Genomic DNA, 55,275 nt, shown 5'->3' with positions numbered 1-55,275 from the left:
CGTCGGCCGGGAAGACCTTCTCGATGTCGCGCTGGGCGATCACGTTGCCCATCGTCGCCCGCCGGTCGCCGGCGATCACCACGCCGCCGGCGAAGATCGCGGCGACGATCGTCGTGCCGTGCGGCGCCTCGACCACGGCCCCCTCGGGGAGCCCGCGGTGGCCGGGCAGCATCTCGGGCTTGTGCTCGGCGAGGAAGTCCAGGAACGAGGACGACCCCGGAGTCAGGAAGGCAGCCGGTAGACGCCCGGTGCCACGGATGTTGGCTTCCACACGATTCCTTCCAGGTAGCTTGAAGCGCGCGCTGCCCGCACCCTACCCGCCCGACGATCATCGTCCGAGGGTGGAGGGCCGGTGCCGGACGGCCGGGCGGCCGGGCCGCCCGGCCGCGTTTCGACGGTCGCGACCGTGAATTCCCGAATACCGGGAGCGGGGGCTATTGCCCGCCCTTCTGCACGAATCCGCGCACGAAATCCTCGGCGTTCGACTCGAGCACCTCGTCGATTTCGTCGAGAACCGCGTCGACGTCGTCGCTCAGCTTTTCCTGGCGCTCCTTGAGGTCGTCGGAATTCTGGGTTTCCGCCGCCTGCTCCTCGACCTCCTCGGAAGAGCGGTTCGCCCGCTGCTGGCCGCCGCCGGTGTCCTTGCTCGCCATTTCCCTCACCCCGCTCGATTCGTCTGGCACGGTTTGGTCGGTGGGTCGGTGCTGGTTGCACCGACCCTATACACAAGGTGCGACTGCCGCTCCCGGTTTGCCGGTGGCGCTTCCTGTCCAACACCCGCTGCCACCCCGGATGATTCCCATTCGGCGGACGTTCACCCGTGGTGATCGAAAAGTTACCCGCCGGCCAGGACGCGGAGGAGGTCCTCCGCCGTGCGGCAGCGGTCCAGCAGCTCCTTGACGTGGTTGCGGGTGCCGCGCAGCGGCTCCAGGGTGGGCACCCTCTGCAGCGAGTCGCGCCCCGGCAGGTCGAAGATCACCGAGTCCCAGGAGGCCGCCGCGACGTGCTCCGCGTACTGGTCGAGGCAGCGCCCGCGGAAGTAGGCCCTGGTGTCCTCCGGGGGCTGGGTGACGGCCCGCTCGACCTCCTCCTCGGTCACCAGCCGCTCGAAGCGGCCGCGGGCCACCAGGCGGTTGTAGAGGCCCTTCTCGGGGCGCACGTCGCTGTACTGGAGGTCCACGAGGTGGAGCCGGGAGTTGTCCCACTCCAGGGCGTCCCGGCTGCGGTAGCCCTCCAGGATCTCCCGCTTGGCGATCCAGTCCAGCTGCTTGGAGAGCGACATCGGGTCGTTCTCCAGGCGGGTCAGGACGTCCTCCCAGCGGGCCAGCACGTCCACGGTCTGCTCGTCGGCGTCCGTGCCGAAGCGGTCCTCGACGTACTTGCGGGCCAGCTCGAAGTACTCCAGCTGGAGCTGGACGGCGGTGAGCTTGCGCCCGTTGCGCAGGGTGATGAGGTGCTTGAGGTTCGGGTCGTGGGAGACCCGGTGCAGGGTGCGCACCGGCTGGTCGACGGCGAGGTCGGAGGCGATGAAGGAGTCCTCGATCATCGACAGGACCAGCGAGGTGGTGCCCAGCTTGAGGTAGGTGGAGATCTCGGAGAGGTTGGCGTCCCCGATGATCACGTGCAGCCGGCGGTACTTCTCGGCGTCGGCGTGCGGTTCGTCGCGGGTGTTGATGATCGGCCGCTTGAGGGTGGTCTCCAGCCCGACCTCGACCTCGAAGTAGTCGGCCCGCTGGCTGATCTGGAAGCCGTGCGCCGAGCCGTCCTGGCCCAGGCCCACCCGGCCGGCGCCGGTCACGACCTGGCGGGAGACGAAGAACGGCGTGAGGTGGCGGACGATGTCGGCGAAGGGCGTCGCCCGCTTCATCAGGTAGTTCTCGTGGGTGCCGTAGGAGGCGCCCTTGTTGTCGGTGTTGTTCTTGTACAGGAGGATGTTCTGCCCGTTGGGCAGCTCCAGCGCGCGCCGGGCGGCGGCGGCCATGATCCGCTCGCCGGCCTTGTCCCAGAGCACGGCGTCGCGCGGGTTGGTCACCTCGGGCGAGCTGTACTCCGGGTGCGCGTGGTCCACGTAGAACCGGGCCCCGTTGGTGAGGATCACGTTGGCGAGGCCGATGTCCTCGTCGGTCAGCTGGCTGGCGTCCGCCACCTCGCGCGCGAGGTCGAACCCCCGCGCGTCGCGCAGCGGGTTCTCCTCCTCGAAGTCCCAGCGGGCCCGCCGGGCCCGGTGCATCGCCGCCGCGTACGCGTTGACGATCTGGGACGAGGTGAGCATGGCGTTGGCGTTGGGATGCCCGGGCACGGAGATCCCGTACTCGGTCTCGATCCCCATCACGCGCCGTACGGTCATGCGGCCCTCCTTGCCCGGTGCCCCGCCCCCGACGGGCGGAACACGCTGACGTACCGCTGAACAACACCGGCGCCGGCGTTGTGCCCGCGGACGGTGGGTCGAGCCTAGAACCCGGCACTGACGGGCGGGCCCCGAGACGCGCCGTCCGGCTGCGGGGCCGCGAGGCGCCACAGCCGGACGGTGTGCAGGTGCCTTACAGGTACTGCCCCGTGTTGGCGACGGTGTCGATGGAGCGGCCGGACTCGGCGCCCTGCTTCCCGGTGACGAGGGTGCGGATGAAGACGATCCGCTCGCCCTTCTTGCCGGAGATGCGGGCCCAGTCGTCCGGGTTGGTCGTGTTGGGCAGGTCCTCGTTCTCCTTGAACTCGTCCACGCAGGCGGCGAGCAGGTGGGAGACGCGCAGACCGCGCTGACCGTGGTCGAGGAAGTCCTTGATGGCCATCTTCTTCGCGCGGTCGACGATGTTCTGGATCATCGCGCCGGAGTTGAAGTCCTTGAAGTACAGGACCTCCTTGTCGCCGTTGGCGTAGGTGACCTCCAGGAAGCGGTTCTCCTCCGTCTCGGAGTACATCCGCTCCACCACGGACTGGATCATCGCGGCCACCGTGGCCCCGAGGGAGCCGTCGTGCTCCTTGAGGTCGTCCGGGTGGAACGGCAGCGAGTCCTTGAGGTACTTGGAGAAGATGTCCTTCGCGGCCTCGGCGTCGGGGCGCTCGATCTTGATCTTGACGTCCAGGCGGCCGGGCCGCAGGATCGCCGGGTCGATCATGTCCTCGCGGTTCGAGGCGCCGATGACGATGACGTTCTCCAGGCCCTCCACGCCGTCGATCTCGGCGAGCAGCTGCGGGACGATCGTGTTCTCCACGTCCGAGCTGACACCCGAGCCACGGGTGCGGAAGAGCGACTCCATCTCGTCGAAGAAGACGATGACGGGCGTGCCCTCGCTCGCCTTCTCCCGGGCCCGCTGGAAGACCAGGCGGATCTGCCGCTCGGTCTCGCCCACGTACTTGTTGAGCAGCTCGGGGCCCTTGATGTTGAGGAAGTAGCTCTTCCCCTGCGGACGGCCGGTGACCTCGGCGACCTTCTTGGCCAGCGAGTTGGCGACCGCCTTGGCGATGAGCGTCTTGCCGCAGCCGGGCGGGCCGTAGAGCAGGACGCCCTTGGGCGGGCGCAGCTCGTACTCCTTGAAGAGGTCGGCGTGCAGGTACGGCAGCTCGACCGCGTCGCGGATCTGCTCGATCTGGTTGCCGAGGCCGCCGATCTGCCGGTAGTCGATGTCCGGGACCTCCTCGAGGACCAGCTCCTCGACCTCGGACTTCGGCACCACCTCGTACACGTAGCCGGAACGCGGTTCCAGCAGCAGTGCGTCCCCCGCCCGGATGGTGATCCCCCGCAGCGGTTCCGCGAGGCGCACCACCCGCTCGTCGTCGGTGTGGCCGATGACCAGGGCGCGCTCGCCGTCCTCGAGGATCTCCTTGAGGGTGACGATCTCGCCGATGCGCTCGAAGGCCATCGCGTCCACGATGTTGAGGGCCTCGTTGAGCATCACCTCCTGGCCACGCCGCAGTTCGTCGAGGGCGACGGTGGGGCTGACGTTGACGCGGAGCTTGCGCCCCCCGGTGAAGATGTCCGCGGTGCCGTCCTCGTTGGCTTCGAGGAAGGTGCCGAAACCCGCCGGGGGCTGTGCCAGCCGGTCCACTTCCTCCTTGAGGGCCACGATCTGGTCGCGGGCCTCACGCAGGGTGGAGGCGAGCCGTTCGTTCTGGGCGGTCACGCCGGCCAGGTTGGTCTGGAGCTCGACGATCCGCTCTTCGAGGATTCTCGAATTGCGCGGCGAGTCGGCGAGCTTGCGGCGCAGCACGGCGATTTCCTGCTCAAGGAACGAGACCTGAGCGGCCTCGTCGGAACCACGAGCGGGCCTGCCGGTGCTGCGGTTGTAGTCGTCATCGTGGGCTGCCACGGTCCTCACCTCCTCCGGGGAGCTGGACGCTTCCAGACCCTACCTGGGACCAGGGGTCCGTAAACCCCTAGATCAAGAAAGATGGAACGGGCGTGTCCGATCTTCGCCCCAGCGTGCTTCCCCTCTGCTAAGGGGATACCCACCGCGCACCGGCCAAAGCGGGCCAGATGTATCGTCGAGCGAAGTGATATCCGATCGCGACCGGTACTCAGGGTCCGATCGTTGTACGAATGGCGGGATTGCCCCGGAAACGGGGTCGACCCGGGACAGAAACGGCAGGGGACATGTCGGTGACCGAGCAGACGGCGGAGCAGGCCGAGCAGCTGGAGGTGTGGATCGACCAGGATCTGTGCACCGGCGACGGCATCTGCGCGCAGTACGCCCCCGAGGTCTTCGAGCTGGACATCGACGGGCTGGCCTATGTGAAGGGCCCTGACGAGGAGTTGCGCCAGCAGCCCGGGGAGAGCGCCCCGGTGCCGCTGACGATCCTTCAGGACGTGGTGGACTCGGCGAAGGAGTGTCCCGGCGACTGCATCCACGTGCGCCGGGTCTCGGACCGGGTCGAGGTGTACGGGCCGGACGCCGAGTAGCGGCGCCCGGCCGGCGTCCGTCTCGCGGCGTCAGGTACGGCTGACCGGGGCGGCGGTCTGGGAGCGTTCCCAGCCGCCGCCCCTGCGCGTCCAGGTCAGGTCGAGCGCGAGGTCGGGAGCGTAGCGCGGCACGTCGTCGCTCGAATACCCCTGCGCGTGGCCGGTGATGGCGCCATCCGAGCGCAGCGCGAGCCGGCCGACGGTGAGGTTCTCCCGCTCGGAGAGCAGGGTGGCGAGCACGGTGGGGGTGCGGTCGGCGCCGAAGCCCAGCAGGTAGACGGCGTCCGGCGGGGTGCCGTTCTCGGCGTCGCAGTGCGCGGCGACGACGGTGGCCGGTTTTCCGTCGGCGAGGACGGCGGGCACGCTGAGCGCGGGCTTCACCGGGAACGGGCCGCAGTCGAGCGGCAGTTGGGCCCTGCTCGGGTCGGGGGCGGCGGCAGCGGGCAGCGCCGAGGGAGTGGAACGCAGCGGCACCGGGGTGCCGGTCGCCGGGGAGGCGGCGAGGGCGGTGGCGACCACCGCGCCGCAGCCGGCGAGGGCAAGGGCCCAGTGCCAGGCGGAAGTTCGCACGTGCCCGGGACCCGTACGGCCCCGCGGTGTCTGCTGTCCGGCCTGCGCCTTGACCGCGGTCTCCACCAGGCGTCCCCTCCAGCGGTGTGGGTGAGGCAGCATCGTCCCACACCGGGGAGGCGCGCACGACGAAGGGGGTGGTACGGGCCGGAGCCCGCACCACCCCCTTCACGTCGCTGAAAGGTCAGCCGAGGTCCGGCTGCTCCGGGTCCGCCTCGCGAGCGGCCTTGCGCGCCGCGGCGCGCTCCTGGAGCGTCATCTCGGACGCCCCGTTGTCGTAGTCCTCGCCGTACGCGCCCTTGGCGGGGCGGCGGCGGCGCAGCGGCGGCTCGACGCCGTCCGCCAGGCGGCGGGCGGTGAGCAGGAAGCCGGTGTGGCCGATCATCCGGTGGTCCGGGCGGACGGCCAGGCCCTCCAGGTGCCAGGTGCGCACCATGGTCTCCCACGCCTGCGGCTCGGTGAAGCTGCCGTGCTCGCGCAGCGCCTCGACGGTGCGCGACATCTGCGTGGTGGTGGCCACGTAGCAGCAGATCAGGCCGCCGGGGACGAGCGCCTTGGCGGCGACGTCCAGGCACTCCCAGGGGGCGAGCATGTCGAGGATGACGCGGTCGACGTCGGTCTCGACCAGGTTGTCCTGGAGGTCGCCGACGGTGAGCTTCCACGCCGGGTGCGGGCCGCCGAAGTAGCGCTCCACATTGCCCTGGGCGATGTCGGCGAAGTCCTGCCGGCGCTCGTACGAGGCGAGCATGCCGGTGTCACCGACGGCCCGCAGCAGGTACGTGCTGAGCGCGCCCGAGCCGACTCCGGCCTCGACCACGCGGGCACCCGCGAAGATGTCGGCCATCGCCAGGATCTGACCCGCGTCCTTGGGGTAGATCACGGCGGCGCCGCGCGGCATGGACAGGACGTAGTCGGGGAGCAGGGGGCGCAGCGCGAGGTACGGGACGTTCCCCGTGGTGCGCACGACCGTGCCCTCGGGGGCGCCGATCAGCTCGTCGTGGGGGAACGCACCCTTGTGGGTGTGGAACTGGTTCCCTGCCTGGAGCGTGAACGTGTAGTGGCGACCCTTGGGGTCGGTCAGCTGGACCTGGTCCCCGACCTGGAAGGGCCCGCGTCGGCGGGCGGCACCGGTCGGTTCGGACATGCGGGCAATCCTACGGGAAGCGCACCGGCCCGCCCGACCAGGGGCGTCGCGGAACGATCACGGCCCCCGCGGCGGCCGCTCAGTACCGGGCCAGGGCGGAGCTGAGGCGCTGCTCGATGTCGGTGAGCGCGGCGACGCCGTACATCCGGCCGTCCGCCTCGACGACGAGGTACTCCCCCGCCGGGGTGGCCTGGAGGGCGCGCAGCAGGTCCTCGCCGCCGAGGTCGGCGTCCAGGCGCATGCCGGGCTCCAGGTCCCGGGAGAGCGGGCCGACCGAGACCCAGGGGCGGCGGTGCTCGGGCACGGCCCGTACGGCCGACTCGCGGACGATGGCGATCGGCTCGCCCCGGCCGTCCACCACCACGACGGCGCCGGCCTGGGCCTCGCGGGCGCGGCGCATGGCCTCGCCGAGCGGGGTGTCGGCGGTGACCTCGACGGCGCGGCGGGCGACGTCGCGCAGCCGCAGGCCCGGCAGGACCTCCTTGAGGCGGGCGTTGCGCAGGCTGCTCGTGGCGCCGTTCCAGATGATCGCGGCGAGGACGGCGGCCAGGACGGCGTCGACCAGGGTGTCCGTGCCGGAGCGCTCGGTGGTGCGGGCCGCGTTGAGCAGCGGCAGGCCGACCAGGACGGCGACGGCGAGCACCCGGCCCGCCCAGGCGGCGGCGACGGTGCCGGCCATGGGCCGGCCGGTGATCGCCCAGACCACGGCGCGCAGCATCCGGCCGCCATCCAGCGGCAGGCCCGGCAGCAGGTTGAAGGCGGCGACGACGAAGTTGGCGACCGTCAGCCCGGTGAGCAGCACCCCGGGCACGGTGTCGAGCTCCACGGCCTGCACGCCCAGCAGGAACAGCCCGCCGAGGACGAGCGAGAGCAGCGGGCCGACGAAGGCCAGCCAGAACTCGCGCCAGGGCGACTCGGCCTCGTTCTCGATCTCCGAAACGCCGCCGAAGAACTGCAGCTGGATGCGCCGCACCCCGAGCCGGTAGCGCAGCGCGACCAGGGTGTGGGCGAGCTCGTGCACCAGGACGGAGGCGTAGAAGGCGACGGCGAAGAAGAACGCGAGGAGGTAGCGGGCGCCGCCGAGGTCGGGCAGGACGTCGCCGAGCTGGCCGCCGAAGACCCAGGTGATCAGCGCGGCGATGACGAACCAGGAGGGGGTGACGTAGATCGGAACGCCGAAGGGGCGGCCCATCAGGATGCCGCCGCGCCCGGGCGGGGCCGGGCGGCGCCCGCGGTCGTCCTGCGGCGGCTGGTCGGAGGTCTGTTGCCCCCTGCTGTCGCTCACCGTGATCCCTTCGGTCGTCTCCCCCGCGTCGTGCCCGGTGCGCCCACGCTACGTGATCGCGGGCCCGCCGCGGCGCGTGCCCCACGATCCCTTCATACCCATCGCGGGGGCCGCCGTGGCAGAGCCGTGGCAGCGGGATGACAGCGAAGGGCCGTAGGGTCGTGGGCATGCAGCAGACCGACACCACCGCGCCCGCCGGGGCCACGGCCCGCCCGGCGGCGGCGCCGACCGGCCTGTCCCCGTCCCGGGCGGGGGACTTCCTGACCTGTCCCCTGCTGTACCGGCTGCGGGTGATCGACCGGCTTCCGGAGCCGCCGAGCGCGGCGGCGACCAGGGGCACCCTGGTGCACGCGGTGCTGGAACGGCTGTTCGACTCCCCCGCGGCCGAGCGCACACCCGAGCGGGCGCTCGGGCTGCTGCGCCCGCAGTGGGAGCGGCTGCTCGGGGAACGGCCGGAACTGGCCGGCTTGTTCCCGGAGGACGGAGACGATCCGGACGGCGCGGCGCTGACCCGCTGGCTGGCGGACGCCGAGAAGCTGGTCGGCCAGTGGTTCCGCCTGGAGGACCCGACGCGGCTGCACCCGGTGGAGCGCGAGCTGTACGTGGAGACGGCGCTGGAGTCGGGCCTGCTGCTGCGCGGGTACATCGACCGGGTGGACGTCGCCCCGACCGGCGAGGTCCGGCTGGTGGACTACAAGACCGGCCGGGCGCCCTCGCGGGACTTCGAGGGCAAGGCCATGTTCCAGATGAAGTTCTACGCGCTGGTGGTGTGGCGCTGGAAGGGCGTGATCCCCCGCCGGCTGCAGCTGGTCTACCTCGGCGGCGGCGGGGACGTGGTGAGCTACGACCCGGACGAGGCCGACCTGCTGGCGGTGGAGCGCAAGCTGCTGGCGCTGTGGGAGCGGATCGGCCACGCGGTGGCCACCGGGGATTTCCCGGCCACCCGCAACCGGCTCTGCGACTGGTGCGATCATCAGGCCAGTTGCCCGGAGTTCGGGGGCACCCCGCCGCCGTACCCCCTTCCGCTGGCACGTGTTTCCGACGAGGAAAATCCCACGGGGGATCTGATGAGCAAGATGAGCAAGGAGTCCGAGTGACGATCCGAGTGCTGCTGGTCGACGACCAGCCGCTGCTGCGCACGGGTTTCCGGATGATCCTGGAGGCCGAGACCGACCTGGTGGTGGTCGGTGAGGCCGGCGACGGACAGCAGGCGCTGGACCAGGTGCGGGCGCTGCAGCCCGACGTGGTGCTGATGGACATCCGGATGCCGCGGATGGACGGCGTCGAGGCGACCCGCCGGATCGCCGGCCCCGGGCGCGACGGCCCGGCCAAGGTGCTGGTGCTGACCACCTTCGACCTGGACGAGTACGTGGTGGAGGCGCTGCGCGCGGGCGCGAGCGGCTTCCTCCTCAAGGACGTCCCGGCGGAGGAGCTGGTGCAGGCCATCCGGGTGGTCGCCGACGGCGCGGCCATGCTGGCGCCGAGCATCACCCGCCGACTGCTGGACATGTACGCCACCAAGCTGCCCTCGGGCGAGGAGGCGCCGCCGCAGGCCCTGGGCGCGCTGACCGAACGGGAGCTGGAGGTGCTGAAGCTGGTGGCCCGCGGGCTGTCGAACGCGGAGATCGCCGCGGAGCTGTTCGTCAGCGAGACGACGGTCAAGACGCATGTCGGCCACGTGCTGACCAAGCTCCAGCTGCGCGACCGGGTGCAGGCCGCGGTGTACGCCTACGAGAGCGGGCTGGTGCGCCCCGGCGCCCTGTAGGACACGTACGAGAAAGGCCCGCTCCGGCGTCCGGAGCGGGCCTTTCTCGTACGCCTACCTGGTGCGGCCGATGTCCCAGAAGCGGAACACGCCGGTGGTGTCGACGGTGGACTCGACGCCGGTGATGTACGAGCGCGCGGCGAAGAACGCCTTGTTCTGGTACAGCGGGATGAGCGGCGCGTTCTCCGCGACGATCTGCTGGATCTGCGAGTAGCCGGCGGCGGCCGCGCTGCGGTCGGCCTGCTTGAGGCCCTCCGGCACCAGCTTGCCGCTGATCCGCGGGTCGTCCCAGCCGTGGTGGTAGGCACCGCCCTGGACGATCAGCGGGGCGATGTAGTTGTCCGGGTCCGGGTAGTCGGCGAACCAACCGATGATGTACGCCTGGTACTTGCCCTCGGCCCAGCCCTTCTTGTAGGCGTCCCAGTCCGGCTCCTGCTGGACGGTCACCTGGAACAGGCCGCCGGCCTCGAGCTGCTTCTTGAGCGTGTCCGGCTCGGCGTTGCCGGCCCGCGAGCGCGACCAGGTGAGGCTGAGCTTCACCGGCAGCTGGACCTTGGCGTCGGTGAGGATCTTCTTCGCCTTGGCGGTGTCCTGGTCGCCGTAGCGGTCGAAGTAGGCGGTGGTGTGGCCGTTGACGCCGGCCGGGACGAGCGCGTACAGCGGCTGGACGGTCCGGGCGAAGACGTCGCGGGCGAGCGACTTGCGGTCGAGCAGCTGGGCGGCGGCCTGGCGGACGGCGAGGTTGCCGCCGACGGAGTCCTTGGTGTTGAAGACCAGCGAGCGGGTGTCGTTGCTGTCGCCCTCGACGACCTGCACGTCCGAGGCGCCGGACTGCTGGTCCGAGTGCATCTGGGCGGCGGTGTTCGGCTCCAGGCTGTTGTCGGTGAGGTCGACCTCACCCTTGTCCAGCGCCGCCTTGAGGTCGGCCGGCTGGTCGAAGTACCGCACGGTGAACTTGGTGTTGCGCAGCTTGGCCTCGCCGCTGTACTTGTCGTTGGCGACCAGCACGACCTTGCCGAGCTGCTGGCCGTCGCCCTTGCCGGCCTTGACCATCTCGACGGAGTCGAAGCGGTACGGGCCGGAGCCGACCAGCTTGTCGTTGGCGACGAGCTTGTCCGCCGGGTACGCCTGGTGGTCGACGATGGCGCCGGCCGGGCCGGCGAGCTTGGCCGGGAGGGTGGCGTCGGGGGCGCCGAGGTGGAAGAGCACCTCGTTGTCGCCCTTGGCCTCGACGGTCTTGATGGAGGAGAGCAGCGAGCCCGGGCCGTTGGGGTCGTTGATCTTCCGGGTGCGCTCGACGGAGAACACCACGTCCTGGGCGGTCAGCGCGTGGCCGTTGGAGAACTTGAGGCCGGGGCGCAGGGTGCAGTGGTACTGCATGGCGTCGGCGCCGGTGAACTCGCAGGACTGCGCGGCGTCCGGGGAGGGCGCGCTGGAGGCGGCGGGGAAGGCCAGCAGCGACTGGAAGGTGTTGCGCAGCAGCATCCAGGACGCGGAGTCGTACGCGGCGGCCGGGTCCAGGACGCCGGTGAGCTGGGTCGTCCCCATGGTGATCGCCTTGCCGTCGCTGCCCTTGACGGCGTCGGTCACCGACCCGCAGCCGGTCAGCGTCACGGCGACCAGGCCGGCACAACCGAGTACGGCCAGGCGTTCAGCGGGAGTTCTCACGGGCGCGTCCTTGGGGTGGGGTACGAACCCGAGTAGCGTGCCATATCGAACACATTCGACCGGTACCCGCGAAGATGACGTTTGGGACACGGGAGTTGGGGGCAGTCGGCGATACCCGACGAGTTGTCAGGCATTGCCCGATTTCTCCCCGGGGCGAACCTCGGAGGCGGTACGAACAAATCCCCTTACCAGCCGATAGGGCCGCCTGCGATGAGACGACAATCACACAGTTGAGCGTTCACACCCGGGTGGCGACCACCGAGCGCAGCAGGTCCAGGTCCACCTGCTCCAGCGAGGAGACCACCAGGCGCCCCGGGGCCGGCTCGATCGGCGCCACCGAGGGGACCGCGATCACCGGGCAGCCCGCCGCCTCGCCCGCCCGCACCCCGGTCGGGGTGTCCTCGACCACCACGCAGCGGCCCGGCTCGGCGCCCAGGCGGCGGGCCGCCTCCAGGTACGGGTCCGGGAACGGCTTGGTGCGCGCCACCTCGTCGCCGCCGATGGTGAAGGCGAAGTGCTCGGCGCCCAGCGAGCGCAGCACGATGTCGATCACGTGCCGGTGCGAGGCCGACACCAGGGCGGCCGGGATCCCGTGCGCGTCCAGGGTGTTGAGCAGCCGCTCGGCGCCCGGCATCAGGGGCACCCCGCCGGCCAGCAGCTCCACGAAGCGCTCGTTGACCATCACCCCGAGGTCGGCCGGGGCGATGTCCACGCCGGTGCGGCCGACCAGGTAGTCCATCACCCGGGTCATCGGGCCGCCGACCACGTGGGCGCGGTCCGCCTCGTCCAGCCGGTGGCCCAGCTCGGCGAAGAGCGTGACCTCGGCCTGCCACCAGAAGTCCTCGGTGTCCACCAGCGTGCCGTCCATGTCCAGCAGCACCGCCTGGAGCCCCCGGGCGTCCCCGTGGTCGAGCACGCGCGTGGCGGTGGTGGTGGAGGTCATGGCGGCTTCCTTCCGTCCGGACCCGGGCGTACCCGGGGATGGCACGGGCCGGCCCGCTGGTCAGCGGACCGGCCCGTTCAGGATCATCCAGAATACGCCCGCACCCTCCGGAAAGAGCGAACGCGGCGGGGCGATGGGATTACCGGGCGTTGAAGTACTTCGCCTCCGGGTGGTGGATCACGATCGCGTCCGTGGACTGCTCCGGGTGCAGCTGGAACTCCTCGGAGAGCACCACGCCGATCCGCTCGGGCCGCAGCAGCTCGGCGATCTTGGCGCGGTCCTCCAGCTCGGGGCAGGCCCCGTAGCCGAGCGAGAAACGGGCGCCGCGGTACTTGAGGGCGAACATGTCCTTGACGTCCTGCGGGTCCTCGCCGGAGAAGCCCAGCTCGTAGCGGACCCGGGCGTGCCAGAACTCGGCCAGCGCCTCGGCCAGTTGGACGGAGAGGCCGTGCAGCTCCAGGTAGTCGCGGTAGGAGTTCTCCGCGAACAGCTCGTTGGCCGCCTCCGAGATCCGGTTGCCCATGGTGACGACCTGAAGGCCCACCACGTCCCGCTGGCCGGACTCCTCCGGGCGGAAGAAGTCCGCCAGGCAGAGCCGGCGCCCGCGCCGCTGGCGGGGGAAGGTGAAGCGGGTGCGCTCGGTGCCGTCCTCGTGGAAGACGATCAGGTCGTCGCCCTTGGAGTTGGCCGGGTAGTAGCCGTAGACCACGGCGGCCTCCAGCCAGCCCTCGGTCTGCAGCCGGTCCAGCCAGGCCCGCAGCCGCGGCCGGCCCTCGGTCTCCACCAGCTCCTCGTACGAGGGGCCGTCTCCGGCACGGGCGGCCTTGAGGCCCCACTGGCCCTTGAACAGCGCGTCCTCGTCCAGCCAGGAGGCGTAGTCGGCGAACGGGATGCCCTTGACGATGCGGTCGCCCCAGAACGGCGGGGCCGGCACCCGGTTGTCCACCACGACGTCGGAGCGGATCTGGCCGAGGTTGACCTCGGGCTCCGGCTCCTCCACCTGGGCGCGGGCGTGGCGGCGCTGCTTGAGCTCCGGCAGGACGGCGCCGGGCACGCCGCGCTTGACGGCGATCAGCGCGTCCATCAGCCGCAGGCCCTCGAAGGCGTCGCGGGCGTAACGGACCTCGCCCTCGTAGATCTCGTGCAGGTCCTGCTCGACGAAGGCGCGGGTCAGGGCGGCGCCGCCGAGGATCACCGGGTAGCTGGCGGCCAGCTTGCGCTGGTTCAGCTCCTCCAGGTTCTCCTTCATGATCACGGTGGACTTGACCAGCAGGCCGGACATGCCGATGACGTCCGCGTTGTGCTCCTGGGCGGCGTCGAGGATCGCCGAGACGGGCTGCTTGATGCCCAGGTTGACGACGTTGTAGCCGTTGTTGGACAGGATGATGTCCACCAGGTTCTTGCCGATGTCGTGGACGTCGCCCTTGACGGTGGCCAGCACGATGGTGCCCTTGCCCTCGCTGTCGGACTTCTCCATGTACGGCTCCAGGTGGGCCACCGCCGTCTTCATCACCTCGGCGGACTGGAGCACGAACGGCAGCTGCATCTGGCCGGAGCCGAACAGCTCGCCGACCACCTTCATGCCCGACAGCAGGGTGTCGTTGATGATCTCCAGCGCCGGGCGCACCGTCAGCGCCTCGTCCAGGTCGGCCTCCAGGCCGTTGCGCTCCCCGTCGATGATGCGGCGCTGCAGCCGCTCGTCCAGCGGGAGCGCGGCCAGCTCCTCGGCCTTGGACGCCTTGACGGAGGCGCTGGAGACGCCTTCGAACAGCTCCAGCAGGCGCTGCAAGGGGTCGTAGCCCTCGCGGCGGCGGTCGTAGACCAGGTCGAGGGCGGCCTCGCGCTGGTCCTCGGGGATCCGGGAGATCGGGAGGATCTTGGAGGCGTGCACGATCGCCGAGTCCAGTCCGGCCTCCACGCACTCGTGCAGGAAGACGGAGTTGAGCACCACGCGGGCGGCCGGGTTGAGGCCGAAGGAGATGTTCGACAGGCCCAGGGTGGTCTGCACCCCCGGGCGGCGGCGCTTGAGCTCGCGGATGGCCTCGATGGTCTCGATGCCGTCCCGGCGGGACTCCTCCTGGCCGGTGGCCAGGGTGAAGGTGAGGCAGTCGACCAGGATCGAGCCCTCGTCGATGCCGTAGTCGGCGGTCAGCTCGGCGATCAGTCGCTCGGCGATCTCCACCTTGTGGGCGGCGGTGCGGGCCTGGCCCTCCTCGTCGATGGTGAGGGCGATCAGGCCGGCGCCGTGCTCGCGGGCCAGCGAGGCGATCCTCCCGAAGCGCGAGTCGGGGGCGTTGCCGTCCTCGTAGTTGACGGAGTTGAGCACCGCGCGGCCGCCGATGGCCTCCAGGCCGGCGCGCAGCACGTCGGGCTCGGTGGAGTCCAGCACGATCGGCAGGGTGGAGGCGGTGGCCAGGCGGCCGGCGATCTCCTTCATGTCGGCGACGCCGTCGCGGCCGACGTAGTCCACGCACAGGTCCAGCAGGTGGGAGCCGTCGCGGATCTGGTCGCGGGCGATCTCCACGCACGCCTGCCAGTCCCCCGCCAGCATGGACTCGCGGAACTTCTTCGAGCCGTTGGCGTTGGTGCGCTCGCCGATCGCCAGGTAGGAGGTGTCCTGGCGGAACGGCACGGCCTGGTAGAGCGAGGCGGCGGACGGCTCGGGCTGCGGGTCGCGCGGGGCGACCGGGCGGCCCTGGACGCGCTCGACGACCTGGCGCAGGTGCTCGGGGGTGGTGCCGCAGCAGCCGCCGACCAGCGAGAGCCCGTACTCGCGGGTGAACACGTCGTGGGCGTCGGCCAGCTCGGCCGGGGTCAGCGGGTAGTGGGCGCCGTCCTTGCCGAGCACCGGCAGGCCCGCGTTCGGCATGCAGGACAGGCCGATCCTCGCGTTCTTGGCCAGGTAGCGCAGGTGCTCGCTCATCTCGGCCGGGCCGGTGGCGCAGTTCATGCCGATGTAGTCGATGCCCAGCGGCTCCAGGGCGGTCAGCGCCGCGCCGATCTCGGAGCCGAGCAGCATGGTGCCGGTGGTCTCCACGGTCACCTGGGCCAGGATCGGCAGGTCCAGGCCGGCCTCGGCCAGGGCGCGCTTGCAGCCGAGGATCGCGGCCTTGGTCTGGAGCAGGTCCTGGCTGGTCTCGACGAGCAGCGCGTCGGAGCCGCCGGCGATCAGCCCGGCCGCGTTCAGCCGGAAGCCCTCGCGCAGGGTCTCGTACGGGGCGTGGCCCAGGGTGGGCAGCTTGGTGCCGGGGCCGATCGAGCCGAGCACCCAGCGGACGCGGCCGTCCTCGGCGGTGCGGGCGTCGGCCGACTCGCGGGCGATCCGGGCGCCGGCCTCGGAGAGCTCGAAGATGCGCTCGGAGATCTCGTACTCGCCCAGCGCGGAGAAGTTGGCGCCGAAGGTGTTGGTCTCCACGCAGTCCACGCCCACCGCGAAGTAGGCGTCGTGGACGGAGCGGACGATGTCCGGCCGGGTGACGTTGAGGACCTCGTTGCAGCCTTCGAGGTTCTGGAAGTCCTCCAGCGTCGGGTCCTGCGCCTGGAGCATGGTGCCCATCGCCCCGTCGGCCACCACCACGCGGGCGGCGAGTGCTTCACGCAGCGCGTTCGCGCGGCTCTGCGGAGTGATGGACGGATCGGCTGCAGTGGCCATGGGGCGTCTCCCTGGTGCGACGGCTGTCGGCTTTGCGCGCCCGCTTGCTCGGACGCGCACGACGCCAGGGTATCCGGCTCCCGGCTCGGCCTGTCGACCCATTCCGTATCCTGAACGTTCGATCGCGAAGGGGGAGCGACCGCATGGCCTCTGTCAAGACCGTCCTCACACGTGTCGGACGGGCCGTGTCGGCCCCGTTCGGAGCGCTGCGCGAGCGCTGGCGGCGCTGGTCCCGGTGGCGCCGGGCGCTGCTGGTCCTGGCCCTGGTGGCGGCCGTTCCGCTGGCCGCGCTCGGCTCCCTCCTGACCGTGTTCCGGCTCCACTACACGGGTGAACCGGCCCCCGAGGCCCGCACCCGCGGACGGGACGCGGTGTGGCTGGGCCATGCGTGGGTGGACGGACGCAAGACGGACACGGACGTCCAGGCACTGGTCCGCCAACTGGCGGGCACCGGCGTACGGGACCTGTACGTGCACACCGGCCCGCTGGAGCACGACGGCTCCCTCCCGGCCTCCGTCCACCCCCGGGCCCGCTGGTTCACCGAGGCCGCGCACCGGGCCCTGCCCGGCGTGCGCCTCCAGGGCTGGCTGGGCGACGAGGTCAAACCGGAGAAGGACGCCCTGGACCTCGACGACGCCCCCACCCGCGAGCGGATCACCGCCTCCGCCCGCCAGGTGCTCGACCAGGGCTTCGACGGGGTGCACTTCGACATGGAGCCCATCCGCCCCGGTACGGCCGGCTGGCTCTCCCTGCTGGACGCCGTCCGCCCGGTGACGGCGGCGCGCGGCGCGGTGCTCTCCGTCGCGGCCCCGCAGATCGACCCCGTCCCGGGCCTGCACACCGCCGCGATCGCGCTCACCGACCACGGCAAGTGGTGGGACGCGGGGTACTTCACCGAGACCGCCCGCCGCGTGGACCAGATCGCGGTGATGAGCTACGACACCTCCATGCCCACCCAGCCCCTGTACGGCGGGTACGTGGCCCAGCAGACCGAGATGGCGCTGGCCGCCACCCCGCCCGGGGTCGACCTGCTGATGGGCCTGCCCTTCTTCTGGGCCGACCAGCCCGGCCACGACGGCGACGCCGAGACGGTCACCGCCGCCGTGCGCGGCGTCCGCCTGGGCCTGGGCCGCGAGGACCTCTCCCGCCGGCGGTTCGGCGTCGCCCTGTACGTGGACTTCGCCTCGACGCCCGAGCACTGGGCCGCCTACCGGCGCGGCTGGGTGGACGTCTCCTGACCTGACGATCCGTCAGCCAGCACGCCGCCGATATCCGCTGGATCACGACCGGCGGCTCCCTCAGACTGTCCCGGTGCCCGGCCGCTACGCGCATCAAAGCCCGTAGGCTGGGCAGGTAGGGACCGTGGAGCGAGGAGTTCCACGGGCGACGAGAGGTTCGACCGTCGGCGACCGGCCGATCGGCGCCCCGGCCGGGGCGCCCGCGGCAGGCAGCCGACCGGAGGGAGACGCTGGGTGATCGAGCTGGAAGATGTTCCCGAGTTGATCGACCCGGTGATGGTCTGCGCCTTCGAGGGCTGGAACGACGCCGGCGACGCCGCCTCCACGGCGCTGGCGCATCTGGACGAGACCTGGGGCGGCAAGGTGATCGCCGCGCTGGACGCGGAGGACTACTACGACTTCCAGGTCAACCGGCCGACGATCTGGCTGGACGGCGGCATCCGCAGGATCACCTGGCCCACCACCAGGCTCTCGGTGATCCGGGTGACCGAGCCGACCACGCGCGACCTGGTACTGGTGCGCGGCATCGAGCCGAGCATGCGGTGGCGCTCGTTCTGCAACGAACTGCTGGGCTTCGCCCACGAGCTGGGCATCGAGCTGGTGGTGATCCTGGGCGCGCTGCTCGGCGACACCCCGCACAGCCGCCCGGTGCCGGTCAGCGGGGTCACCTCCGACCCCGAGCTGGCCCGCCGGCTGGACCTGGAGGAGAGCCGCTACGAGGGCCCGACCGGCATCGTCGGCGTGCTCCAGGAGGCCTGCACCCACGCCGGGGTGCCGGCCGTGACGCTCTGGGCGGCCGTGCCGCACTACGTCTCGCAGCCGCCGAACCCGAAGGCGACGCTGGCGCTGGTCAACAAGCTGGAGGACCTGCTGGACCTGCGCATCCCGCCGGGCGAGCTGGCCGAGGACGCCCGGGCCTGGCAGCTCGGGGTGGACCAGCTGGCCGCCGAGGACAGCGAGGTGGCCGAGTACGTCCAGCAGCTGGAGGAGGCGCAGGACACGGCGGAGCTCCCGGAGGCGTCCGGGGACGCCATCGCCCGGGAGTTCGAGCGCTACCTGCGGCGGCGGGAGAACGTCGGGCCGACCGGCGAGAAGCCGGTGTCCGGGCACGCCACCGCGGAGCGGCCGGCCGAGCCGGAGGCCCCGGGTGCGTCCCGGGAGAGCCAGGACGAGGACGAGTAGCACGCGCAGCCGTACGACGCGGGAACGCCGAAGGGGCGCCGGGACAGAAGTCCCGGCGCCCCTTCGTTGCGCAACCTCAGAGCGCGACACCCAGCAGGGCGTCCACGGTGCGGCTGACGAGGCCGGGGGCGCCGGTGTCGGTGCCGCCCTCGCCGTCCTGAAGGGCCGCCCAGCGGTCGACGGCGGCCAGCGCGGCGGGCGCGTCCAGGTCGTTCGCCAGCGCCGTACGGATCTCGGCGAGCAGCTGCTCGGCGGCCGGGCCGTCCGGGCGGGAGACCGCGGCGCGCCAGCGGGCGAGGCGCTCGACGGCCTCGTCCAGGACGTCCTTGGTCCACTCCCAGTCCTCGCGGTAGTGGTGCGAGAGCAGGGCCAGGCGGATCGCCGCCGGGTCGACGCCCTCGCGGCGCAGGGTGGAGACGAAGACCAGGTTGCCGCGGGACTTGGACATCTTCTTGCCGTCCAGGCCGACCATGCCGGCGTGCACGTACGCCTTGGCGTACGGGTGGCCGGCGGTGGCGACCTGGGCGTGCGAGGCGCCCATCTCGTGGTGCGGGAAGGACAGGTCGCTGCCGCCGCCCTGGAGGTCGAAGCCCATGCCCAGGTACTGCAGCGCGATGGCCACGCACTCGATGTGCCAGCCGGGACGGCCGTGGCCGAGCTCGGTGTCCCAGGCGGGCTCGCCGGGGCGGGCGGCCATCCAGAGCAGCGCGTCCAGCGGGTCGCGCTTGCCCGGGCGGTCCGGGTCGCCGCCGCGCTCGGCGAAGACCGGACGCATGGCCTCGCGGGTGAGGCCGGAGACGCCGCCGAAGTGCGGGTCGGAGTCGACGGAGAAGTAGATGTCCCCGTCGACCTCGTAGGCGGCGCCGGAGGCCAGCAGCTTCTGGACGATCGGCACGATCCACGGGATCGACTCGACGGCGCCGACGTAGTGGGCCGGCGGGAGCAGCCGCAGGGCGGTCATGTCCTCGCGGAACAGGGCCGTCTCGCGCTCGGCGAGGGCCACCCAGTCCTGGCCGGTCTCGACCGCGCGCTGGAGCAGCGGGTCGTCGACGTCGGTGACGTTCTGGATGTACAGGACGTCGTGGCCGGCGTCCTTCCAGACGCGCTGCACCAGGTCGAACGCGTTGTAGGTGGCGGCGTGGCCCATGTGGGTCGCGTCGTAGGGGGTGATGCCGCAGACGTAGATCCGGGCGGTGCCGTCCTGCGGCACGACCTCGCGGACCTTGCCCGCTGCGGTGTCGAAGATGTGGAGGGGGAGCCCCTGACCAGGCAGGGCGGGAACCTCGGAGGCGGGCCAGGCATGCATGGGATCGACTTTAACCTTGAGAACATTTGAAAGCCTAACCAGTAACGAAGATCGACTGGATTCGCTTCCTTTCGTTGCCTGACCGCTTTCCGACTGGTAAAGCGCGTTCCCCGTACCTCTGCGGACATGGTTGAGCGCCCGGTCGGCCCTGCCGCCGACCGGGCGCCCGGCTGCCCCGAGCAGCGGACGGAGCCGCTACACCCGCTGCCAGAGGGCCGGTACGTTCGGCGGCTCCCAGCCGACCATGGCCGTGTGGCCCTGGAGGCAGACGTAGGAGGCGCCGTTGTAGGTGACGCGGTCGCCCGCGTTGTACGACCGGCCGGCGGTCCAGCTGCCGCTCGGCTGGGTGGGCGTGCTCGTGGGCGTCCCGGTGGGGGTGCCGGTGGGCGTCGCGGTCGGGCTGGGGGTGCCCGGGGTCTGCGGCACGTTGAGGACGAAGTCGAAGCTGGCGTCCTTGCCCGGGCCGTTCTGCCGGACCGTCATCAGCAGCCGCGCGTCGTAGATGGTGTCGGTGTTGTTGCGGGGCTCACCCGGGAAGTAGAGCTGGGTGGTGAGGATTCCGCGGCCGGGGGCCTGGACCTTGACGTGGATGTGCCTGGTCCGGCCCGGGTAGAGGCCGGGGACGATGGTGTCGAGCCGGTACGCGCCGTTGGCGTCGGTGAACTGGTGGCCGCGGAAGGTGTACCCGCTGTTGTCGTAGTCCCCGTTGTCGTCGGCCTGCCAGAAGTCCAGCAGCACGCCGGAGATGCCCCGGCAGGCGCTGCCGAACACGTAGCCGCTCACGGAGAGCCGGGTGCCGGGGCCGTCGTTCGCCATGGAGCTGCGCAGCGGCGAGTTCGGCTTGAAGTACGGACCCTCGGTCTGGTCGATCGTCGGGTCGTCGTGGTCGTGGCACTGCGGTGTGAGGCCGGGGGCCTCGCCGCTGCCCGCCGAGTCGCGGGCCAGCGCCACTCCGCCGCCGATCAGCATCGGGGCGGCACCGATCACGGCGGCGGCCTTGAGGACGGTCTTGCGGCTGATCATGCCGTCTTCGGACGGGGGCATGCCGCCTCCATTCCTGGATGGGTTGGGGGGTGGGGGCGGCCCTTGCCATGGTGGGGGCATGACAAGGGCCGGACCGGCCGCCCGTCCCATCTCGCCGGAAGGACCGCCGGTGGCCAGTAGAGAACCTACGGCCCCTCCGCCGTCGCCGCGATGGACATGATCCGGGGATCGTGGTGATTTCCGTCGACCCGCGCACGGAATTCACCCGGGGTCATCCCCGTCTCCCGGCGGAAGAAGCGGCAGAAGTACGCCGGGTCGGCGAAGCCGGACTCCCGCGCCACCTGGCGGATCGTCAGATCCGTGCAAGCCAGCAGCCGTTTGGCCTCCAGGGTCTGCTGCCGGCGGATCAGCCCGCCCGGGGTCCGGCCGGTGGCCTGCTTCACCAGGCTCTGCAGGTGGCCCGGGGAGACGCCGAGCTCCTGCGCCGTGGAGGCCACCGAGTGCCGCACCCCGCCCGGCCCGGCGATCAACCGCGTGAAGGCGGCGGCCAGTTCGGCCGGGCGGCTGACCACCGCCGGCTGCTCGTCCGGGGTGCAGGCGCGCAGCGCCCGGACGATCAGGATGTGCAGGCTCGCCCGCAGCACCCCCTGGTAGCCGGGCGCCCTCGCGCGGTACTCGTGCTCCATGTCGGCGAACAACGCGCCCACCGCCCCGGCGTGTTCACCGAGGTCGACCGCCGGGTGGGCGGCCAGCGCGCGCAGCGCGGCGAGGTCCTGCGGGTTGCCGAGCAGGAAGTCCTCGTTGAACAGCACGACCCGGCCCGCGAGTTCGTCCGACTCCGACCAGTAGTGCACCTGCCCGGGGGTGATGACGCACAACTGCGGTGGCGCCAGCGGCCGGTGGACGAGGTCCAGCACGTGGGCGCCGCGGCCGCCGGTGACGTGGACGATCTCGTAGAAGGAGTGGCGATGGGGGAAGCCCGCGCGCGAGAGCGGGCCTATCGCGTCGAAACTGCCGATGGCGAAGGGGAGCAGATGGGGCAGCGGGACCTGGAGCCGGTGCATCGGCAGGTCCGGCGCGGCACGGGGTGTGGGGGTGGTCCGTCGCACGTCCATCGGAGCAGTGTGCGACCGATCCGGGAACAGGTCCAGACCATCTGGGCCCAGTTGTGAAGACTCAGACGGGCGGCCAGGGGATCGCGGGCCAGTCGCGGGAGGGCAGCGGGTGCCGGCCCGACTCCCGCAGGGCCGCCACCCGGGCGCGGGTGGCGTCCAGTTCCTCGGCCGTCAGGTGCGGGGCGAGGCGCCCGGCCAGCTCCCCGTCCAGGTCCGCGGCCAGGCGGGCCAGCACCTCCAGCGCCTCCTCCGGCAGCGGATCGCCCGCCCAGCCCCACAGCAGGGTGCGCAGCTTGTCCTCGGTGTTGAAGGTGACGCCGTGGTCGATGCCGTACACCCGGCCGTCCGCGGCGGGGATCAGGTGCCCGCCCTTGCGGTCGGCGTTGTTGAGCACCGCGTCCAGCACGGCGAGCCGGCGCAGCCGCCCGTCGTCGTGGTGCACCAGCAGCGCGGTGCGCCCGCCCTCCACCTCGGCCCGCACGATCGGCAGCCAGCCCTCCTCGGGGCCGCGCGGGTCCTGGAGGTCGAGCAGCGGATCGGCCTCCGGGTCGGGCTCCACCCACAGCTGCACCATGCCCGGGCCGTGCGGGCCCCCGCGCAGCACGGTCGGCGGGATCAGCGCCCAGCCCGTCGCCGCGGACAGCTCGTACGAGGCGACCTCGCGCCCGGCCAGGGTGCCGTGCGGGAAGTCCCACAGCGGGCGCTCCCCGGCCACCGGCTTGTAGACGGCCTGAGCGCTGAGCGAGCCGTGCGCGACGGTGCAGTACAGCGCCGCGTTGGACGCCTCGGTCAGCCGGCCGTGGACGGTCAGCTCGCCCTGGCGCAGCAGGGCCAGGGCGGTGGGCACGTCGGCGGCCAGGGCGGCGGCCGCCGACGGGTCCGCCTGCGGCGGGGTGTCGGTGTTCAGCGCCGGTAGCCGTTCGCGCGCGGGCACAGGTGGCCCTCCGGGTCCAGCGGCAGGTTGCAGAACGGGCAGGGCTTGCGCCCGGCCGCGACCAGGTCCAGCGCGCGCTTGGCGAACACCCGGGCCATCGCGCCGGAGAGCCGCACCCGCAGCATGTCCGGGCCGCTGTCCTCGTCCCGGAAGACGGCCTCGGCCTCGTCCTCGGCCTCGTCCTCTTCCTCCTCCTCGACCAGCGCCTGCGCCTCGACCACCAGGCAGCTCTCGGCGCTGTCCCAGGCCAGGGCCATGGTGCCGACGCGGAACTCCTGCTCCAGCGGCAGGTCGAGCGGGGCGGTGTCGAGCAGGTCGTTCGGCGCGGTGGCCGGGATGGTCGTGTCGCCGCCGCTGCGCCTCAGGGCCTCGTCGAGGACCTCCTCGATCCGCTCGGCGAGCGCGGCCACCTGTGTCTTCTCCAGCAGCACGCTGGTGATCCTCCCCCGGGCGCTGGCCTGGAGGTAGAACGCCCGGGCGCCGGGCTGGCCGACGGTACCGGCCACGAACCGTTCGGGCTGGTCGTAGAAGAAGACCTGACGGGGCACGCTCTCGCTCCGGATCGTGTTCGGTCGTGGCGATCCTCAGGACCGCCGGGGTCGTTGCGACGTCTCGGGTCGGGCGCGCCCGCGCGGCGGCCCCGTGGGGGGCGCGCACCGCCGGGAGTGCCCGTCCCTCACCCTACGACCTCCGGGCCTTCGCCGGGGACCCGAACGGACCCCGGCACCGTCCCGGCCCGCACCTGGCATCGCCCAGCTCAGGCCGTGCCACCGCTCGGGCGGTGCCACCGCTCAGGCCGTGCCACCGACCACGGCGTCGCCGGCCGGGGTGGCCGGGGCGGCGTGCGGCCGGGGGGCCAGGGAGGAGAGGTCGCCGGTGTCGCCCATCCTCAGCACGAAGGGCCGCTGCGGGGTGTAGCGGATCGCGGTGACGGAGCAGGGCTCGACGCTGATCCGCTGGAAGTGGTCCAGGTGCAGGCCCAGCGCGTCCGCGACCACGGCCTTGATCACGTCCCCGTGCGAGCAGGCGAGCCAGACCGCGTCCTCGCCGTGCTCGGCGGCGATCTTCGTGTTCCACTCGCGCACCGCGTCCACCGTGCGGTGGCTCAGTTCGCGCAGCGACTCCCCGCCGGGGAAGGCCGCCGCCGAGGCGTGGTCCTGGACGGTGCGCCAGAGCGGCTCCTTGGCCAGCTCGGCCAGCGGACGGCCCGTCCACTCGCCGTAGTGGCACTCCCCCAGCCGCTCGTCCGCGGCGGGCCGGCCCAGCTCGGGCCGGGCCGCCACCAGCGGGTCCAGGGTCTGCCGGCAGCGCTCCAGCGGGCTGCTCACGGCCCGCACCAGCGGGATGCCGGCCAGCCGCCCGGCCAGCGCCGCGGCCTGGGCCCGCCCGGTGTCGTCCAGGTCCACCCCGGGCGTCCAACCGGCCAGGATCCCGGCGGTGTTGGCGGTCGAGCGGCCGTGGCGGACGAGCAGCAAGGTGGGCATGGGTCTCAGCCTACGGCCCGAGGTGATCGCTACGCGAGGCCCGCGCGCTCCAGCGCCTCGACGCCCGTACGCAGCGCCAGGACGCGCTCCTCCAGGGTGAAGCCGGACGGGGCGAGGGTCAGCGTGGTCACGCCCGCGTCCGCGTACGCCTGCATGCGGTCGGCGATGCGGGCGGTGTCGCCGATGAGGGAGGTGGCGTCGATCAGGTCGTGCGGGACGGCGGCCGCGGCGCCCGCGTAGTCCTTGGCCAGGTACTTCTCCTGGATCTCGTCGGCGGCCTGCTCGTAGCCCATCCGGCGGGTGAGCTGGTTGTAGAAGTTCTTCTCCTTGCTGCCCATGCCGCCGATGTACAGCGCCGCGTAGGAGCGCAGCCCGTCGACGGCGGCCTCGACGTCCTCGCCGACGGCGATGTTCACGGTCGGGCAGAGGTCGAAGCCCTCCAGCGACTTCCCCGCCTTGGCGCGGCCGGCGGTCAGGGCGTCGAGGGAGAGGGAGGCGTGCTCGGGCGAGAAGAAGATGCCGAGCCAGCCGTCGGCGATCTCGCCGGTCAGCTCCAGGTTCTTGGGGCCGATCGCGGCGATGTACAGCGGGATGTGCTCGCGCACCGGGTGCACCGTCAGCTTGATCGGCTTGCCGGGGCCGCCGGGCAGCGGCAGCGTCCAGTTGGCACCCTCGTGCACCAGGCGCTCGCGGGACATCGCCTTGCGGATGATCTCCACGTACTCGCGGGTGCGGGCCAGCGGCTTGTCGAAGCGCACGCCGTACCAGCCCTCGGAGACCTGCGGGCCGGAGACGCCCAGGCCCAGGCGGAAGCGGCCGCCGGAGAGGGTGTCCAGGGTCGCGGCCGTCATCGCGGTCATGGCCGGGGTGCGGGCGGGGATCTGGAAGATGGCCGAGCCGACGTCGATCCGCTCGGTCTTCGCGGCGACGAAGCTGAGCACCGTCGCGGCGTCCGAGCCGTACGCCTCCGCCGCCCAGCAGACCGAGTAGCCCAGGCGGTCCGCCTCCTGGGCCACGGCGATGTTGTCGGCGTCCATGCCGAGTCCCCAGTAGCCGAGGTTGATACCGAGTCGCATCTGCCGCACCTTCCGGTGGATAGGAGTTGCCGCGAGCGTAGCCCCGCCTGCGGCGGCGATGCTACCGACGAGTAGGGGTGGCGTGGGTCACAGGGGGCACCGGGATCGTCCCACGGGTCCTGCGGGTCGGCACCCCTGCCCGGGCACCGGCCGCTACGCTCAGCCGACGTGGGGAGCGCACTCCTTACCTGCGCGTTTACAGGGGCCACCTGCGCGTTCACAGGGCTACCGGGGTCCTCCCCCGGCGCCACCGGCCAGTGGAGGACCGTCCGTTGGAACAGCGTCACCTCGGCCGCACGGGCCTGCGGGTCTCCCGGCTCGGCCTCGGCACCATGACCTGGGGCCGCGACACCGACGAGCACCAGGCCGCCGAGCAGCTCAAGGAGTTCGTCGACGCCGGCGGCAACCTCGTCGACACCGCCGACGTGTACGCCGACGGCGGCGCCGAGTACCTGATCTCCCGCCTCACCGACAGCCTCGTCCCCCGCTCCGAACTCGTCATCGCCACCAAGGCCGGCAGCGTCCCCGAGTCCGCCCGCCGCTTCAACGGCTCGCGCGGCCACCTCCTCGCCGCCCTCGACGCCTCGCTGCGCCGCCTCGGCACCGACTACGTCGACCTGTGGCAGATCCACTCCTTCGACCCGGCCACCCCCGTCGAGGAGACCCTCAGCGCCCTCGACATCGCCGTCTCCTCCGGCCGCGCCCGCTACGTCGGCGTCTGCGACTTCAGCGGCTGGCAGCTCGCCCGGGCCGCCACCTGGCAGCGCGCCCACCACGGACGGGTGCCGCTGGCCGGGGCGCAGCTGGAGTACTCGCTGGTGCAGCGCGGCATCGAACGCGAGGCGCTGCCCGCCGCCCGGGACGCCGGGATCGGGCTGCTGGCCGGCTCGCCGCTCGGGCGCGGGGTGCTGACCGGCAAGTACCGCCACGGCGTGCCCCAGGACTCGCGCGGCGCCTCGCCCTACCTCTCCGGATTCGTGCAGCCCTACCTCGGGGAGCGCTCGCGGCGGATCGTCGACGCCGTCGCCACCGCCGCCGACGGGCTGGCGAGCAGCCCCCTGGCCGTCGCCCTCGCCTGGGTCCGCGACCGCCCCGGCGTGGCGAGCGCCCTGATCGGGGCCCGTACGGTGACCCAGCTGCAGGCGGCGCTGTCGGTGGAGGCGCTTACGCTTCCGGATGAGATCCGCGGCGCGCTGGACGACATCTCGTCCCCGGTGCACCGCTACCCGGACCAGGGCTGGAGCGAGCTCTAGGTCCTTTCTTGACGAGCACGTGGAGTGACCCTTTGGAGCGGACGACGATGACTGAGACGGGCGGCGGCACTCCGGGGGACGCCGAGAAGGCGGCCAAGGTCGCGCAGCTGGCGGCGCAGATCCGGGGGATGGCGCCGTTCAAGAAGGCGGGCACACCCCCGCCGGTCGTCCTTCCCGACCCTGACCCGACGACGGGCCCGACGGCCGGGCCGGAGGCCGAGGAGGCAGCCGAGACCGGCGCAGCCGCCGAGGAAACCGCCGAAGCCGTCGAGAGCAAGGTGCCGGCCCAGGCCCCCGCCCCGGCCGCGCCCCGGCCGGCCGCGCCCCGGCCGGCCGCACCCGCCCCGGCCCGGGCCGCCGCGCCCGCCCCGGTGGACGCCGGCACGCTCCGGGCCGTCGCCGAGGTGCTGGCCGCCGGCGGCGCCCCCGCCGACCTCGCGGCGCCCGCCGTGGCCGCCCTCGGCGGCGACGCCGCCGAGCTGCTGCGCGAGGACCCGTGGGCGGTGCTCGGCCTGCCCGGCGTCCGCCCGGAGCACGCCGACGGCTTCGCCCGGGGCCTGCTCGGCGCCGAGGCCCGGCCCGAGGACCCCCGCCGCGCCCACGCGCTGGTGCTGTGGCTGCTGAGCCAGGCGTCCCTGCGTGGGGACTCGGCCCTGGAGCTGGACCAGGTGACGGCCGAACTCGGCCGCCACCGCGTGCCCGACCCGGCCGCGGCGATCGGGGCCGCCATGGAGGACGGGCAGGTGCTGCCCTTCCAGGAGGTGCTGCCCGGCGCCGAGGGGCGCAGCGCGCAGAGCGACGAGGACGAGGAGGAGGCGCCGACCCGGACCCTGCTCGCGCTGGAGGGGCTGGCGATGGCGGAGGACAGCCTCGCCGAGAAGCTGCTCCAGCTGATGGCCACCTTCGTCCCGGGCGAGGACGCGGGAGACGGCACGGAAGACGGCACGGGAGACGACACGGGAGAGGGCGCTGCTGAGGACGCGGCCGAGGACGCCGCCGAGGAGTCGGCCACCGCCCCCGGCCCCGCCGCCTGGGAGGCCGCCGCCGAGGCCGCGCCCTCCTCCTCCGCCAAGGCCCTGGTGCGGGCCGTCGCCGACGCCCCCCTGGTGCTGCACACCGGCGGCGAGGCCGCCCGCGCCGAACCGGCCGCCCTGCTCGCCGCCGCCACACGCCTCGGCCTGCGCGCCTGCGCCGCCACCTGGACGGACCAGGGCCGCGACTCCTTCGCCGCCCTCGTCGGCCCGGACACCTCCGCCCTCGCCCCCGTCCTCACCCTCGCCGAGCTGCTCTCCGGCACCGCCGGCCCCGGCCGCGCCTCGGACGGCACCCTGGCGCTGGACCTCCTGGTCGTCCTGGACGCGCCGCTGCTGGACGTCGAACTGGCCGCCACCGTCCTGGAGTCGCTCGCCGACGGCACCCGGCTCGTCCTCAGCGGGGACCCTGGCCAGCTCTGGTCCCCCGGCCCCGGCCGGTTCTTCGCCGACCTGCTCGCCGCCAAGGTCTGCCCCGCCGTCGCCTCCCGCACCCCGGACTTCGGCCCGATCGGCGAACTGGTCTCCGGCGTCGGCATCGGCGAGCTGCAGCCCGTCGAGGCGCCGGACAAGGAGGTGGTCATCCTGACCGCCAAGGACGGCGGCGAGGCCGTCCACCGCGCGATCCAGCTGCTCACCGACTCCATCCCGCGCGCCCTCGGCATCCCCGCCGAGCAGGTGGTGCTGATCACCCCCGGCCACGGCGGGCCGGGCGGCACCCGTGCCCTCAACGCCGCCGCCAAGGCCCGCCTCAACCCGGGCCCGGGCCGCTTCGGCGGCTTCGACCCCGGCGACCGCGTGGTCGACTCCCCCGCACCCGGCCTCGTCCGCCCCGCCCGGGTGCTGGACGGCGACGCGACGGGCCTGCACCTGGAGTACGCGGACGGCTCCCGCCGCACCCTCCCGCCCGCCGAGGCCGGCCGGCTTCGGCACGGCTGGGCGCTGACGGTCCACCAGGCGCTCGGCCGCCGCTGGCCGGGCGTGGTGGTCGTGCTGCCCGAGGACGCCGGGCCGGCGCTCACCCGGCAGTGGGTGTACACGGCCTTCGGCCGGGGCGAGCGGCACCTGTCGGTCGTGCACGCGGCGGGCCCGGCGCTCGCCCAGGCCGTCGCCGAGCGCCCGGCGCAACCGCGCACCACCCGTCTGCGGGCGATCCTCGCCGAGAACGCGGCCGAGGCGGAGTAGCGAAGCCGTAGCGCAGCCGGCGAAGCCGTACGAACGGCGACGGGCGGGCCCACTGTCGTGTGGGCCCGCCCGTGCCGTTCCGCCTCTCGCCAGGCGGGGCTCAGTGGTTCAGTCGTCGGGGTCCTCGTCGTCGTAGACCTCACTGACGTCGAACCGGCAGATCAGCAGCCGCGGATCGGCGTGCTCGAAAGGCTCCGGCAGCCACTCCCCCGGATCGGTCGGCTCGGCCGCCGCGACCCAGAGCGTGGAGTCCGCCTCCTCGAGGCCGAACTCCTCGCTGCGGGCGGCGATCTCGTCCGGCTCGTACTCGCCGAACAGCACGCCGATCGCGGCGTTGACCCCGCCGACGCCGCCCGGGGTGAGCGAGTCGTCGAGCCGCTCCGCCTGGGCGCGCAGCCGCGTGGGGTCGGCCACGTGGTAGTCGCGGCGGATCAGCACGCTGATCGCCTCGGGCTGTTCGGGGCCGTGGTAGCCACCCGGCCCCTCGTCCCCGGGGATCTCGAAGGGAGTGACCTCGTCGTAGACCTCGTAGAGGATCTGGTCGTAGGCGATGGCCGCCGTCGCGAGCTGCTCGTAGGCGGCGGACACAGCGGGATCATCCGCTGCGCTGGGGCTTGACACCGCTTCCAGATGACGGTCGATGGCGGCCTTGACCGCCTCGGCGGCGGCGCGTACCTCGGCAATGGTGGGCTGCGCGGCATCAGACATGGTGCAGACGCTATCTCCCCTCGGCGTCGGCACGCACAGCGGTTGTCACCTACGCCCCGGATTTCACCGCAACTTCCCCCCTGATGTCCGATCCGCGCCGTTCTGTCCCCGCGCCCCACGGGCGCGAGGGGCGCGTGGGGGCCGTCCGGGTGCGGCTACGCGCGCCGGGATCGGGGTATCCCCTCCACGGAGGCAACAGAACTGATGCACTGTCAGACCAGGGGCCGGAACCGCGCCCTCCCCCTGGTGGGAGGACGACCGGAAATACCCGGGCCGACTGTCCGAGGCACGCCGTAAGGTTGCGTGCAGCCGATCCCCAGGAGGAGCGTCTTGATCCCAGCGAAGCCGGTCCGGCAGCCGGAGTACGAGTACCAGTCCCTGCGCATGCCGCGCGGCACCACCCGCAACGCGGCGCGCCAACTGCTCACCGAGCACGCCGAGTACGGGCACTGGGAGCTCGACCGGCTGCGGCTGTTCCCGGACGGCAGCCGGACGGTCCGGCTCAAGCGCAGGATCATCCGGCAGATCCGCAGCTGGTGACGGACGCGGCTCGGCCCCGAACGTCCGAACACCCGAGGCCGCCCGTTCGACGGGCGGCCTCGGGTGTTTCGCTTCCTCGGCGCTGCCGCGCCGGGGCTCAGCGGGCGCCGGCGCGGGAGCGGCGGTAGAGCACGCCGCCGCCGAGCAGCAGGGCGAGCCCGGCGGCGCCGAGCAGTTCCACGTCGCCGGCGCCGGTGGAGGCCAGTTGGCTGCCGGGCGCGGCGGCCTGGGCGGCGGAGGTGCGGGCGGAGGCCGGCACGGCCTGGGTGCCGGTGCCGGTGGCCGCACCGGTGGCCGGGGTGGCCGGAGTGGAGGGTGCGGCGGGCGTGGCGCCCTCGGACGGGCCGCCGTTGCGCCCGCTGCCCGGGGTGGTGTCGCCGGGCGGCGGGGTGTGGTGGTCGTCGGGGCAGTCGTCGCTCGGCTTCGGGGCGGGCGCGGGCGGCGCGACGTTGCCGCAGGAGTTGCCGAAGGCCGGGTTGGCGGCGCCGGCCGCGTCCACGGAGTTGCCGCAGACGTTGACCGGGATGTGCACCGGGGCCTGGACGCTGTTGCCGGAGAGCACGCCGGGCGAACCGGCCGCGGTGCCGGAGGCGGAGGAGCCGGCGGTGGTGCCCCGGTTGCCGCCGGTGCCGGATCCGGCGGTGCCCGTACCGCTCTGGCCGCCGTGGCCGCCCTGGCCCGGCTGCGGGGCCGCGTGGCGGGCGCCGCTCGCGTTGGCGCAGCGGTTGGCGAAGGCCGGGTTGAGTGCGCCGATCACGTCGACGGTGTTGCCGCAGGCGTTGACCGGCACCTCGACCGGCACCTGGACCGAGTTCCCGGAGGCGACGCCCGGCGAACCGGCCGCCGTCCCCTGGGCCTCGGCACCTGCGTAGGCGTAGCCGGCGGTCGAGGCCAGCACACTGCCGGTGGCCACGGCCGTGAGGATGCCCTTCTTGGCTACATTCCTCATGTTTTCCCCTGACGTTTCGAGACGACGTGGTGACCTTGCCGCGGGCTTTCTCCGCGCACGATGGCGCCGGTACCCGATCGGTTGACATGACCTGTCGGAAAGTCGGAATTTCCGTATATCCGGAAATCACCCAAGGCCTTCGACTGCACAGGAGTTAACGACAGGCCAACGGTGAGGTTGAGCCGAATGAAGCGTCTTCACCCGATCGAGGGACAGCCGCGAGGTTTCCACCCCCGGACGTTTTTACCCGGGCACGCGAAAGCCCCCGGGCGGCGCGTCCGCCGCCCGGGGGCCGGGTGAGTCCTCAACGGGCCGCGACGGCCCGGAGGTCGACTCAGAAGTTGGCGCAGTGGTTGCCGAACGCCGGGTTCAGCACGCCGATCACGCTGACGGTGTTGCCGCACAGGTTCACCGGGATGTGCACCGGGATCTGGACCTGGTTGCCGGACACGACGCCCGGGGAACCGGCCGCGACACCCTCGGCACCGGCGCCGCCGTGAGCGGACGCCACGCCGGCGGCGGCGACTACGAGACCACCGGTGGCGGCGGCGACGGCGGCGATCTTCTTGACCTTCATCATTCCTCCTGTATGGACAACGCAACCCGTTCGGCGGGCTGCACAGGGATGAACGACGCTGCGGCGAACGGGGTACGGAACATCTGTGCCGTTCACTCTCAACGGTGATCGTTCGCACGGATGACCGGCGCGGAATTCCAAGGAGAATCGTTTCTGTTGATCTCTTATCGCCCGTCCCACAATCATGCGCTCCGACAATGCGAACGGCCCGCTCCCGGAGTTCCGGAAGCGGGCCGACCCAGTCACCTGATCAGCAGGCCCAACAAGCCCGGCAGGCCAAGCAGGCCCGGCAGGCTCAGCAGGCGTCGATGAAGCGGTCCAGCACCCGGACGCCGAACTTGAGCCCGTCCACCGGCACCCGCTCGTCCACGCCGTGGAACATCCCCGCGAAGTCCAGCTCCGGCGGCAGCTGCAGCGGCGCGAAGCCGAAGCAGCGGATGCCGAGGTCCTGGAAGGACTTGGCGTCCGTCCCGCCCGACAGGCAGTACGGCACCGCGCGGGCGATCGGGTCCTCCGCGCGCAGCGCGGTCTGCATCGCCTCGACCAGCGCGCCGTCGAAGTCCGTCTCGATCGCCTTGTCCGTGTGCAGGCTCTCGCGCTTCACGCGCGGGCCCAGCACGCTGTCCAGCTCGGCGAGGAACTCCTCCTCGTAGCCGGGCAGGAAGCGCCCGTCCACGTGGGCGGTGGCCTGACCGGGGATCACGTTCACCTTGTAGCCGGCGCCGAGCATGGTCGGCTGGGCGGTGTTGCGGAACGTGGTGCCGATCATCTTGGCGATGCCGCCGAGGACCCGGACCACCTCGTCCATGTCCTCCGGGTCCAGCCGGTAGCCGAGCACGTCCGACAGCTCGTCCAGGAAGGCCCGCACGCTGGGGGTGATCCGCAGCGGGAACTTGTGGCGGCCCAGACGGGCGACGGCCTCGCACAGCTCGGTGATCGCGTTGTCGTCGTTGGCCATCGAGCCGTGCCCGGCGCGGCCCTCGACCGTCAGGCGCATCCAGTGCATGCCCTTCTCGGCCGTCTCCACCAGGTAGAACCGGGCCTGGTCGTTGACGGTGAAGGAGAAGCCGCCGACCTCGCCGATGCCCTCGGTCACGCCCTCGAACAGCTCCGGGTGCTTGTCCACCAGGAATCGGGCGCCGTAGGTGCCGCCGGCCTCCTCGTCCGCGAGGAAGGCGAGCACCAGGTCGCGCGGGGGCTTGCGGCCGGTGCGCAGCCGGTCGCGGACGACCGCGAGGGTCATCGCGTCCATGTCCTTCATGTCGACCGCGCCGCGGCCCCAGACGCAGCCGTCGGCGATCTCGCCGCCGAAGGGGTCGTACGTCCAGTCCGCCGCGTTGGCCGGCACCACGTCGGTGTGGCCGTGGATGAGCAGGCCCGGGCGGGAGCGGTCCTCGCCCTCGATCCGGACCACGGTCGAGGCCCGGCCCTTGGCCGACTCGAAGATCTGCGGCTCGATGCCGAACTCCGCGAGCTGCTCCGCCACGTACTCCGCGGCCTTGCGCTCGCCCGGGCCGGAGCCGTCGCCGTAGTTGCTGGTGTCGATCCGGATCAGGTCGCGACAGATCTCGGCGACCTCTGACTCCGCCGTAACCTTCGGCGCCGCCGACTCGCTCCGCTCGCTCACGGTCACTCCTCGTCTTGGGCCCGCACCGACGCACCAGTGCGCCACCCCCAGGACCTGCACCCGGGCCGTACGAGCACGTCCGCCCATCCTCCCCCAGCCCCCGCCCCGGTTCCACCCCCTTCGCCCTGGCCGAAACCCGCTGGTCACACCGCCGCCACAGCCCCGGGGCCGGTCACCGGCTGTTCGCGGAACCGTTTTGGGAGCTCAAGCCGATCTTTGCTACAGTTACATCTGTCAGCGCGGCCGACGAGAGATCGGAAGCCGTGAGGGCGACACCCCGTCCGGGTGGCGGAATGGCAGACGCGCTAGCTTGAGGTGCTAGTGCCCTTTATCGGGCGTGGGGGTTCAAGTCCCCCCTCGGACACCGCAGAAGCGGGCCAGGAGATTCTCTCCTGGCCCGCTTTTCCTTTTCGCCCGCCGTTTCCCGCCCGTCCGGCCACCCCCTTCGAGTCGCGGGCCTTCAGGCCGACGGCCCGGCGCAGCGGCCGCGGCCGACCCGCCACGAAGCCGTCCGGCCTCCGCGACTCGAGGGGGTGAATCCGCCGGCCGCTATTTGGCCAGCCAGGACAGGAACGAGCTCCACAGTCCTGTGCGCTCCACCTTGCGGGGCGATGACTGGGCCTCCTCGCGGGCGGGAGCCTCCTGCCGGGACTTCGACGCGGCCGAGCCACGCACGGTCTCGACCGGGGTGAAGCGCGTGGGCAGCGCCGTCAGCGACCGACTGAACGGGCCGGGGCGCCAGGTGAGGCTGTCCGAGGGGACGGCGAGCTCGACGTCCGGCAGTTGGTTGAGCAGGTTCTCGATCGCCGTCACGGTGATGTGCCGGGCGGGTTCCCTGGACGGGCAGGCGTGCGGGCCCGCGCTGAAGGACAGGTGCGCCCGGTTGCTGCCGGATTGCCGCGCCGCGGCGAGCGTCCGGTCGTTGTTGGCGGCCGCGATGCTGACCATCACCAGGTCGCCGGCCTTGAGCTTCGTCCCCGCGAACTCCATGTCGGTCGCGGCGTAGTGCGGGAGGAAGTTCGTCAGCGGCGGGTTGCCCCACAGCGTGTCGTCCAGGGCGTCCGAGATCAGGCCGCCCTTGTGGGCGTACTGGTCGTGGGTGAGCAGCCGGTGCAGGGTGTTGCCGAGCAGGTTGCGCAGCGGCTCGGCCCCCGGGCCGATCACCACCGCCAGCTGGTAGACCATCTCCTCGTCGGAGAGCCCGGCCTCGTGCTTCATCAGCCAGGAGGCGACGTCGTCACCCGGCTTGGCCCGCTTGAGGGCCACCAGGTCCGCCGTGGCCTGGAACAGGACCTCGACCGCCTTGCCGGCGTTGATGCCGTCGAACATGCCGGAGATGCCGAACAGGATCCGGTCGCCGATGTCCGCGGGGCAGCCGAAGAGTTCGGTGAAGACGAACAGCGGCAGCTGCTTGGCGTACTCGCCCACCAGGTCGGCGGAGCCGCGCGAGCCGAACTGGGCGATCAGGTAGTCGGAGATCTGCTGGGTGCGCTGGGTCAGGCGGCGGGAGTCCACCTTGGCGAGGCTGTCGGTGATCGCCTGGCGCAGTCGCAGGTGCTCGACACCGTCGCTGAACAGCGCGTTGGGCCGGTAGGCCAGCAGCGGCAGGACCGGGCTGTCCGCGGGGATGTGCCCTTCCTTGAGTGCCCGCCAGCGACGCGCGTCCTTGCGGAAGGAGGTCGGGTCCTGCAGCATCTGCAGCGCCGCACTGTGGTCCGTGACGAGGGTCGCCTCTACGCCGGGCGCGAGTTCGACGGGCGTGGTCGCGCCGAACTGCCGCATGTAGTCGTAGTAGGCGTGCGGGTCGGCCGCGAACTCCGGCCCGTACAGCGGTATTCGGGCGCCGGTTCCGTGGGCGGGGCACCCGGGCGGGGGCACAAGTGCGGTGGACTCAGCGTCCATGTTCTGCTCCTAGTTGGCACGGTCCAGCAGATGACGGACCAGTGTGATCAATGCGTCGGCCGAGGACTTCTCGTCCCGGGCGTCGCACGTGACGACGGGGGTGTCGTCCAGGAGGTCCAGGGCGTCGCGAAGCGCCGCCTCCTCGTAGACCGGGGTGCCGTCGAAGCGGTTCACCGCGATCGCGTAGTCGAGCCCGTACTGCTCGATCAGGTCGATCACGGCGAAGGAGTCCGCCAGGCGGTCCGGGTCGACGAGCACCAGGGCTCCGAGGGCGCCGCGCGCCATGTCCTCCCACATCTGCACGAAACGCAGCTGCCCCGGCGTTCCGAACAGGTAGAGGACGACGCGGTCGCTGAGGGTCAGCCGGCCGAAGTCCATGGCGACGGTGGTGGTGGTCTTGCCCTTGACGCCCTTGAGGTCGTCGACGGACTCGCCGGCCCGGGTCATCCGCTCCTCGGTGGAGAGCGGGGTGATCTCGGAGATCGAGCCGATGAACGTGGTCTTGCCCACCGCGAAGTGCCCGACCACGAGGATCTTCACCGCGGTCTGGGTCGCGCCGCCGCGGACGTACGCCCGCTCATCCAAACTTGGCTTGGAGACCATTCAGCACCTCCTCAAGGATTCGCGCGTCCACGAGGGAGGCACGCTCGACTGGCGGCCGGACGATGACGAACCCGCCCTCGGTCAGTCCCGAGAGGAGGATCCGCACCACCCCCAGGGGCAACCTGGTGTGCCCCGCGAGTTCGGCCACGGTGAGGTAGCCGGCCTCGCATAACTGGAGGAGGCCCTGCTCCTCGGGGGTCAGCCGGCGGCTCGGGCGCTGCTGCTGCGCGTCCGAGACCGTGACCAGGCTGATCAGGGAGAGCTGTTCGTCGTCCGGCAGACCCCGGCCCTTGGTGATGACGTACGAGCGCACCAAGGGCGGGGTGTCGGGGGTCTGTTCCCCGGGACTCGTCACTGGAACGCGCCGAGGTTCTCGCGCGGGGGCGCCATCAGCGCCTTGCCGAGCTGGCCGACCAGCTGCTGCATCCGGAAGGTGATGTCGGCCATGTCGACGTCCGGGGAGGCGGAGACCCCGAGGTAGGCGCCCTCGCCGGCGGAGATCAGGAAGACCCAGCCGCCGTCGAACTCCACCAGGGTCTGGCGCCACTGGTGCTGGGCGCCGTTGCAGAAGAAGGCCAGCGAGCGGCTCAGCGACTGCACGCCGCTCATGCCTGCGGCGACCCGGTCGGCGTCGTCCTTGTGGAAGTCCTTGGTCCGGGCCATCAGCAGGCCGTCCGCGGATATCAGGACGGCGTGCAGGGCGCCGGGGATCTCCAAGGCGCTGTCAAGCATCCATGACAGATCGTTGTTCACGGGACCTCATGTCCTTCACTGCTCACAGCAGGGGCACTGCTGTTCGTCGGTTCCCCGCCGCCCTGGCCGTTGGTGGCGCGGCCGGACTGGGTGCCCCGCTGGAAGGCGCCCATGATCGCGGCCGTCTCGGCACCGGTACGGGGACCGGCGTCGACGCGGGGGGTGGCACCGGTCGAGGTCGTCGCGCCCGCAGTCGGCACGACGGACATCGGGCGCTTGCGGCGCCGCTTGGGCAGGCCGTCCGGGCCCACGCCGACGCTCGCCGCCGGGGCGGGCTCGAAGCCGTTCCAGCCGGACTCGGCGGCGGCCGCGGGGGCGGCCGGCGACGCGGGCTTGTACTCCGGCATCGCGGTGAGGAGCTCGTGGGGCAGGAGGAGGACGGCGCGGACGCCGCCGTAGGGCGAGGAGGAGTCCACGGAGACCTCGAAGCCGAAACGCTCGCACAGGACGCCGACGACGGCGAATCCGAACTGCGGCGGATTCCCGAGTGCGGAGACGCCGGAAACCCTTTCGCTCGTCAGGAGCTTTTCCGCGCGGGTGCGTTCCTCGTCGTTCATGCCGATACCGGCGTCGTCGACGACGATGCAGATGCCCTTGGGAACCGTGCGGATGTTGATTTCCACGACGGTGTCGGGGCTGGAATAGCTGGTGGCGTTGTCGAGGAGTTCGGCGAGCGCGAGCGCCACCGGTTCGACGGCGCGGCTGGTGATGCCGAAGTCGACCTGGGAGAGGATCTCCACCCGCTTGAAGTGGCGCACGCGGCCCTGGGCGCTGCGGACCACGTCGTAGATGGAGGCGACCTCGCGCTGGCGGCCGAGCCAGCCGTCGCACAGGACGGCGATGGACTGCGCACGGCGTCCGAACTGGGAGTTCGTGTGGTCGATCTCCAGGAGGTCCTCGAGGATCAGCGAGTCGCCGTACTTGGTCTGCAGCCGGGAGAGGATCAACTGCTGCTCGGCGGCGAGGCCCTGGAGCGTGCGCATGGCGGACTTGAGGACGGTCTTCGTCTCCTCGTCGGCGCGCTCGTGGGCGGCTTCCACGGACTGGGAGAAGTCGTTCTCCAGTTTCGTGTAGTGGCTTCTGAGTCCCTCGTAATCCTGCCGGGCCGCCGCCGCTGTTCTGCGCTGTCGGAGGATCACGGCTATGGCGCCGGCAAGAACGATGAGGAGAGCCCAGAGGACTGGGTTCTGTAGGGAAAGCGTCATAGGACTCTCTTCAGGAGACTGGCAGCCAGCTGCTGAATTACCGTCGATTCGGGGGTGGTTCGGCGGACCGTCCGGACCGGGGTCACCACCGGACCGTCCCTGCGACCATGGGTCTCGCGCCTGCCTACCCCCCGGCAAGCGCCGTGATCATATCATCGGATGAAAAGCCTCTTGACGTCCCGCCAGACCCTGGTACGGCCTTGACGGCGATTCAGTTCGTCGCTCAACGATCTGCCTCGCCGTGGCCGACGGGACCCTATCCGACCAGAACATGACAGTCGAGGCAAACGCCCTGCTCCTGTCATCGAGGTGAACGTGCCGTGTACCCCCCGGGGTTCGACCGGGGGGCGTACGGGTTCGGTCGAGGGCGCGGACCGGGGCGCGCGTCAGTGCCGGTGAGGGGAAGGACGCGGAGTACCCGGCTGCTGCGGGACGGACGACCGCAGGGCGTGCCCGGTGCGGTCGTCGGTGTGCCAGGACTGGGACTGGAAGGCGAGGAAGATCGCGGCCCAGCGGTTCTCCGCGGGCAGGTGGATCAGCAGACCGCCGTCCTGGTAGACCCCGTCGTCCGTGGTGAAGCGGCCGCTGTTGCCCTGGTTCATGTGGACGTCGTGCACGCCGTTGCCCGGCAGGAAGCCGAACACCTTGTCCGGGACACCGGGTTCGGGCCCGAAGCGCTGGCCGAGGACGTACAGGGCGGCCGAGCCGTCGGCGATCGCCTGCTGGACGTAGCGGTCGAGCAGGTCGGCCAGGTCGTTGTCCGGGCCCGGGGCGTCGGGCGGCAGGACGTGCATCGCCCCCTGGTCGAACAGGTGCCCCCGGACGAAGTCCAGGCTCGCCGCGCCCGGGTGGGAGGGCAGCGCCGTCCAGCCGCTGCCGGCGGGCGGGAGCAGGGAGGTGACGGGGTGGCGGAAGTCCTCGGACGCGAAGTAGCGCAGGTCCGACGGGGCCTGCTGGGAGAGGACGTTGACGGCCGCCCGGTAGTCGGTGCCCTCCTGGTCGCGCAGGTGGATCTGGTAGTGCGGGGTGTCGGTGGCGCCCTCGCGGCGCCGGTCGACGGCGGTGCCGGCGAGCACCCCGTAGTCCTTGATCGGCATGGGTTGGGGTTCCTCGGTTGCTCGACGACCGGGCACCGGAGGGGCCGCCCGGTCAGGGGTGCCTCCGTTATGGCGTACCCGCCGCGCGAACTCGCGGAGAATCGACGGATGTTCACTTTCCGTCCCCCATAAGGGTTTTCGGCGCACACGACGTTGACGTGATCGCCATGCCCTCTTTCCCCGCCGGTGCCCGAAGAGCCTCCGAGGGGTCAGTTGCCGCCGAGGGCGCTCTCGATGCCCTGGACCATCCGCCACAGCGGGGCCTTGCGGCTGGCGACCAGCACCACGACCTCGTCCTCGGGCTCCTCGCCCGGGCGGGCGGCGCCCCGATCGGCCGGGCGGTCGCTCCAGGTGGCGGTGACGAAGGCCATCGCCGCGTCCACCTCGGCCACCCAGTCGCTCTCCCCGCCCGAGCGCAGCCAGGTGCGCAGGGCGTGGTTGTGCGCGGCGACCACGGCGGCGGCGATGACGTCGGCGCGCAGCGGGCCGTCGGGGCGGGCGGCGAAGCGGCCGCGCAGATAGGCGGCGAGGGTGTGCTCGTAGCGCCAGACCACCGACAGCTCGTACGCCCGCAGGCCGGGGACCTTGCGGGTGAGGCGGTAGCGCTGGACGGAGAAGGAGGGCTGCTCGGCGTACATCCGCAGCACCAGGCGGGCCGCGTCGCAGGCGTGCTTGACCGGGTCCTCCTCGCCGGTGCCGGAGTCGAGGAACTCGGTCATCTCGGCGAGGCTGCGCTCGTGGTCGGGGAAGACCACGTCCTCCTTCGCCGGGAAGTAGCGGAAGAAGGAACGGCGGCCGACGCCGGCGAGGGAGACGATGTCGTCGACGGTCGTCTGCTCGAAGCCGCGTTCCAGGAAGAGCTCGAAGGCCGCGGCCACCAGCGCCTCGCGCATGGCCGGCTTGGAGGGCCCGTCGTTCATGGCCTGGTCCTGCTCTTCCTTCTCGCTCATTCTGGGGAACCTAACACCGCCGTGCGGTGCGACCTCGATCGGCCGGGCCGGTGTGCCCGGGCCCGGCCGACCGAGGGGGCTGCCGTTACGGGAGGTTGCGGGCCATGACGATGCGCTGGACCTGGTTGGTGCCCTCGTAGATCTGCGTGATCTTCGCATCGCGCATCATCCGCTCCACCGGGTAGTCCCGCGTGTAGCCGTACCCGCCCAGCAGCTGCACCGCGTCCGTGGTGATCTCCATCGCCGCGTCCGACGCGTAGCACTTCGCCGCCGCACCGAAGAACGTCAGGTCACCGTCACCGCGCTGCGACTTCGCCGCGGCGGCGTAGGTCAGCTGACGGGCCGCCTCCAGCTTCATCGCCATGTCCGCCAGCATGAACTGCACACCCTGGAACTCCGCGATGGCCTTGCCGAACTGGCGGCGCTCCTTCACGTACCCCTTCGCGTAGTCCAGCGCGCCCTGGGCGATGCCGACGGCCTGGGCGGCGATCGTCACCCGGGTGTGGTCCAGCGTCTTCATCGCCGTGGCGAACCCCGTGCCCTCCGCACCGATCATCCGGTCCGCCGGAATACGCACGTCGTCGAAGTACACCTCACGCGTCGGCGAGCCCTTGATCCCCAGCTTCCTCTCCGGCGCACCGAACGACACCCCCTCGTCGCCCTTCTCCACCACGAACGCCGAGATGCCCTTCGAACGCAGCTCCGGGTCGGTCACCGCCATGACGGTGTAGAACTCCGACACCCCGGCGTTGGTGATCCAGCGCTTCACCCCGTTCAGCACCCAGAAGTCGCCGTCCCGCACCGCGCGGGTCTTCATCCCCGCCGCGTCCGAACCCGCCTCCGGCTCCGACAGGCAGTACGAGAACATCCCCTCACCCCGGGCCAGCGCCCCCAGGTACTTCGCCTTCAGCTCCTCCGAACCCGACAGCTGCACCGGCAGCGAGCCCAGCTTGTTCACCGCCGGGATCAGCGAGGACGACGCGCACACCCGCGCGACCTCCTCGATCACGATCACCGTCGCCAGCGCGTCCGCCCCCGCACCCCCGTACTCCTCCGGCACGTGCACCGCATGCAGGTCATTGCCCTGCAGAGCGTCCAGCGCCTCCTGCGGGAACCGCCCCTGCTCGTCCACCTCCGCCGCGAACGGAGCGATCTTCGCCTCGGCCAGCGAACGCACCGCCTCACGGAGCATCTCGTGCTCCTCGGAGACACGGAAGAGATCGAACTCCTGGCTCATGGTCGCCACTCCTGTTTCACGACGGTACTCAGTACCCTTCATTATGCACGCGCGCAGCAAAAAGGGAACTCAGTGCCTTCACATGGCGGCACTGAGTTCCCTATCCTCTGTTCTGCCGAACTTCTGCCGAACGCTCCGGTCCGAACGCAGGGAGATGACAGCGTGCTCCACCCCACCATCGACACCGACAGCCCGAACGCCACGCTGTACTTCCAGCGCTGCGCCTGGTGCGCCAACCCCACCTTCCAGCGGCTGCTGTGCCCCACCTGCGGCTCCACCGACCTGGAGCTGGAGCCGAGCGAGGGGACGGGCGTCGTACGGCGCTGCGAGGTCGAGCAGGCCCGCACCCCGCTGGTCCGTCAGAAGTCGCTGATCCGGATGGCGGAGGGCTTCGACGTCTGGTGCATCGTGGACGGGCTGCGCAGCACCGTGCCGGTCGGCACCCGGGTGCGGCTGCTCCCCTCCCCCGAGGGCGACCAGCCGGAGCTGCGGCTGCTGCCGATGGAGGAGCCGCCGCACCCGCTGGACGCCGAGCCGCGCCCGCTGCCGCCGTCCCGGGGCGGGTTCACCCAGCACCTGGCGGCCTTCGCCGAGTAGGGGCGCGGCGCGCCGGCCACGGACACGGATGTGGAAGGAGGGCGTGGCACCCGGGGTACCGGGTGCCACGCCCTCCTTCGGCGTGCTGCGGGATCAGCCCTTGCGGGAGTTGACCTCGGCGGTCAGCTGCGGCAGGACCTCGAAGAGGTCGCCGACGACGCCGTAGTCGGCGAGCTCGAAGATCGGGGCCTCGGGGTCCTTGTTGACGGCCACGATGGTCTTCGAGGTCTGCATGCCGGCGCGGTGCTGGATGGCACCGGAGATGCCGTTGGCCACGTAGAGCTGCGGGGAGACCTGCTTGCCGGTCTGGCCGACCTGGCTGGTGTGCGGGTACCAGCCGGCGTCGACGGCGGCGCGCGAGGCGCCGACGGCCGCGCCGAGCGCGTCCGCGAGCTCCTCGACGACGCCGAAGCCCGCGGCCTCACCGACGCCACGGCCGCCGGAGACCACGATCGCGGCCTCGGTCAGCTCGGGGCGGCCGGAGGAGACGCGCGGGGTGCGCGAGGTGACCTTGGCGGCGTTGCCGGTGAACTCCACCGACACGTTCTCCACCGCGCCGGCGGCCGGGGCGGCCTCGGGGGCGACGGAGTTCGGCTTGACCGTGATGACCGGCACGCCGTTGCTGACGCGCGAGTCGACGGTGTAGGAGGCGGCGAAGACGGACTGGGTGGCCACCGGGCCCTGGTCGCCGGCGCGCAGGTCCACGGCGTCGGTGATGATGCCCGAGCCGAGGCGCAGCGCCACGCGGGCGGCGACCTCCTTGCCCTCGCCGGAGGAGGTGACCAGGACGGCCGCCACCTCGCCGGCCTTGGCGATCTGGGCCAGGGCGTCGACCTTGGGGACGACCAGCTGGTCGGTGAACTCGGCGCCGTCGGCGACGTACACCTTGGCGGCGCCGAACTCGCCGGCCTTGGCGGCGATGTCGGCGGCCGCGGCGCCCGCGCCGAGGACGACGGCGGACGGCTCGCCGATGCGGCGGGCCAGGGTCAGCAGCTCCAGGGCCGGCTTGCGGACCACACCGTCGGCGTGGTCCACCAGCACGAGAATCTCAGCCATTGTCAGAAGTCTCCGTGTTTCGCGTTTCGCAGGATCGCGGGATCGCAGGGCCGCAGGGCCTCAGCAGGGTCGAGGGGGAAGTCGGACTAGATGAACTTCTGGTCGGCGAGGTAGGCCGCGAGCTGCTTGCCGCCCTCGCCCTCGTCCTTGACGACCGTGCCCGCGGTACGCGCCGGGCGGGCCGCCACCGACTCCACCGCCGTCCAGGACCCCGACAGACCGACCTCGTCCGCCTCGATGCCCAGATCGTCCAGGTCCAGCTCCTGCACCGGCTTCTTCTTCGCCGCCATGATCCCCTTGAAGGAGGGGTAGCGGGCCTCGCCCGACTGGTCCGTCACCGAGACCACCGCCGGCAGCGACGCCTCGACCAGCTCGGTCGCCGCGTCCCCGTCACGGCGGCCCTTCACCACACCGCCCTCGACCGACACCTCCGACAGCAGCGTCAGCTGCGGCACGCCCAGACGCTCCGCCAGCAGCGCCGGCAGCACACCCATCGTGCCGTCCGTCGACGCCATGCCACCGATCACCAGGTCGAACCCGGTCTTCTCGATCGCCTTCGCCAGCACCGCCGACGTGCCGATCACGTCGGTGCCGTGGATGTCCTCGTCGTTGACGTGCACGGCCTTGTCCGCACCCATCGACAGCGCCTTGCGCAGCGCGTCCTTCGCGTCGTCCGGGCCCACCGTCAGGACCGTCACCTCGGCGCCCTCGTTCGCCTCCGCGATCCGCAGCGCCTGCTCCACGCCGTACTCGTCCAGCTCCGACAGCAGGCCGTCCACGCCCTCCCGGTCGGTGGTGTGGTCGTCCGAGAAACGACGGTCACCCGTCGCGTCCGGCACGTACTTCACGCAGACGACGATCCTCAAGCTCATGAGCGGTCTCTCCTGTCCCGGGTGCGCGGGTGCACTGATCCTCGGCCTCGCGTCGAGACCAGGGTACTGAGTGCCAGCCCTGGGCTCTCGTCGACTGGTGTCAGAGGCCCCATCAAGAGGATACGGCACTCAGTACCCCCCGTAAAGGAACTCAGTACCCTTCCCGCCGTCAAGGCTGCATCGTGCACGGACGAAGCTTTCAGGCCATGGCTGAGGTCCCTCTGTCGCCCCACCGTGCGGCTCTGCTAGAAACGCCGGTGGCGACGCGCCGCGCCGCCGTCCGGTCGTCATCGAGAGGGGGAACAGCGATGAGTCGCAAGGACACCGCCTGGGCCTAGCCCGTGAGCGCGACTAGCCCGTGAGCGCGACGGCCGCCTCTCCCGTGTACACGCGGAACGTGAGGGACTCCTGCAGGTACAGCCGCACGGAGTCGGTGTCATGGGAGAGGTAACCGAGCGAGACGTCCTGGCCGAGGAAGAGCTCGAAGTCGCCGCCCCGGGTGGAGAGCAGGAAGGCGCCCTCGACGGCCGGGGCCCAGATGATGTCGCCGTCCAGCAGCCGGGCCAGGTGGTTGTGGACGGGGTAGCCGTGGTCGCTGGTCTCGTTGACAGCGGTGAAGGCCGCCGCGCCGAGCAGCAGCGAGTACGGGCCGCCGACCCCGGCCAGGCGCAGCGCCGTCAGGGCGCGGCTGACGGCCTCGGGGTACTCGCGCACGTCCCCCGGCAGCTGCACCGGCGGGTTGGCGGCGGCCGCCCGGATGCCCTCGACGGAGGCGGCGGCGTAGCCCTCGAAGACGGCGTGGTCCTCGGCGGAGGCGAGGGTGCGGGCGGCGTCCTTGACGGGCTGCCAGTCGGAGTCCCGGGAGCCGCGTTCGACGTCGTCGACGGCCGCGCGGGAGACGGTGAAGGGCACCCGCAGTTCGACCACCGGCCGGGAGTCGCGGGCCCGGGCCCGGACGCCGTCGACCGGTGCCTCGATGTCGCTGAGGTGGCCGGTGCCGACGGCGGCGAGGGTGGCGCCCTCGGGGCCGTGCAGGTCCACGACCCGGCGGCCGGCGATGTGCAGCCGGAAGGTCTGGCGGGCCTCCTCCTCGATCTCCTCCCAGGCGGCGGCGGAGACGGGGGCGAGGTCGCGGTGCAGGTTGTTCACGGGCGCGGTCCTGTCTGCTTGAGGCTGCCGATGCCGAGCGAGCCGTCCCCGGCGGCCTGCGCCGTCGGGGCTTCGGGGGCGGGCGGCGGGGCGTCGAGGAGGTCGGCGGTCGGGACGAAGAACAGGGAGCCGGTGACGGCGGTGGAGAAGTCGAGCAGCCGGTCCGTGGTGCCGGGCGGGCGGCCGACGAACATGTTGGCCAGCATCTCCTCGGTCACCGCGGGGTCGGCGGCGTAGCCGATGAAGTAGGTGCCGTACTCGCCGCCGTGCTCGAAGGAGCCGAAGGGCATGTTGAAGCGGACGATCTCCCGGGACTCCCCGTCCGGTCCGGTCAGCGAGGTCAGGGCGACGTGCGAGTCGGCGGGCTTGGCGTCGTCGTCGAACTCGATGTCGTCGAGCTTGGTGCGCCCGACCGCCCGCTCCTGCTCGTCGACGCCGATGCCGTTCCACTTGGCGAGGTCGTGCAGGTACTTCTGCACGATGACGTAGCTGCCGCCCGCGAAGCCCGGGTCCTCCTCCCCCACCACGACGGCGCGCACGGCGTCGGCGCCCTCGGGGTTCTCGGTGCCGTCGACGAAGCCGAGGAGGTCGCGGTCGTCGAAGTACTTGAAGCCCTGGACGGAGTCGACGACGGTGGCGGCGCCGGCCAGGCGGTCGGTGATGCGGGTGGCCAGCTCGAAGCAGAGGTCCATCCGCCCGGCGCGCAGGTGCAGCAGCAGGTCGCCCGGGGTGGCCGGGGCGCGGTGGCCGGTGCCGGCCACCTCCTGGAAGGGGTGCAGGCCCGCGGGCCTGGGGCCGGCGAAGAGGCGGTCCCAGGCGTCCGAGCCGATGCCGGTGACGCAGGTGAGACCGCCCTCGGGGGCGCGGGAACCGATGGCGCGGCGCAGCCCGGCGAGGTCGGGGAGCAGCTCGCGGACGGCCTGTTCGCCGCCTGGGTCGATCGTGAGGACGAGGAAGACGGCCGCGCCGGTGAGCGGGGAGAGGACGGACTGGGGAACCGGCACCGGTCTGGTCATGGGACCGATTACACCGCAGAGCGGAGGATTCGGCGCGGGCGGCGCAGGAGTGGCCGGCCCTGCCGGGGCCGTCCCCGGCACAGGGGCGGGCGGCCCTGTCACGGCATTCCCCGGCAGGGCCGTCCGGGTGAGCCCTCAGACGCGCCGGCCCGTCCGTCCCAGGCCCGTGGCGGTCACCACCGCTCCCAGCACCGCCGCGGCCACCGGCACCACCAGCGCCGCCCGGAAGCCCTCCAGGGTGCTCGCCCCCGAGCCGAGCGCGGTGGCGTACACCGTCGTCACCACCGACAGGCCCAGCGCCGCGCCGAACTGGAAGGCGGTGTTGAGCAGCCCGCCCGCCAGCCCCTGCTCCCCCGCCGCTATGCCCTCGGTGCCCGCGATCGTCAGCGGCCCGTACGCGAGCGCGAAGGCGAGCCCGGTGAGCAGCATCGTCGGGAACATCATCGGGTACGTCCAGTCGGCGCCCAGCGGCAGGAAGAGCGCGTACGAGACGGCGGCGACCAGGAAGCCCCCGAGGATCACCCGGACGTTGCCGAAACGCTCCACCAGCTTCGGGGTGAGGGTCGGCGCGAGCACCACGTCCCCGCCGACCACGAGCAGCGCCAGGCCCGTCTGCAGCGGGGACCAGCCGCGCAGGTCCTGGAGGTAGAGGGTGACGACGAACTGGAAGCCGAAGTACGAGCCGAGGAACAGCATCGCCCCCAGGTTGGCCCGCACCAGCGGCCCGGAACGCAGGATGCCCAGGCGCACCAGCGGCGAGGCCGAGCGCCGTTCGATCACCACGAAGGCCGCCAGCAGCGCCAGCCCTCCGGCCAGGACGGCGGCGGTCGGGCCGGGCTCCGCGCCCGGCTCGCCGGCGCGGACCACGCCGTACACCAGCAGCAGCACGGCCCCGGTCACGGTGACGGCCCCGGCCACGTCGAAGCGCCCGCCGCGCGCCCGCGAGGGGGCCGCCTCACGCGGGATCAGCGGGACGGCCGCCGCCAGCAGGGCGGCCGCGAGCAGCACCGGGGCGAAGAACACCCACCGCCAGCTGACCGCCGTCAGCAGGCCCCCGACCACCAGCCCCAGCGAGAAGCCCGCGGCGGACGTACTGACGTAGACCAGCAGCGCCCGGTTGCGCGCCGGACCCTCGGCGAAGGTGGTGGTGATGATCGACAGCCCGGCCGGGGTCATGAAGGCCGCCGACAGGCCCGTGACGAACCGGGCCAGGACCAGCACCCAGCCGTCGGTGGCCAGCCCGCCGAGGCCGGAGAAGAGCACGAAGACCGTCAGCCAGAACAGGAACATCCGGCGCCGGCCCAGCAGGTCGGCCGTTCGGCCGCCGAGCAGCATGAAGCCGCCGTAGCCGAGCGCGTAGGCGCTGATGACCCAGGACAGGGCGCCGGTGGACATGCCCAGGTCGGCGCGGATGGAGGGCAGGGCCACGTTGAGCATCGCGACGTCGATGCCCTCCAGGAAGATCGCGCCGGAGAGCACGGCCAGCACGGCGGCGGCGCGGCCGCCGAGGCGGCGGCCCGGGTCCGGTGTGGATTCCGGGCTGTTTCCGGGCAGGGTGTTTTCGGGCAGTGGGTCTTCGGGCAGGCTGTTTTCGGGCAGGGCTGATGACACGGACACCGGACGGCTCCTCGGGGCGACGGGGGGGTGGCGAGGGCCCCGGCGGTTCTCTTCCGTCCGGTCGGTTCCCTCTTGTAACCACCACCATCCTGAGGCAGCATCAGGAAGCGTGGAAGAAGGCACTTCGAAGGAACCGACGCACTGTGCGGGTACCGCGGACGGGTGCGACGACTACGACGTGTTCCAGTGGGACGTGCGCGAGGACTGCGACGTGCGGCGGATCCTCGACCGGATCGCCGACAAGTGGTCGCTGCTGGTGATCGCCCTGCTGGACCGGCAGTCGCTGCGCTTCACCGAGCTGCGCCGGGCGATCGACGGGGTCAGCCAGCGGATGCTCACCGTCACCCTGCGCCAGCTGGAGCGGGACGGCATGGTCGAGCGGACCGTCCACCCGGTGGTGCCGCCCCGGGTGGACTACGCGCTGACGCCGCTCGGGCGCACGCTGCACGCCACCATCCAGTCGCTGGTCACCTGGACGGAGACGCACCAACGCGAGATCGCGGCCGCCCGGGCGGCGTACGACGCCCGGGCGGCCGCGATGTGAGTCGGCCTACGGTTCTGCGGTTCAGGCCCTCAGCCTGTTCAGACCCTCAGCGCCGCCAGCTGCTCGGCGAACGGCACCACCTGCGGCACCGTCTGCTGGGGCACGGCCACCGCCGGGGCCGCCGGGGTGCGGCCGGCCAGCAGCGCCGTCAGGTCCCCCGCCGCCCGGTCGATCCGGCGCGGCAGGTCCTCGGAGAGCCCGTCGCCCTTCGCGCCCCAGTCGTCGGTGGCCGCGTAGACGGCCGTCGGCAGCACCACCGCGCGCAGGTAGGCGAACATCGGGCGGACGGCGTGCTCCAGCGCCAGCGAGTGCCGGGGCGTACCGCCGGTGGCCGCGATCAGCACCGGCTTGCCGGCCAGCGCGTCGTGGTCGATCACGTCGAAGAACGACTTGAACAGGCCGCTGTACGAGGCGGTGAAGATCGGCGTCACCGCGATCAGCGCGTCCGCCTCCGTGACCGCCTCGACGGCCCCGCGCAGGGCGGCGCCGGGGAAGCCGGTGACGAGGTTGTTGGCGATCTCCACGGCGAGGTCCCGCAGTTCGATCACCGTGACCTCCACCTCCCGCCCGTGCCGGGAGAGTTGGCGCACCGTCGACTCGGCGAGCCGGTCGGCGAGCAGGCGCGTCGAGGACGGCTTGCTCAGGCCGGCGCTCACCACCGTCAGCTTGTACGTGGTCACTTGGCGGCCTCCACCTTCTCCTCGCTGATGGCCTTCTCGTCGCGGGCCGCGACCAGTGCGGCGTGGGTGGGCCCGTCCGGCACCTGCGCCGGGCGGTTCTTCGCGAACTCCTCGCGCAGCACCGGCACGACCTCCTCGCCGAGCAGGTCCAGCTGCTCCAGGACCGTCTTCAGCGGCAGGCCCGCGTGGTCCATCAGGAACAGCTGGCGCTGGTAGTCGCCGAAGGTCTCGCGGAAGGCCAGCGTCTTCTCGATGACCTCCTGCGGGCTGCCCACGGTCAGCGGGGTCTGCTCGGTGAACTCCTCCAGCGAGGGCCCGTGCCCGTACACCGGCGCGTTGTCGAAGTACGGACGGAACTCGCGCACCGCGTCCTGGGAGTTCCTGCGCATGAACACCTGCCCGCCGAGCCCGACGACCGCCTGCTCGGGGGTGCCGTGGCCGTAGTGGGCGTAGCGCTCGCGGTAGAGCTCGATCAGCTTCTGGAAGTGCTCCTTGGGCCAGAAGATGTTGTTCGCGAAGAAGCCGTCGCCGTAGTAGGCGGCCTGCTCGGCGATCTCGGGGCTGCGGATCGAGCCGTGCCAGACGAACGGCGGGACGCCGTCCAGCGGGCGCGGGGTGGAGGTGAAGGACTGCAGCGGGGTACGGAAGCGGCCCTGCCAGTCCACCACGTCCTCGCGCCACAGCTGGTGCAGCAGCGCGTAGTTCTCGATCGCGAGCGGGATGCCCTGGCGGATGTCCTTGCCGAACCACGGGTAGACCGGGCCGGTGTTGCCGCGGCCCATCATGACGTCCACCCGGCCCTCGGCGAGGTGCTGGAGCATCGCGAAGTCCTCGGCGATCTTCACCGGGTCGTTGGTGGTGATCAGCGTGGTCGAGGTGGAGAGGATGATGCGGTCGGTCTGCGCGGCGACGTAGCCGAGCATGGTCGTCGGCGAGGACGGCACGAACGGCGGGTTGTGGTGCTCGCCGGTCGCGAAGACGTCCAGGCCGACCTCCTCGGCCTTGCGCGCGATGGCCACCATCGCCTTGATCCGCTCGTGCTCGCTCGGGGTGCGGCCGGTGGTCGGGTCCTGGGTGACGTCGCCGACGGTGAAGATTCCGAACTGCATGGTGCTCACCACACTCCTGGTCTGCCCGGGGCCCCTCGCCCTGGTTCGTTCAACTTTCAACCACCCTAGCATCCGGGCGGCGGCTTGTATTCCCCCCGCCGACAATGGGAGGAGGACCGACGAAGGGCGGAAGGACGGCGGAGCGATGGCGGCGTACATCGCGGTGAGCGCGCTGAGCCACGAGGGCCTGGTGCGCGAACACAACGAGGACAGCCTGACGGTCGGCCCGTGGACGCTCTGCTCCACCGTGACCGACAACCCGCAGACCCTCCTGTTCCCGCTCGGCCCGCCCTGTGTGGTCGCGGTGGCGGACGGGCTCGGCGGGCACCCCGGCGGCGAGGTCGCCAGCGCGCTGGTCGCCCGGCGGCTCGCGGCGGCGGGCGGCGCGCTCGACGGGGAGGAGGCCGTACGGGCCGAACTCCAGGAGTGCAACCGGGCCGTCTACGCGGCCGCCGCCGGGGAGCCGGAACTGGCCGCGATGGGCACCACCGTCGCCGGGCTGGTGCTGCTGCCCGAGCAGGTGCTCGTCTTCAACGTCGGCGACAGCCGGGTCTACCGCGTCACGGCGGACGGGCTGCGCCGGGTCAGCGTGGACGACAGCCCGCCACTGCCGCCCGGGCGGCGCACCACCTCGGTGGTCACCCAGACCCTCGGCGGCTCGCTCGGGCTCACCTTCGTCGAACCGCACGTACGCGCCGAACCGCTGGCCCCCGGCGACCGGTACCTGGTGTGCAGCGACGGCCTGACGGACCCGGTGCCGGAGGAGGAGCTCGCCGCCCTGCTCGCCCGGCCGCCCGAGGGCGCCGACCGGGCGGACGGAGGCGACCGGTCCGACGGCAAAGCGGCGTTCGAGCTGTGGCGGGCGGCGATCGAGGCGGGCGGGCCGGACAACATCACGCTGGCGCTGGTGCGGATCGGGGCGTGAGAACGGCGGCGGCCCTGGAAACGGCCGTGGGAGTGGCGCCGACGTCTCCGTCGGCGCCACTCCCACGGTGGGACTACGTCCGTAGTGGCACTACATCCGTAGTCGCCGGCCGTACCACCCGGAGGGGTTACTTGCGCAGCAGCAGGATGACCCCGGCCGTCGCCAGGCCCACCAGCACCGCGGCCACGCCGTATGCCAGTCGGTGCGCGCGCACCACGGGCAGGAAGCGGTCCACGGCGTAGCGGCCGGGGCCCGTCAGGGCGAGAGCGGCGGCACCGGCCGTCAGCAGGTACTCGTACTCGCCGCCCTTGGGGGCGAAGAAGCCGCCGCCCCAGGTGACGGCGATCGCGTTGACCATGGTGCCGACGATCGCGGCGCCGGCCAGCGGGGTCAGCAGGCCCACGGCGAGGGCGAGGCCGCCGAGGGTCTCGGTGAGGCCCGCGACCACGGCCATCGCATTGCCGGCCGGGTAGCCGCTCATGGTGAAGAACTGGCCGGTGCCGTCGATCCCGCCACCGCCGAACCAGCCGAACAGCTTCTGGCTGCCGTGGGCGGCCATGGTCAGGCCGAGGACGAGGCGCAGGAGCAGGAGTCCGGCGTCGTAGGCGTGCGGGGAGGTGGGGGCGGTCGTGCGCGGGCTGCTGCTCGGCATGCGCGTCTCCATCGATCGGGGTCATCGGTCGTCAACAGGGGGTTCGCGGGTTGTTCAAATTTGAACCTGCCGCTCCCTGACCGTACCCCGAAGTTCAAATTGGAACAACTGACGGGTTTCGAGGAGCCCCGGGGCTCCCGGGACTCCTGGGCGAGTAGCGGCCCGCGCCGGGGGCGGGGCAGGGTGGAGGCATGACCCGACACCGGCAGGACCCGGACGCGACGGCCCCCTACGCCGAGGCGCTGGCCGCCTTCGGCGAGCGCGTCCGGCTGGTCACCCCCGAACAGTGGGACTCCCCCACCCCGTGCGCCGACTGGTCCGTCCGCGACCTCGTCAACCACCTCACCGGCGAGCAGCTCTGGGTGCCCGAGCTGCTGATGGGCTCCACCATCGCCGAGGTCGGCGGGCGCTTCGACGGCGACGTCCTCGGCGAGGACCCGGTCGCCGCCTGGACGGACGCCGCCACCGCCGCCGAGCGCGCCTTCGCCGTCCCCGGCGCCACCGACCTGACCGTCCACCTCTCCTTCGGGGACGTCTCCGGGCGCTACTACCTGGACCAGCTCACCACCGACCTGGTCATCCACAGCTGGGACCTCGCCGAGGGCATCGGCCACCTCACCCGGCTCCCGGCACGCCTCGTCGACTTCGCCCTGGAGCAGATGGGCGGCTACGGCGACCTGTCCGGCAGCGGCCTCTTCGACCCGCCGGTGCCCGTCCCGGCCGACGCCCCCGCCCAGACCCGGCTCCTCGCCGTCGCCGGGCGACGCGACCGGGGCTGATCGGTCTCCCACCCCCCGCCTCCCGGGTGTACGGGCGCGCGGCGCCGGATACTGGACAGTACGGGGGCCACCGGTCGTCGGCGGCTCCCGGTGACCCAGTGGGGACCGCGCGAAAGGCGGGAGCGCCATGAGCCGCAGGCCGGACATCCTCGGCGAGTTCGCCGCCGACCACCGGGAGCTCCTCGAACTGCTGGACCGCATCGAGGCGGCGCCCCCGGGCTCCGCCGAGCGCGGTGACCTGCTGGCGCGGCTCACCGACCTGCTCTTCACCCACTGCGCAGCCGAGGAGGAGCACCTGTTCCCGGTGGTGCAGCACGACGTCCCCGGCGGCGGGGCGCTGGTGTTCAGCAGCATCCACGACCACCTGGCGATCGGGCAGTACCTCTCCGACCTCCAGGGCGTGCAGCCCGACGACCCCGCCTTCGCCACCCTGCTGCGCGGCCTCGCCGACACCCTGCGCCGGCACCTGGCCGGGGAGGAGAAGGCCCTCTTCCCCGCCGCCCGCAAGGCCCTCCCGGCAGCCGCCCGGGCGGAGCTCGGCGACCGGCTGCGGCAGGCCCGGGCGGAGCTGGGCTAGCGACCCCGGTTCCTCAACTCTTGGCGCTGATCACCGCGAAGCGCCCGCCCTCGCGGTCCCGCAGACGCGCGACCCGCCCGTACGGGGAGTCGAAGGCGGGGCCGAACGCCGCACCGCCCAGCTCCACGGCCCGGGCGAGGGCGCGGTCGGCGTCCGGGACGGCGAAGGACACCTCCCAGTGCGGCGGCAGTCCGCTCGGGGCCTGCGACTCCTCCTTGGCCAGCGCCGCGACGCTGTGGCCCTCGGCGCGCAGCACCACCCGGTCGTGCTCCCAGCGGACGTCGAAGCGCTCCGGATCCCGGCCGTCCCAGCGGAACACCTCCCCGTAGAAGAGGGCCGCCGCGAACGGGTCCGGGGTGCGCAGCTCGATCCAGACCGGAGCGCCGGGCAGGTCGAGCCTGCGGGCGCGCCCGAGCGGGCCCTCCCAGATGCCGAACACCGCGCCCGCCGGGTCCGCGGCGAAGGCGACCCGCCCGGCGTCGAAGCCCAGCGGCCCCACAGCGAGGGTGGCACCGCGCTCGCGCACCGCGTCGGCGGCGGCGTCGGCGCTCTCCGTCCCGAAGTAGCAGGTCCACGCGTAGGGGATCGCCCCGCCCTCCGCCGTCCCCAGCCCGGCCACGGCCTCCCCGCCGGTGACGGCGTGCACGTACGGCCCCAGGCGATCCGGAGCCTGCTCGAACTCCCAGCCCAGCAGCGGCCCGTAGAACTCCTCCGCCCCCACCAGGTCCCGGGTCATCAGGCTCACCCAGCACGGCACCGCCGCCACACACCGCACCCGGGCAGCCATCTCACCGCCGACCATCGCGAACCTCCTCCACCCACCCGGCCACCCCACGGCCCTCCGGCCGCCCGGGACGCCCCCACCCTAGGCGCCCACCCGTACGGCCCCGGGGAAGGCAGGCCGGGCTCAGCGCACCCAGTTCTTCAGCGGCTCGGTGTCGAGCGGGATGCCGACGGGGTCGGGGAGGTGGACGGTCTTGCCGAAGGGAAGGGTCCGGACGGTCTCGTAGCGGACTCCGGCGGGATCGCTGTGGACGACGACCTCGGCGGAGTCGCGGTCGATCAGCAGGTAGAGGGGGATGCCGGTCTCGGCGTAGGCACGGGGCTTCTCGACACGCGCCCGCTGGTCGGCTTCGACCTCGGCGAGGGTGATTTCGACGACCATCAGAACCGCCTCGGCGCCGACCCACGGGCCCAGGCCGACGAACGCCTCGGCGTGCGCGAGGATTCCGTCCGGGTTGGCGCGTCCGTTCCGGGACCGGTGCACCTTGAGGCCGTGGCGGTGCAGAAACAGCTCCGGCCGCGCCTGGAGGCATCGGCGCACCAGCCACTCGACGACGCGGCCATGGTCGCCATCCGATCGCGGCCTGACCGCCAGACGGCCGCCGAGGAACTCGAGCCGGAGGCCCTCGATCGTTCGGAACGCGAGACGTGCGAGTTCCTCGAACTCCTCGGGCAGCATCTGCGGCCGGAGCCGTCTCCCGATATCCGTAGTCATGCCGCGACCGTACGTTATGACCCCGATACTCGGGACATCGGGAAGGGGCAGAGATGTGACGCAGGTCACATGGGTGGGGGAAATTCCGGGGACAGATTCCCCGTTTGTGAGTACGTTGGCAGAAGCGGGGAGAAGTTCCCCGGTATGTTGGAGGAGTCGTCGTGACCACCGTCGCCGCTGGATCGGCCCGTGTTGCGGGGAGTGTGCGTACGCCGAAGCTGCGTGCGGATGCGAGCCGGAACAGGGAGCGGATCGTGCTGGCGGCCCGGGACGTGTTCGTCGAGGACGGTGCGGATGCGCCGTTGGACGAGATCGCGAAGCGGGCGGGGGTCGGCAATGCCACGCTGTACCGGAACTTTCCGGACCGGGCGTCGCTGATCCGCGAGGTGGCGATCCTCGTCAAGAACCGCATTCTGGCGCTCGCCGAGACAGCCACCACGGAGGCTTCGGCCCCCGGCGGGGGCGGTCCGTTCGAGGCTCTTCAGCGGTTCGCGCACGGGGCCGTGGCGGAGAAGGTCGGCGGGCTGTGCGCGCTCTTCACCGGCCATGTCGACCCGAACGACCCCGAGTTGGTCGAGATCCGGGAGCGCCTTCGGGCCGCCGTGTGCGGTCTGATGGACCGCGCCCGGGACGCGGGCGAGATGCGCCCGGACGCCGACCACGGTGACCTGTTCATCGCGATCAGCCAGCTGACCCGGCCGCTGCCGGGCACCACGTGCGGGCTGCTCGACGAGTTCGTCCACCGGCACCTGCAGCTGTTCCTGGACGGTCTGCGGGCGCCCGCCCGCTCGACGCTGCCCGGACGGGCGGCGACCTTCGAGGACTTCCAGCAGTCCAGGCACTGACCACGCAACGACGTAGAGACGCAACCACGTAGAGACGCTAGACCCGACCGGCCGGGCGCACCGATGCGCCGAGGCCATGTTCCGGCACGCCCGGCATCCCGTACGGCGCACCGCCGTTCTCGCACGCACCACGCACCCTGAAGTGAGTACCCCCATGCCCCAGAACGACGCCCTCGCGGCGACGTCGGCCGATCCGAGGCGCTGGAAGGCGCTGATCTTCATCGGCCTCGCCCAGCTGATGGTCGTGCTCGACGCGACCATCGTGAACATCGCCCTGCCCTCCGCCCAGCGCGACCTGGGCATCACGGACGGCAACCGCCAGTGGGTGATCACCGCCTACGCGCTGGCCTTCGGCGGCCTGCTGCTGTTCGGCGGCCGCATCGCCGACCTGTGGGGCCGCAAGCGGACCTTCGTGGTCGGCCTGACCGGCTTCGCCCTCGCCTCCGCCCTCGGCGGCGCCGCGGCCAACACCGCGATGCTGCTCGGCTCCCGCGCCCTG

The 55,275-nt window shown here is 72.1% G+C and carries 54 protein-coding genes and 1 tRNA gene (2 of these 55 only partly in view); 16 read left to right on the top strand and 39 right to left on the bottom strand.

Annotated elements, in window-relative coordinates; translation table 11 throughout:
• The 4 genes from prcB to arc all read right to left on the bottom strand — a co-directional run.
• Positions 1–271, bottom strand: the start of a protein-coding gene (gene prcB / locus ACIBCA_RS21580; protein WP_396284558.1) for a proteasome subunit beta. The gene continues 572 nt to the left of window position 1, outside the view; only the first 271 of its 843 coding nucleotides appear in the window; the start codon lies at positions 269–271; the stop codon falls past the left edge of the window.
• A gap of 163 nt (positions 272–434) precedes the next feature.
• Entirely contained in the window at positions 435–653 is a 219-nt protein-coding gene (locus ACIBCA_RS21575) for a ubiquitin-like protein Pup (protein WP_031069167.1), read from the bottom strand.
• Between the two features lie 182 nt (positions 654–835).
• Positions 836–2,347, bottom strand: coding sequence for a depupylase/deamidase Dop (dop, locus tag ACIBCA_RS21570; RefSeq protein WP_396284557.1), 1,512 nt, complete (start codon positions 2,345–2,347; stop codon positions 836–838).
• Between the two features lie 193 nt (positions 2,348–2,540).
• Positions 2,541–4,307 (bottom strand): proteasome ATPase, encoded by a 1,767-nt coding sequence (gene arc, locus ACIBCA_RS21565; protein ID WP_031069171.1) that lies wholly within the window; start codon positions 4,305–4,307, stop codon positions 2,541–2,543.
• A gap of 284 nt (positions 4,308–4,591) precedes the next feature.
• Here arc and ACIBCA_RS21560 point away from each other — a divergent pair, with 284 nt between their 5' ends.
• The gene (locus tag ACIBCA_RS21560) at positions 4,592–4,897 is read left to right on the top strand and encodes a ferredoxin (RefSeq protein ID WP_396284556.1); all 306 of its coding nucleotides are present in this window, start codon (positions 4,592–4,594) and stop codon (positions 4,895–4,897) included.
• Between the two features lie 30 nt (positions 4,898–4,927).
• Here ACIBCA_RS21560 and ACIBCA_RS21555 read toward each other — a convergent pair whose 3' ends face one another.
• From ACIBCA_RS21555 to ACIBCA_RS21545, 3 genes are all read right to left on the bottom strand, one after another.
• Positions 4,928–5,467 (bottom strand): hypothetical protein, encoded by a 540-nt coding sequence (locus ACIBCA_RS21555; protein ID WP_396284555.1) that lies wholly within the window; start codon positions 5,465–5,467, stop codon positions 4,928–4,930.
• A 184-nt stretch (positions 5,468–5,651) separates the two neighbouring features.
• Positions 5,652–6,611: a tRNA (adenine-N1)-methyltransferase gene (locus ACIBCA_RS21550; RefSeq protein WP_396284554.1), complete on the bottom strand. Its 960-nt coding sequence runs from the start codon at positions 6,609–6,611 to the stop codon at positions 5,652–5,654.
• Between the two features lie 79 nt (positions 6,612–6,690).
• Positions 6,691–7,896: a site-2 protease family protein gene (locus tag ACIBCA_RS21545; RefSeq protein WP_396284553.1), complete on the bottom strand. Its 1,206-nt coding sequence runs from the start codon at positions 7,894–7,896 to the stop codon at positions 6,691–6,693.
• Positions 7,897–8,063: 167 nt separating this feature from the next.
• On the opposite strand from ACIBCA_RS21545, the gene ACIBCA_RS21540 reads away from it, so the two are divergent.
• Positions 8,064–8,993, top strand: a complete 930-nt coding sequence (locus ACIBCA_RS21540) for a RecB family exonuclease (protein ID WP_396284552.1) — start codon at positions 8,064–8,066, stop codon at positions 8,991–8,993.
• The gene (locus tag ACIBCA_RS21535) at positions 8,990–9,661 is read left to right on the top strand and encodes a response regulator (RefSeq protein ID WP_396284551.1); all 672 of its coding nucleotides are present in this window, start codon (positions 8,990–8,992) and stop codon (positions 9,659–9,661) included. The genes ACIBCA_RS21540 and ACIBCA_RS21535 overlap by 4 nt, the downstream gene beginning before the upstream one ends.
• 54 nt (positions 9,662–9,715) lie before the next feature.
• On the opposite strand, the gene ACIBCA_RS21530 is transcribed toward ACIBCA_RS21535, so the two are convergent.
• From ACIBCA_RS21530 to metH, 3 genes are all read right to left on the bottom strand, one after another.
• Positions 9,716–11,329, bottom strand: coding sequence for an ABC transporter substrate-binding protein (locus ACIBCA_RS21530; RefSeq protein WP_396284550.1), 1,614 nt, complete (start codon positions 11,327–11,329; stop codon positions 9,716–9,718).
• 238 nt (positions 11,330–11,567) lie between these two features.
• A complete protein-coding gene (locus ACIBCA_RS21525) occupies positions 11,568–12,272 on the bottom strand; it encodes an HAD family hydrolase (RefSeq protein ID WP_396284549.1) in 705 nt (234 codons plus the stop codon).
• Positions 12,273–12,411: 139 nt separating this feature from the next.
• Positions 12,412–15,924 carry a methionine synthase gene (gene metH / locus ACIBCA_RS21520; protein WP_396284548.1) on the bottom strand — a complete coding sequence of 1,171 codons (3,513 nt, stop codon included), beginning with the start codon at positions 15,922–15,924 and terminating at the stop codon, positions 12,412–12,414.
• A gap of 143 nt (positions 15,925–16,067) precedes the next feature.
• Between metH and ACIBCA_RS21515 the strand changes: the two genes are divergently transcribed.
• On the top strand, positions 16,068–17,162 hold the full coding sequence (locus ACIBCA_RS21515; protein ID WP_396284547.1) for a glycoside hydrolase family 18 protein: 1,095 nt from the start codon (positions 16,068–16,070) through the stop codon (positions 17,160–17,162).
• A gap of 234 nt (positions 17,163–17,396) precedes the next feature.
• Entirely contained in the window at positions 17,397–18,344 is a 948-nt protein-coding gene (locus ACIBCA_RS21510) for a PAC2 family protein (protein ID WP_396284546.1), read from the top strand.
• A gap of 76 nt (positions 18,345–18,420) precedes the next feature.
• Here ACIBCA_RS21510 and mshC read toward each other — a convergent pair whose 3' ends face one another.
• From mshC to ACIBCA_RS21475, 7 genes are all read right to left on the bottom strand, one after another.
• Entirely contained in the window at positions 18,421–19,650 is a 1,230-nt protein-coding gene (gene mshC / locus ACIBCA_RS21505; RefSeq protein WP_396284545.1) for a cysteine--1-D-myo-inosityl 2-amino-2-deoxy-alpha-D-glucopyranoside ligase, read from the bottom strand.
• Positions 19,651–19,845: 195 nt separating this feature from the next.
• Positions 19,846–20,694 (bottom strand): carbohydrate-binding protein, encoded by an 849-nt coding sequence (locus tag ACIBCA_RS21500; RefSeq protein ID WP_396284544.1) that lies wholly within the window; start codon positions 20,692–20,694, stop codon positions 19,846–19,848.
• A 125-nt stretch (positions 20,695–20,819) separates the two neighbouring features.
• Positions 20,820–21,749, bottom strand: coding sequence for an AraC family transcriptional regulator (locus ACIBCA_RS21495; protein WP_396284543.1), 930 nt, complete (start codon positions 21,747–21,749; stop codon positions 20,820–20,822).
• Positions 21,750–21,810: 61 nt separating this feature from the next.
• Complete coding sequence (locus tag ACIBCA_RS21490; protein WP_396284735.1) at positions 21,811–22,608, bottom strand: SCO1664 family protein; 798 nt, start codon at positions 22,606–22,608, stop codon at positions 21,811–21,813.
• A gap of 44 nt (positions 22,609–22,652) precedes the next feature.
• Positions 22,653–23,231, bottom strand: a complete 579-nt coding sequence (locus tag ACIBCA_RS21485) for a DUF3090 domain-containing protein (protein ID WP_396284542.1) — start codon at positions 23,229–23,231, stop codon at positions 22,653–22,655.
• 243 nt (positions 23,232–23,474) lie between these two features.
• A complete protein-coding gene (locus ACIBCA_RS21480) occupies positions 23,475–24,167 on the bottom strand; it encodes an MSMEG_4193 family putative phosphomutase (RefSeq protein WP_396284541.1) in 693 nt (230 codons plus the stop codon).
• A 29-nt stretch (positions 24,168–24,196) separates the two neighbouring features.
• A complete protein-coding gene (locus ACIBCA_RS21475) occupies positions 24,197–25,243 on the bottom strand; it encodes an LLM class F420-dependent oxidoreductase (RefSeq protein WP_396284540.1) in 1,047 nt (348 codons plus the stop codon).
• Positions 25,244–25,515: 272 nt separating this feature from the next.
• Between ACIBCA_RS21475 and ACIBCA_RS21470 the strand changes: the two genes are divergently transcribed.
• Positions 25,516–26,496 (top strand): aldo/keto reductase, encoded by a 981-nt coding sequence (locus ACIBCA_RS21470; RefSeq protein WP_396284539.1) that lies wholly within the window; start codon positions 25,516–25,518, stop codon positions 26,494–26,496.
• Between the two features lie 47 nt (positions 26,497–26,543).
• Positions 26,544–28,712 (top strand): ATP-binding domain-containing protein, encoded by a 2,169-nt coding sequence (locus tag ACIBCA_RS21465; protein WP_396284538.1) that lies wholly within the window; start codon positions 26,544–26,546, stop codon positions 28,710–28,712.
• Positions 28,713–28,820: 108 nt separating this feature from the next.
• Here ACIBCA_RS21465 and ACIBCA_RS21460 read toward each other — a convergent pair whose 3' ends face one another.
• Positions 28,821–29,420 (bottom strand): hypothetical protein, encoded by a 600-nt coding sequence (locus tag ACIBCA_RS21460; RefSeq protein WP_396284537.1) that lies wholly within the window; start codon positions 29,418–29,420, stop codon positions 28,821–28,823.
• A 333-nt stretch (positions 29,421–29,753) separates the two neighbouring features.
• Here ACIBCA_RS21460 and ACIBCA_RS21455 point away from each other — a divergent pair, with 333 nt between their 5' ends.
• Positions 29,754–29,960, top strand: coding sequence for a DUF5703 family protein (locus ACIBCA_RS21455; RefSeq protein WP_396284734.1), 207 nt, complete (start codon positions 29,754–29,756; stop codon positions 29,958–29,960).
• Between the two features lie 97 nt (positions 29,961–30,057).
• Here ACIBCA_RS21455 and ACIBCA_RS21450 read toward each other — a convergent pair whose 3' ends face one another.
• From ACIBCA_RS21450 to ACIBCA_RS21440, 3 genes are all read right to left on the bottom strand, one after another.
• Positions 30,058–30,909 (bottom strand): chaplin, encoded by an 852-nt coding sequence (locus ACIBCA_RS21450; RefSeq protein WP_396284536.1) that lies wholly within the window; start codon positions 30,907–30,909, stop codon positions 30,058–30,060.
• Between the two features lie 334 nt (positions 30,910–31,243).
• A complete protein-coding gene (locus ACIBCA_RS21445) occupies positions 31,244–31,486 on the bottom strand; it encodes a chaplin (protein WP_396284733.1) in 243 nt (80 codons plus the stop codon).
• 295 nt (positions 31,487–31,781) lie between these two features.
• Positions 31,782–33,113, bottom strand: coding sequence for a M20/M25/M40 family metallo-hydrolase (locus ACIBCA_RS21440; protein WP_396284535.1), 1,332 nt, complete (start codon positions 33,111–33,113; stop codon positions 31,782–31,784).
• Positions 33,114–33,392: 279 nt separating this feature from the next.
• Here ACIBCA_RS21440 and ACIBCA_RS21435 point away from each other — a divergent pair.
• Positions 33,393–33,477 (top strand) — tRNA-Leu (locus ACIBCA_RS21435).
• Positions 33,478–33,662: 185 nt separating this feature from the next.
• Here the strand turns inward: ACIBCA_RS21435 and ACIBCA_RS21430 are convergent.
• The 8 genes from ACIBCA_RS21430 to ACIBCA_RS21395 all read right to left on the bottom strand — a co-directional run bounded on the left by ACIBCA_RS21430 (position 33,663) and on the right by ACIBCA_RS21395 (position 40,860).
• Positions 33,663–35,015 carry a cytochrome P450 gene (locus ACIBCA_RS21430; RefSeq protein ID WP_396284534.1) on the bottom strand — a complete coding sequence of 451 codons (1,353 nt, stop codon included), beginning with the start codon at positions 35,013–35,015 and terminating at the stop codon, positions 33,663–33,665.
• Between the two features lie 9 nt (positions 35,016–35,024).
• The gene (locus ACIBCA_RS21425; protein WP_031069223.1) at positions 35,025–35,618 is read right to left on the bottom strand and encodes an ATP/GTP-binding protein; all 594 of its coding nucleotides are present in this window, start codon (positions 35,616–35,618) and stop codon (positions 35,025–35,027) included.
• The gene (locus ACIBCA_RS21420; RefSeq protein ID WP_396284533.1) at positions 35,593–35,973 is read right to left on the bottom strand and encodes a DUF742 domain-containing protein; all 381 of its coding nucleotides are present in this window, start codon (positions 35,971–35,973) and stop codon (positions 35,593–35,595) included. Before ACIBCA_RS21420 ends, ACIBCA_RS21425 begins: the two co-directional genes overlap by 26 nt.
• On the bottom strand, positions 35,970–36,371 hold the full coding sequence (locus ACIBCA_RS21415) for a roadblock/LC7 domain-containing protein (protein ID WP_396284532.1): 402 nt from the start codon (positions 36,369–36,371) through the stop codon (positions 35,970–35,972). Before ACIBCA_RS21415 ends, ACIBCA_RS21420 begins: the two co-directional genes overlap by 4 nt.
• Positions 36,368–37,576, bottom strand: a complete 1,209-nt coding sequence (locus ACIBCA_RS21410; RefSeq protein ID WP_396284531.1) for a sensor histidine kinase — start codon at positions 37,574–37,576, stop codon at positions 36,368–36,370. The genes ACIBCA_RS21415 and ACIBCA_RS21410 overlap by 4 nt, the downstream gene beginning before the upstream one ends.
• A gap of 386 nt (positions 37,577–37,962) precedes the next feature.
• Positions 37,963–38,673: a DUF2278 family protein gene (locus ACIBCA_RS21405; RefSeq protein WP_396284530.1), complete on the bottom strand. Its 711-nt coding sequence runs from the start codon at positions 38,671–38,673 to the stop codon at positions 37,963–37,965.
• A 209-nt stretch (positions 38,674–38,882) separates the two neighbouring features.
• Positions 38,883–39,623, bottom strand: coding sequence for a TetR family transcriptional regulator (locus tag ACIBCA_RS21400; protein ID WP_396284529.1), 741 nt, complete (start codon positions 39,621–39,623; stop codon positions 38,883–38,885).
• 85 nt (positions 39,624–39,708) lie between these two features.
• Entirely contained in the window at positions 39,709–40,860 is a 1,152-nt protein-coding gene (locus ACIBCA_RS21395) for an acyl-CoA dehydrogenase family protein (RefSeq protein ID WP_396284528.1), read from the bottom strand.
• 162 nt (positions 40,861–41,022) lie between these two features.
• On the opposite strand from ACIBCA_RS21395, the gene ACIBCA_RS21390 reads away from it, so the two are divergent.
• Complete coding sequence (locus tag ACIBCA_RS21390) at positions 41,023–41,457, top strand: zinc ribbon domain-containing protein (RefSeq protein WP_396284527.1); 435 nt, start codon at positions 41,023–41,025, stop codon at positions 41,455–41,457.
• A 93-nt stretch (positions 41,458–41,550) separates the two neighbouring features.
• On the opposite strand, the gene ACIBCA_RS21385 is transcribed toward ACIBCA_RS21390, so the two are convergent.
• From ACIBCA_RS21385 to ACIBCA_RS21365, 5 genes are all read right to left on the bottom strand, one after another.
• Positions 41,551–42,513, bottom strand: a complete 963-nt coding sequence (locus ACIBCA_RS21385) for an electron transfer flavoprotein subunit alpha/FixB family protein (protein ID WP_396284526.1) — start codon at positions 42,511–42,513, stop codon at positions 41,551–41,553.
• Between the two features lie 86 nt (positions 42,514–42,599).
• Complete coding sequence (locus ACIBCA_RS21380; RefSeq protein WP_396284525.1) at positions 42,600–43,385, bottom strand: electron transfer flavoprotein subunit beta/FixA family protein; 786 nt, start codon at positions 43,383–43,385, stop codon at positions 42,600–42,602.
• A gap of 351 nt (positions 43,386–43,736) precedes the next feature.
• A complete protein-coding gene (locus ACIBCA_RS21375) occupies positions 43,737–44,534 on the bottom strand; it encodes a family 1 encapsulin nanocompartment shell protein (protein WP_396284523.1) in 798 nt (265 codons plus the stop codon).
• Entirely contained in the window at positions 44,531–45,550 is a 1,020-nt protein-coding gene (locus ACIBCA_RS21370; protein WP_396284522.1) for a Dyp-type peroxidase, read from the bottom strand. The genes ACIBCA_RS21375 and ACIBCA_RS21370 overlap by 4 nt, the downstream gene beginning before the upstream one ends.
• 135 nt (positions 45,551–45,685) lie before the next feature.
• Positions 45,686–47,161 (bottom strand): MFS transporter, encoded by a 1,476-nt coding sequence (locus ACIBCA_RS21365; protein WP_396284732.1) that lies wholly within the window; start codon positions 47,159–47,161, stop codon positions 45,686–45,688.
• 115 nt (positions 47,162–47,276) lie between these two features.
• Between ACIBCA_RS21365 and ACIBCA_RS21360 the strand changes: the two genes are divergently transcribed.
• On the top strand, positions 47,277–47,711 hold the full coding sequence (locus tag ACIBCA_RS21360; RefSeq protein WP_396284521.1) for a winged helix-turn-helix transcriptional regulator: 435 nt from the start codon (positions 47,277–47,279) through the stop codon (positions 47,709–47,711).
• A 38-nt stretch (positions 47,712–47,749) separates the two neighbouring features.
• Here the strand turns inward: ACIBCA_RS21360 and ACIBCA_RS21355 are convergent, their stop codons facing one another.
• Complete coding sequence (locus tag ACIBCA_RS21355) at positions 47,750–48,391, bottom strand: FMN reductase (protein WP_396284520.1); 642 nt, start codon at positions 48,389–48,391, stop codon at positions 47,750–47,752.
• Positions 48,388–49,500 carry an LLM class flavin-dependent oxidoreductase gene (locus ACIBCA_RS21350; RefSeq protein WP_396284519.1) on the bottom strand — a complete coding sequence of 371 codons (1,113 nt, stop codon included), beginning with the start codon at positions 49,498–49,500 and terminating at the stop codon, positions 48,388–48,390. Before ACIBCA_RS21350 ends, ACIBCA_RS21355 begins: the two co-directional genes overlap by 4 nt.
• A 145-nt stretch (positions 49,501–49,645) precedes the next feature.
• On the opposite strand from ACIBCA_RS21350, the gene ACIBCA_RS21345 reads away from it, so the two are divergent.
• On the top strand, positions 49,646–50,425 hold the full coding sequence (locus ACIBCA_RS21345) for a PP2C family protein-serine/threonine phosphatase (RefSeq protein ID WP_396284518.1): 780 nt from the start codon (positions 49,646–49,648) through the stop codon (positions 50,423–50,425).
• Between the two features lie 127 nt (positions 50,426–50,552).
• On the opposite strand, the gene ACIBCA_RS21340 is transcribed toward ACIBCA_RS21345, so the two are convergent.
• The gene (locus tag ACIBCA_RS21340) at positions 50,553–51,077 is read right to left on the bottom strand and encodes a DoxX family protein (RefSeq protein ID WP_396284517.1); all 525 of its coding nucleotides are present in this window, start codon (positions 51,075–51,077) and stop codon (positions 50,553–50,555) included.
• Between the two features lie 191 nt (positions 51,078–51,268).
• On the opposite strand from ACIBCA_RS21340, the gene ACIBCA_RS21335 reads away from it, so the two are divergent.
• Both ACIBCA_RS21335 and ACIBCA_RS21330 read left to right on the top strand, forming a co-directional pair.
• Complete coding sequence (locus tag ACIBCA_RS21335; protein WP_396284516.1) at positions 51,269–51,856, top strand: TIGR03086 family metal-binding protein; 588 nt, start codon at positions 51,269–51,271, stop codon at positions 51,854–51,856.
• Positions 51,857–51,983: 127 nt separating this feature from the next.
• A complete protein-coding gene (locus tag ACIBCA_RS21330; protein ID WP_396284515.1) occupies positions 51,984–52,433 on the top strand; it encodes a hemerythrin domain-containing protein in 450 nt (149 codons plus the stop codon).
• Positions 52,434–52,446: 13 nt separating this feature from the next.
• Here ACIBCA_RS21330 and ACIBCA_RS21325 read toward each other — a convergent pair whose 3' ends face one another.
• Together ACIBCA_RS21325 and ACIBCA_RS21320 are read right to left on the bottom strand one after the other, a co-directional pair.
• Positions 52,447–53,169, bottom strand: a complete 723-nt coding sequence (locus ACIBCA_RS21325) for a VOC family protein (protein WP_396284731.1) — start codon at positions 53,167–53,169, stop codon at positions 52,447–52,449.
• 171 nt (positions 53,170–53,340) lie between these two features.
• Positions 53,341–53,931 carry a Uma2 family endonuclease gene (locus ACIBCA_RS21320; protein ID WP_396284514.1) on the bottom strand — a complete coding sequence of 197 codons (591 nt, stop codon included), beginning with the start codon at positions 53,929–53,931 and terminating at the stop codon, positions 53,341–53,343.
• 161 nt (positions 53,932–54,092) lie between these two features.
• On the opposite strand from ACIBCA_RS21320, the gene ACIBCA_RS21315 reads away from it, so the two are divergent.
• Positions 54,093–54,776, top strand: coding sequence for a TetR/AcrR family transcriptional regulator (locus tag ACIBCA_RS21315; protein ID WP_396284513.1), 684 nt, complete (start codon positions 54,093–54,095; stop codon positions 54,774–54,776).
• Between the two features lie 154 nt (positions 54,777–54,930).
• Positions 54,931–55,275, top strand: partial view of an MFS transporter gene (locus ACIBCA_RS21310; protein ID WP_396284512.1) — the 5' end (the start) only. Its footprint extends 1,173 nt past the window's final position; the window shows 345 of its 1,518 coding nt (coding positions 1–345); its start codon is at positions 54,931–54,933; the stop codon falls past the right edge of the window.

This window comes from Kitasatospora sp. NPDC051170, assembly GCF_044455705.1.
Lineage (GTDB): Bacteria > Actinomycetota > Actinomycetes > Streptomycetales > Streptomycetaceae > Kitasatospora.
This window is presented reverse-complemented; position numbering and strand designations above follow the sequence as displayed.

Excerpts from the sequence above, each read along its gene's own strand:
- ACIBCA_RS21575 (WP_031069167.1), bottom strand. The coding sequence starts at position 653 with ATGGCGAGCAAGGACACCGGCGGCGGCCAGCAGCGGGCGAACCGCTCT.
- dop (WP_396284557.1), bottom strand. The coding sequence starts at position 2,347 with ATGACCGTACGGCGCGTGATGGGGATCGAGACCGAGTACGGGATCTCC.
- ACIBCA_RS21560 (WP_396284556.1), top strand. The coding sequence starts at position 4,592 with ATGTCGGTGACCGAGCAGACGGCGGAGCAGGCCGAGCAGCTGGAGGTG.
- ACIBCA_RS21550 (WP_396284554.1), bottom strand. The coding sequence starts at position 6,611 with ATGTCCGAACCGACCGGTGCCGCCCGCCGACGCGGGCCCTTCCAGGTC.
- ACIBCA_RS21540 (WP_396284552.1), top strand. The coding sequence starts at position 8,064 with ATGCAGCAGACCGACACCACCGCGCCCGCCGGGGCCACGGCCCGCCCG.
- ACIBCA_RS21525 (WP_396284549.1), bottom strand. The coding sequence starts at position 12,272 with ATGACCTCCACCACCACCGCCACGCGCGTGCTCGACCACGGGGACGCC.
- metH (WP_396284548.1), bottom strand. The coding sequence starts at position 15,924 with ATGGCCACTGCAGCCGATCCGTCCATCACTCCGCAGAGCCGCGCGAAC.
- ACIBCA_RS21515 (WP_396284547.1), top strand. The coding sequence starts at position 16,068 with ATGGCCTCTGTCAAGACCGTCCTCACACGTGTCGGACGGGCCGTGTCG.
- mshC (WP_396284545.1), bottom strand. The coding sequence starts at position 19,650 with ATGCATGCCTGGCCCGCCTCCGAGGTTCCCGCCCTGCCTGGTCAGGGG.
- ACIBCA_RS21500 (WP_396284544.1), bottom strand. The coding sequence starts at position 20,694 with ATGCCCCCGTCCGAAGACGGCATGATCAGCCGCAAGACCGTCCTCAAG.
- ACIBCA_RS21495 (WP_396284543.1), bottom strand. The coding sequence starts at position 21,749 with ATGGACGTGCGACGGACCACCCCCACACCCCGTGCCGCGCCGGACCTG.
- ACIBCA_RS21480 (WP_396284541.1), bottom strand. The coding sequence starts at position 24,167 with ATGCCCACCTTGCTGCTCGTCCGCCACGGCCGCTCGACCGCCAACACC.
- ACIBCA_RS21475 (WP_396284540.1), bottom strand. The coding sequence starts at position 25,243 with ATGCGACTCGGTATCAACCTCGGCTACTGGGGACTCGGCATGGACGCC.
- ACIBCA_RS21465 (WP_396284538.1), top strand. The coding sequence starts at position 26,544 with ATGACTGAGACGGGCGGCGGCACTCCGGGGGACGCCGAGAAGGCGGCC.
- ACIBCA_RS21460 (WP_396284537.1), bottom strand. The coding sequence starts at position 29,420 with ATGTCTGATGCCGCGCAGCCCACCATTGCCGAGGTACGCGCCGCCGCC.
- ACIBCA_RS21450 (WP_396284536.1), bottom strand. The coding sequence starts at position 30,909 with ATGAGGAATGTAGCCAAGAAGGGCATCCTCACGGCCGTGGCCACCGGC.
- ACIBCA_RS21445 (WP_396284733.1), bottom strand. The coding sequence starts at position 31,486 with ATGAAGGTCAAGAAGATCGCCGCCGTCGCCGCCGCCACCGGTGGTCTC.
- ACIBCA_RS21430 (WP_396284534.1), bottom strand. The coding sequence starts at position 35,015 with ATGGACGCTGAGTCCACCGCACTTGTGCCCCCGCCCGGGTGCCCCGCC.
- ACIBCA_RS21425 (WP_031069223.1), bottom strand. The coding sequence starts at position 35,618 with ATGGTCTCCAAGCCAAGTTTGGATGAGCGGGCGTACGTCCGCGGCGGC.
- ACIBCA_RS21410 (WP_396284531.1), bottom strand. The coding sequence starts at position 37,576 with ATGACGCTTTCCCTACAGAACCCAGTCCTCTGGGCTCTCCTCATCGTT.
- ACIBCA_RS21405 (WP_396284530.1), bottom strand. The coding sequence starts at position 38,673 with ATGCCGATCAAGGACTACGGGGTGCTCGCCGGCACCGCCGTCGACCGG.
- ACIBCA_RS21400 (WP_396284529.1), bottom strand. The coding sequence starts at position 39,623 with ATGAGCGAGAAGGAAGAGCAGGACCAGGCCATGAACGACGGGCCCTCC.
- ACIBCA_RS21395 (WP_396284528.1), bottom strand. The coding sequence starts at position 40,860 with ATGAGCCAGGAGTTCGATCTCTTCCGTGTCTCCGAGGAGCACGAGATG.
- ACIBCA_RS21385 (WP_396284526.1), bottom strand. The coding sequence starts at position 42,513 with ATGGCTGAGATTCTCGTGCTGGTGGACCACGCCGACGGTGTGGTCCGC.
- ACIBCA_RS21380 (WP_396284525.1), bottom strand. The coding sequence starts at position 43,385 with ATGAGCTTGAGGATCGTCGTCTGCGTGAAGTACGTGCCGGACGCGACG.
- ACIBCA_RS21370 (WP_396284522.1), bottom strand. The coding sequence starts at position 45,550 with ATGACCAGACCGGTGCCGGTTCCCCAGTCCGTCCTCTCCCCGCTCACC.
- ACIBCA_RS21350 (WP_396284519.1), bottom strand. The coding sequence starts at position 49,500 with ATGCAGTTCGGAATCTTCACCGTCGGCGACGTCACCCAGGACCCGACC.
- ACIBCA_RS21345 (WP_396284518.1), top strand. The coding sequence starts at position 49,646 with ATGGCGGCGTACATCGCGGTGAGCGCGCTGAGCCACGAGGGCCTGGTG.
- ACIBCA_RS21340 (WP_396284517.1), bottom strand. The coding sequence starts at position 51,077 with ATGCCGAGCAGCAGCCCGCGCACGACCGCCCCCACCTCCCCGCACGCC.
- ACIBCA_RS21335 (WP_396284516.1), top strand. The coding sequence starts at position 51,269 with ATGACCCGACACCGGCAGGACCCGGACGCGACGGCCCCCTACGCCGAG.
- ACIBCA_RS21330 (WP_396284515.1), top strand. The coding sequence starts at position 51,984 with ATGAGCCGCAGGCCGGACATCCTCGGCGAGTTCGCCGCCGACCACCGG.
- ACIBCA_RS21325 (WP_396284731.1), bottom strand. The coding sequence starts at position 53,169 with ATGACCCGGGACCTGGTGGGGGCGGAGGAGTTCTACGGGCCGCTGCTG.
- ACIBCA_RS21320 (WP_396284514.1), bottom strand. The coding sequence starts at position 53,931 with ATGACTACGGATATCGGGAGACGGCTCCGGCCGCAGATGCTGCCCGAG.